This window comes from Streptomyces sp. NPDC031670, assembly GCF_055580545.1.
In genome coordinates this window covers 245,635-300,825 of sequence record NZ_JBVILC010000001.1, presented here as the reverse complement: position 1 = coordinate 300,825, position 55,191 = coordinate 245,635, and the positions used below count along the sequence as shown (strand labels likewise).

The window sequence follows — 55,191 nt, the reverse complement described above, 5'->3', positions numbered from 1 at the left end:
GCGATGTGCCGGGCGAAGTTCTTCAGGTCGAGCCGGGCCCGGCGGCCCTGGGCGCGCCAGATGTTGCCGGTCTTCTCGAACAGGCCCTTCGGGTAGTACTCGATCACCAGCAGCACCCGGGTGAGCGAGGCGCCCAGCGCGTGGAAGGTGACCACACCCTTGGTGGTGCCCTTGGCGCCCTCCGAGGTCCAGGCGATCCGCGAGTCCGGGATCTGCTCGGTGGTGTGCGCCTTCCAGCTGCGGGTCGACCAGAAGACCTTCAGCTTCCAGTCGGACGTGGTGTCGTCCGCGCTCTCCGCGCTGCGCACACCCTTGGCGAAGTGGGAGAACTCCTGGTACTGCGTCCACTGGTCGTAGGCGTCGCGGACCGGCACACCCACGTCCACCGACTCCATGATGACCGTCGGCTTACGGCCGCCGCCGCCCTTGCCGCGCTTGCCGCCCAGGTTCTTGAACGCGTCCGTGACATTCTCCTTGAGATGGTCGGCGCCCAGCTCCAGGGCGGCGCGCATCGGCCCCTTGCCCTCGGTGAGCTTGCGCCCGCCCTTCAGGGCGAGATCGGCGAACCCGGGGCTGCGCCCCTCGGCGATGTCGTTCAGCTTCACCGTGGACTCGCCGAGCTTGCGCCCGATGCCTATCAGTGCCCGCTCCAGCTGGGCGAGCGCGAGGGACTGGAGTTCGGATTTGAGGCGGTCGGTGACCGCGCTGTCGACCAGGCCCGTCCCCTGCTTCCTGTCGTTCTCACTCACGGTCGCGACCCTCCTTCGCCTCGGCGCGCTCCGAGGAGCGGGACTTGGAGCCGGTGGTCCGGCGTGCCGCGGTCTTCTTCGCGCCGACGGCGCGGCGGGCCGGCTCGGACTTCTTCGCCGCCGACTGCGCCTTCTTCGCCGGTGCGGACCGCTTCGCCCGGTCGGCGGTCTTCCTGGCGGGGGCGGAGGCCTTCTCGGCCTTCTCGCCCCCGTCCTCCGCCACCCCGGACACCCGGTCCTGGACATCGAGGGTGCGGTCGTGCAGCCGGTCCGCGAGACCCTCAAGGCGCCGGTTCACCAGGGCGCCGGTCGCCGCCTTGCCCACCCCGCGCAGGTCCTGGCGGAGTTGGTCGCCGATCTCCTTGAACTGGGGGTTGTTCTCCAGTTGCCCGGCCGCGAACTGTGCGAGCGCCCCGGGGCTGAGCTTGAGGCGCTTGCCGAGCACCATGGTGCCGATGCCGAAAGCGAGCTTGGCCTTCTTGGTGCGACCGAGCACATAGCCCGCGCCTACCGCGAGCCCTACTGCCAGCCGGTTGTTCATCGTGAGGGATTCCTGTTCTCCAGCCGGTCGAGGAGCTCGTCCTCGCGGCGGTCGAACTCGGCCTCGTCGATCTCACCCGCCATCAACTTCTCTTCCAGCGCGGCGAGTTCGTTACGTATGGCCGAGGGGTCGTAGTACTGCTGCTCCGCCTGCGACACCACCTGCTCCAGCACCCAGAAGGTGCCGCGCACGGGTGCTGCGGGGAGCAGCAGCAGCTCTTTGATCAGGCCCACGCGGGCCTCCCGTCGGTCGGGCCCGTCACTCCGTGAAGCTGTACGGAGGCAGCGGGCCGTGTACCTGGACGACGAGGTGCGGCGCCTCCTTGCGGAGCGTCTCCACCGCCGCGACGAACTCGTCGGCGCGATCCCGGGCGACCAGGAAGGAGAGGTTGGCCAGCCAGCCGGTGGACTGGGGGCCGGGCCGCTGCTCCTCGGCGGCGCCCTCCAGGGCCTGCTGGAGCAGCGTGGCGTCACGGGACTCGCGCTGCTGGACGGCCGAGGCGATCCGCTCGCCCAGTTGCAGCTTCTGCTCGTAGGTCCCGCCGCCCGCCTTGCGGTTGGCCTCGCTCATGGCACGCAGCTCGGCGCTCTCCGAGAGCACCTGGTGCAGCACGGCCTCTTCGTCGTGAGCGGCCTTGATGTTGTACTCGACCCTGCCCTCCAGGGCCTTCAGGCGCTCCAGATACCGCTCGCCGTGCTCGGCGAGCGCCGCCCGTACCGCCTCGTCGTCGGGGGAGACGCCGCCGAAGCGCATCGGCAGGACCGCGCCGCCCGCGCCCGCCTCGGCGAGCACGCTCTGATGGGCCATCAGGTCACGTCGCTTGGGCCGCAGATCCTCGGGCGCGTCGCTGACCAGGGCGATCAGCTCGCCCTCCGCGACCGTGCGCACCGGGCGCGGGGGATCCCCGACGCCGCCCATCTCCTCGGGCAGCCGCGTGTGCGTGCGGTGGGCGATCCCGTAGACGTACGTGGTCATTCCTGCTCCTCCTTACGGCGCGCGGCGGTCCGCCGGCTACGGGGTCGCTGCTCCGGCTCGGATTCCTCCCGTGCCTGCTGGAAGGCGTCGGAGATGGTCTGAGCGGCGCCCGAGAGCGCGCCCTTGGACTTGCCGCGTGCGCCGGATTCGGTGATCTCGCCGACCAGGTCGGGCAGCCCCGGGCTCTTGCGCGGGCCGGCCTCCAGGTCGAGGCGGTTGCACGCCTCGGCGAAGCGCAGATAGGTGTCGACGCTCGCGACGACCACGCGTACGTCGATCTTGAGTATCTCGATGCCGACCAGGGAGACGCGTACGAACGCGTCGATCACGAGCCCTCGGTCAAGTACCAGTTCAAGGACGTCGTAGAGACCACTGGTCCCGCCGCTGCCGCCCTGTTGTGCCGGGACAACCGTCATGGTGTCCGGTCCTCCTTCGCTGTCAGTGGTATGCGGTCGGATGAAGCCGTGTGGTTCCGGGGGAGGGTGTTCCGCCCGGGATCACGTGTTGCGGTCGGCCCGTCCCCGCTCGTACCGGCGCAGTCGCCGGTAGCCGGTCAACTCGCCGTGCGGGTCCAGCTCCACCTCGTACGAGGCGAGCAGGCTCATGGTGTCCGGGACCCGGGCGAGTTCCAGGACCTCGACGCGCAGCAGCCAGCCGTCCTCGGAGCGTTCGAAGGAGGAGACCGACTCCGCCTCCATGCCGGTGAGTTCGGCGAGCTGGGCCCGCGCGCCGCGCAGCACGTCCATCGCGCCGGGCAGGTCCTCCTGGGCCTTGCGCTTGTTTTCGGACTGGTTCTCTGATGTGTTCGCCATGGCTCCTCGCGTGTGATGCTTTCCGGGTTGCCCCGCAGCGGCGGAGCAAACCCGCCGATCAGCTCGTGACGACGCGCTCGTACAGCACGCGGACCGTCGCGGTGACGGACGCCGCGTCGATGCCGGCCTCGGCCAACTGCTCCTCGGGGGTGGCGGAACCCGGCATGTTCTCGACGGCGAGCCGGACGAGCCGGGGCATGGGGCGGCCGTCGGCGAAGCACTCCGCGACCGCGTCGCCGATGCCGCCCTGGGAACGGTGGTCCTCGACGGTGACCAGACACCCCGTCAGGGCGGCGGCCTCCTGGAGCACCTGCTCGTCGACCGGCTTGACCGAGTACAGGTCGATCACCCGGACCGGGATGCCGCCCGCCTCCAGCGCGTCCGCCGCCTCCAGCGCCTCATGGACGGTGGCGCCCGCCGCGACCAGGGTCACCTTGTCGTGCGGGGAGGCCCGCAGCACCTTGGCGCCGCCGATGGGGAACTCCTCGTCGGGCCCGTAGATGACCGGGCTTTCGCCCCGGGTGGTGCGCAGATAGCGGATGCCCTCGCCGTCCGCGGTCGCCGCGACGAGCTTCGCCGTCTGGTTGGCGTCGCACGGGTAGAGCACCGTACTGCCGTGCAGCGAGCGGAACATCGCCAGGTCCTCCAGGCCCATCTGCGAGGGCCCGTCCTGTCCGATGGCGACTCCGGCGTGCGAGCCCGCCACGGTCAGCGAGGCCCGGCTGATCGCGGCCATCCGCAGGAAGTCGTGGCCGCGGGTCAGGAACGCGGCGAAGGTGCAGGCGTAGGGGCGCCAGCCCCGCCTCGCCATGCCCACGGCCGCCGCCAGCATCTGCTGCTCAGCGATGTAGCACTCGAAGTACCGCTCGGGGTGCTCCTTGGCGAAGAGCTCGGCCTTCGTCGAGTCGCCCACCTCGCCGTCGAGCACCACCACGTCGCCACGGGCCGTGCCGAGCGCGGTGAGCGCCTGTCCGTACGCCGTGCGGGTGGCGACCTTGTCGCCCACCTCGTAGCGGGGCAGCTCCGGACTCCCGGACGACGGCCGGGGCGCCCGGGCGGAGGGCGGGGCCTGGACGTCCACGTGGACGAAGCGGGGGCCGCCGAGCTCCTCGACGGCCGCCACGGCGTCCGGCAGCGGCTTGCCGTGCAGACCCTCGCGGTCCTCGACGGAGGCGACGCCCTTGCCCTTCACGGTGCCCGCGAGGATCACGGTGGGCTTGCGCGGTGTCCCGGCGGCCTCCCGGTACGCCGCGTCGACCGCCCCCACGTCATGGCCGTCCACCTCGATGGTGTGCCAGTCGAAGGCGCGGAACCTGCGCGCGTAGGCGGCCAGGTCGCGCTGATGACGGGTCGGGCCGCGCTGGCCGAGCCGGTTGACGTCGACGACCAGCGTCAGATTGTCCAGGTGCTGGTCCCCGGCGTGCTCGGCCGCCTCCCACACCGAGCCCTCCGCCAGCTCGCTGTCGCCGCACAGCACCCAGACGCGGTACGGGAGACGGTCCAGGTGCTTGCCCGCCAGCGCCATCCCGACGCCGACCGGCAGGCCCTGGCCGAGCGAGCCGGTGGCCACGTCCACCCACGGCAGCCGGGGCGTGGGGTGTCCTTCCAGCCGGCTGCCGAGCTTGCGGAAGGTGAGCAGCTCCTCGTCGTCCACGACCCCGGCCGCGCGGTACATCGCGTACAGCAGCGGCGAGGCGTGCCCCTTGGAGAGGATCAGCCGGTCGTTGGCGGGGTGTTCGGGCTTGTCGAAGTCGTAGCGCAGATGCCCGGCCAGCAGTACGGCGGCCAGATCGGCGGCGGACATCGACGAGGTGGGGTGGCCGGAGCCGGCGGCGTCGGCGGCGCGGACCGCGTCGACCCGCAACTGCTGTCCGAGCTCGGCGAGTCGGGCGAGGTCGGCCGCAGGGGTGCCCTTCATGGTCAGTCCTTTCGGGTCGTGGGTGCGGGGCCGCCCGGGACGCGGGCCAGCTCGGGCGTCTCCGTGTCCAGCGGGACCGACCAGGACCGCACCAGGCCCAGCTGGACGCCCTGGCGGGGGAGTACGGCGTCCAGCAGCCAGTCGGCCGCCACGCGCACCCGGTTGCCGGGCATGGCGGCGAGGTGGTAGCCGCGGGTGACGGCCCCGGCGAGCGGTCCCGAGAGCGGCAGGCCGAGCGGGTTGGCCGCGGCCTGCACCCCGCCGAGGTCCACGACGAACCCCAAGTCGTTGTGCTTGTACGGCTGTTGCTCGCCGTGGCCGAGTGAGGCGGCGACGTTGAGCGCGGCCCTCTTGCCCTGCCGGGCGGCGTGCTGCGCGGTCATCGGGGTGAACTCGCCCGGCTTGGTCAGGTCCGGCACGGCCGCCGCGTCGCCGCAGGCGAACACCTCGGGCCTGCCCGGCACGCTCAACTGCGGTTCCACGAGCAGCCGTCCGCGCTCCACGGACAGACCGAGCTCGGAGACCAGCGGATCGGGGCGCACCCCGACGCACCAGATCAGGGTGCGGGTCGGGATGAACTCCCCGTCGTCCAGCAGCACCCCGTCCTCGGTCGCCTCCTTCACGGAGGTTCCGGTGCGGACGTCGACGCCCCGGCGGCGCAGCACCCGCCCGGCCGTGGTGGACATCCTGCGGTCGAGTTCGGGCAGCAGCCGGTCGGCGATGTCGAGCAGCACCCAGCGCGCCGGCCGGCGCCGGTCGAGGGCGTCGGTGAACAGCTTCCCCTGCGCGGCCACTTCGGTGCCGGTGTAGCCGCCGCCGACCACCACGAAGGTGCGCCGCGCGCCCTGCTCCTGAAGGGTGTCGGTGCCCTGCGCGGCCAGCTCCATCTGCCGGGTGATGTGGTCGCGCAGATACAGCGCCTCGGGCATCCCGCGGAAGCCGTGCGCGTGCTCGCTGACCCCGGGCACCGGGAGCAGCTTGTTGACGCTGCCGACGGCGAGCACCAGCCGGTCGTACTCCAGCTCGCCCGGGTTCCCCTCCGGCCCGGTGTAGTGGACCTTCGAGGCGTCCAGATCGACGCGTTCGGCCTCCCCGAGGACGAGCCGCACGCCGGGCAGCGTCCCGCTGAGCGAGACGGTGATACGGCGCGGCTCCAGGATTCCGGCGGAGACCTGGGGGAGCAGGGGGAGGTAGAGGAAGTAGTCCGTGGGGTTGAGCAGGGTGATGCGGGCACGGCCGCGCATGCGGCGGGAGAGGGTGCGAGCGGCCTGGTACCCGGCGAACCCGGCTCCGACGATGAGGATGTGGGGACGGTCCGGAGTAGGGGTGGTCACGTTCGGCTCCCGTGGGCTGGGTGCGGGCGGACAGGGTTCCCGCGTGCCCTGGGTCGGCGAGGGCAAACACCGGGCGGTGGGCGCCACATCACCCCTGCGCCACTCCGCCCGGAGTTTTTCGCCGCCCCGGCCCACTCCTTCTCCGGCCGCGGTCCCCGGCGCCCGCACCCACGGTCATGACCCGCCCCGCCCGGCCCGCGCCGCCGCTGGTGGACGGCGGCGCCCGACGCGTTGCGGAACGCCGGGCGGTGGCGCGACGTCAGAAGGCCGAGTTGGTGAACCAGCGCTGGAGCAGTTCCTCGTCCCCGCCGGTCCGTACCTCTCCCGCCGAGCGGTCGACGCGGCCGTAGACGAGCAGCAGCAGGTCGGCCGCGCGGGCCCGGACCGTGGCGTCGGCGGGCGTACCGTCCGGCCCCCGACCGTCCTGGCTCTGCACGACGCCGAAGCCGTCGGGGCGCAACCGGACCAGCCAGTCGTCGTCCGTGTCCGTACTGGTGAACCGGATGTGCTGGACGGCCCCCGCGGAGCGCAGCTCGGCGACCCGGGGCGCGAAGAACGTGGCGAAGGGAAGGTTGACCAGGAACTCGTCGACGCCGTCCCGCGCGAGCGCCGGGTCGATCTCGGAGGCCAGCCCCAGCGCCCGTTCCGCGTCGACGCGGTGCACCAGCGTCTCGAACAGCATCCGGCGCGCCCAGAACCGGACATGGCCGTCGGCGCCCCACACCCACATCGGCGCGTCCGGGTCGGTGCTCGCGAACGCCTGGTCCGCCTCCGCCGCGCCCGCCGCCAGCCAGTCGGCGTAGCCGTCCTCCCGCTCCGGCAGCCGCAGGTCCACGTCGCGGCTCGTGGGCCGCTCCTGGACACGGGCGCGTACCAGCGCGGTGAACATGCGATGCACGCCACCGGTGTGCCGGACGAGGTCGGCCAGGGTCCAGCCGGGGCAGGCGGGCACGGCGAGCGTCAGGTCGGCGCCCTTGACCAGGCCCGCGAACCGGGCGCTCTCCGCGGCGACGGCCGCGCGGTGGTCGAGCGGTTCGGCAGTGTTCATGGTGTCGCGCCTCCTGGCAGACCGGTTCTCTTCCCGGGCAGCCTGTCACAGCGGCCCCGGCCGGCCGAGGGCGGGCGTACGGGGCTACCGGACGGCGGCGTCGGCCAGCACCGCGTCCACCTCACGGCTCTCGGCGGACTCGGACGCCTCGGTGACCCCGAGGAGGAAGGCCGACCGGTCGTCGCCGCGCGCGACGATCGTCAGCCGCAGCCGTCCCGCCCTACCGCTCTCGTCCCTGGTGCGCAGCACCACCGTGTAGGCGGGACGGCCGCTCACCTTCGTGGCCCGGGACTCCTCCATGCTGGAGGTGCCGTCCGGGTAGAAGAACTCCGCGTTGGAGCGGGCCGCGGTCTCCGTGCGCGCCCGGAGAGCGGACTCGTCGAGGGGGGCGCCCCGCCCGGCGAGCACGGCGCCTCCCGCGTGGCCCTCCCCGTCCTTGGTGGTGATCGAGGAGGTGAAGGCCTGGATCAGGTCCTTGCCGTCGTTGCTCTTCCAGCCTTCGGGTACGGCGTACGACAGTCCGGCCGCGCTGTCCGTGACGCGCGGGCGTCCCGCCAGCGGCGAGTCGTTCCCGTCCCGGGTCAGCCACCACGCCGCCCCGGCGACCGTCGCCAGGACCAGCGTGGACGCGGCGCCGATGATCCCGGCACGCCGGGCGCGGGACGGCCCGGGGCGGGCCGGGGGCGTCGGGGGGAGGGGCGGCGGGCTGACGAAGGACGGTGTGCTCATGGCCCCACCCTCCCTCCCCGGGCGGGGCGCGGACCTGAGCGGTCGTACTCAGTTCCGTACTCAGATACGGCCGACCCGCGCGGCCGGCCACCCCGTCGAGGAGATCGCACCCGCGCAGCCGTGCGGCCGGGGGACCATGGGAACGTGCCGATACGCAGACGAACTCCACCGCAGCCCGCCCCCGTCGACGACCCCCTCCTGGAGCAGGCCCTCGCCGATCTCGACTGGTACGCCCGCACACGCGACCGGGCCCGCCGCTGGCACTGGCTGACCGAGCTGAGCGCGCTCCTCACCGGCGCCGCCACGGTCGTCGCGGCGGGCATCCAGGCACCCGCCGCGACCACCGCCACCCTGGCCGGACTCACCGTCTTCATCGGCGGGTTCCGCCAGGTGTTCAACCACACCGAGCGCCATGTGCTGGCCGCCGAGGCCTGGTCCAGGCTGCGGCTGGCGGTCCGGCGCTACCGGCTGGTCCCCGAGGCCGAGCGGGACGAGGAGTGCCGCCGAAGACTCCAGGAGGAGATCGAGGACGTGGCGACCACCGAGCTGCGGAACTGGGCGGCGGCCCGCCGCGGGCTCCAGCCGGGGCCGCTGCCGGGTGGCGGGCTGACGCCGTGACGGCGCCGCGTCTGTTTCCATAGAGGCCGGTCACCGGAGTTGTCTGCGAGGAGTTGGCCCTGAACACCTGGGGTGCGGAGGTTGTGTCGGCGGGACTGCTGGTAGCGGTCCTGGTGTGTGCGGTGGTACGCCCGTGGGGCTGGCCCGAAGCGGTGGTGGCGGTCCCGGCCGCGGGAGTGGTCATCGCCTGCGGGGCGATCTCGTGGGGGCACGCGCAGGACGAGGCCGCCCGGCTCGGCCCCGTCGTCGGCTTCCTGGCGGCGGTGCTGGTCCTCGCCCAGCTCTGCGACGACGAGGGCCTGTTCCAGGCCTGCGGAGCCTGGATGGCCCGCACAGCCGCCGGGAAACCACGCCGCCTCCTCGCGCAGGTGTTCGTCGTCGCCTCGCTCATCACGGCGGTGCTCAGCCTCGACGCCACCGTGGTGCTGCTCACCCCGGTGGTCTTCGCCACCGCGGCGCGGCTCGGGGTGCGGCCCAAGCCGCATGTCTACGCCTGCACCCATCTGTCGAACACGGCGTCGCTGCTGCTGCCCGTCTCCAACCTCACCAACCTGCTCGCGTTCACCGCCAGCGGGCTGAGCTTCACCCGGTTCGCCGCGCTGATGACCCTGCCGTGGCTGGCGGCCATCGGGGTCGAGTACGTGGTGCTGCGGCGGTTCTTCGCCACCGACCTGGACGCCGGGGCGCCGGTCAGCTCCGAGGGCGAGCCGCCCGCACCGCCCCTGTTCGCGCTGCTGACCGTGGTCGGCACACTGGCCGGTTTCGTCCTCACCTCGGCGGTCGGGATCGACCCGGCCTGGGCGGCGGCGGCCGGCGCGCTCGTCCTGGCGATCCGTGCACTGGTGCGCCGCCGCACCACGCCCGCCGCGCTCGCCCGAGCCGCGGCGCTGCCGTTCCTCGCCTTCGTCCTCGCCCTGGGCGTCGTGGTCCGCGCCGTCGTCGACAACGGCCTCGCCTCGGGCCTCGCCCATCTGGTCCCGGGCGGCACCGGGCTGCTCGCGCTGCTGGGCGTCGCCGCGCTGGCCGCCGTCCTGGCCAACGTCATCAACAACCTGCCCGCCGTCCTGGTCCTGCTGCCGCTGACCGCGCCGACCGGCCCCGGCGCGGTGCTCGCCGTGCTCCTCGGGGTGAACATCGGGCCCAACCTGACCTACGCCGGTTCGCTGGCGACCCTGCTGTGGCGGCGCATCGTGCGGGAGCACGACAGCGACGTCGACCTGCGGGAGTTCACCGTTCTCGGCCTTCTCGTCGTGCCCCTCGCCCTGGCGCTCGCCGTACTGGCACTGTGGGGATCGCTGCACGCGTTCGGAGGCTGATGCATCATGACCGTCGTCGTCTGGATCACCGAGGGCTCCTGGCCCGCGTGCGTCGACGCCGCCCGCGCCCACACGGGCGACGACGCAGACATCGTGCTGCTCCACGTCACCGGCCACGACGTCCCCGGCGTGGCCCACGGCGCCTTCGCCGGGCTCCTCGGCCGCGGCCACCGCGAGCGCGACCCCGGCACCCGTCTGGAGCACCTCGCGGACGTCTCCGCCCACGACCTCCTGGACGCCGCCGCCCACCGGCTCGGCCTCCCGTGCCGGCGCGAGGAGCGCACGGGACGCGTGGAACGGGAGGTCGTCGCCGCCGCCGAGGGCGCCGACTTGCTCGTCTTCGCCCGTGACGGCGACCGCTCCCGTCTGGGGCCGAGGAGCCTGGGCCCCGCCTCCCGCTTCGTCCTCGACCACGCGCCCTGTCCCGTCCTGTTGGTCTGGCCCGAACCGGCTCCGGGGGTCACGACGCTCCCCCCGGAGCCGCCGGTGTGACGGGCCGGGCGGCACGGCTCAGCCGACCTGCCACTGCTGGTACGCCGAGCCGTCGGCCGCCCGCTGGGTGACCGGGGCGCCGTCGGCCGAGGACGCGGTGGTCAGCAGGAGCGCGCTGTTCTCGTTGGCCACCGCGTAGCGGCCCGAGCCGAGTGCGGTGAACCGCCAGCGCTGGCTGCCGCGGCCGGCACAGGCGGTCTGGACGACGGCCGCGCCCGCCGTGGTGGCGCCCCCGGCCACGTCCGCGCAGAGCCCGGAGGCCCCGTTCACCATCGTGTAACCGCCGCCCCCGTCGGGGGTCAGCCGCCACTGCTGGTTGGCGCCGCCGTGCGGGGCCCAGGTGATCAGCTGGATGCCGGACGTGGTGGAGCTCGCCGGGTCGTCGAGCGCCTGGCCGGCCGCGGTGAGGGTGTGCGTGCCGCTCAGCTGCCCGCCGTAGACCTCGAACTCGTACAGCGAGTACCCGTACGAGGTGCCCCGCTGGGTTGCGTACAGGCGGATGTACCGCCCGGCGCCGGAGAGGCCGGTGAGGTCCTGGACGCCGCCGCTGCCGCCGGTCGTGGAGTACAGCGTGCGCCAGGCCGCGGCGTCGTCGGAGACCTGGATCCGGAAAGCCCTGCCGTACGCGGCCTCCCAGCGCAGCACCACCCGGCTGACGCTCTGGGTGGAGCCCAGGTCCACCTGGAGCCACTGCGGGTCGCTGTAGGCGCTGGACCAGCGGGTGGCGGGATCGCCGTCGGTGGCCGAGGCGGGCGGGAAGTTCGCCGTCTCGGTGCTGGAGGCGGTGGTGGGGCGGTTGCGGGCGAGGTTGCCGGGCTGGGAGAGGCCCGGCCAGGCGGGGTTGTGGCCGACGGCGGCGACGATCGGGGTGAACGCGGCGTAGGAGGCCACCGGTTCGGGAGAGCCCCAGGTCTGCTGGGCGAGCGCGCGCAGCGGATACATGATGCCGCCCGCGATCTGGTCCTCCGTCTCGGCGCCGGGGTTGTCGCACCACACATGGATCAGCGAGCCGGGGTTGCGGGCCGGATCACTCAGGGTGGCGCCGCCCTGGAAGAGATCCGGGGTCCACGTCTCGTACATCCACCTGGTGTCGGGCTTGGCGCCGCCGAGGACGTAGTAGGTGGGTGTCCAGGACTCGTTGGCCACGGTGTGCCCGGCCGCCGCCAACTGCTGGGGGGTGAGGCCGTAGTTGTACCAGTACTCGACGACGATCTCCGCGTTCGGGGTGACGGTGCCGTCGCCGGACTTGATGCCGTCGTTCCACATCCGGGTGGTCTTCCCGCCCGCGCGGACCAGCGCGTCGGCCCAGTTGACGTATCCGTAGTAGGTGTCCTTGGCGGTGGCGCCCGCCCCGTAGTGGGCGCGGGCGTAGCTGAGCAGCTGGGGGTAGTTGCTGTAGTCGGTGACGTACTCGTCCGCGCCGATGTGCCAGTAGCGGCCGGGGAAGAGCGGCAGGTACTCGTTCACCAGGTCCTTGATCAGGGTGTACGAGCCGGGCAGCGAGAGGTCGATGAACTCGGCGCTGGCCGTGCCGGAGCTGTTCTTGAGCCTGAGCTCGGGATGGGCGGCCAGGATCGCGTTCATGTGCCCGGGGGTGTCGATCTCCGGGACGATGGTGACGTGGTACCTCTGCGCCAGCGCCACCAGGTCCGCGATGTCCTGCTTGGTGTAGTGGTCGGCGGAGACGATCTCCGGATGGGTGGAGCTCTCCAGCCGGAAGCCGAAGGTGTCCGAGAGGTGGAAGTGGAAGTAGTTGAGCTTGAGGTAGGCCAGCTCTTTGATGTGCTGCCCGACCCAGGCGACGGTGAAGAACTTCCGGCCCTGGTCGATCATGAGCCCGCGCTCGGGCTTGGTGGGCCAGTCCACCGCCGTTCCGGCGGGCACCGAGGGGGACTGGTGCAGCAGTTGGAGGAGCGTGCGGGTGCCGTAGAAGGCGCCGGTGTCGGTCCCGGCCCGGATGGTCACGGTCTCGCCGACGGTCATGCGGTAACCCTCGGCGGGCAGTGTGGTGTCGCCGAGCGTGAGGGCGATGTCGCCGGTGGCGGGGGCGCCGGTGAAGACGGCGACCGACCGCCCGGACTGGGCGGCCAGGTCGTCCGCCAACGTGGCCGCCTCATCGCCGAGTTGGGCGGTGTGGGCGGGGTCGACCGCGATCCGGCTGGAGGCGGTGAAGGTGTACGAGCCGGAGCCGGCCGTCCACTGCCGCAGCGCCGGAACGGTCTGCGGGGGAGCGGCGGCGGCCCGTGCCGGAGCGGCGGTGACACCCGGCAGGGTGAGTGCGGCCAGCGCGCAGACCGCGGCGATCAGGAATCTGAGCAGTCGCATGGCGTATCCCCGGTCGGGTGAGGGGCAGGGAGCGGTGCGAGGCAGGTGGCGCGGCGCACAGTGCAGCGCAGCGACGCGCACATGTCAATAGATGCTCGAAACCCCGCCGTAGTGAGCGCGATCGCGCAGGCGGGGTTTGTGGGGGAGTGGCCGGGACCGTGCTCAGACGGCGTACTCCGGGATGTTCACCCGCGCCCAGGCGGCGAGAACGACAGCGCACTCGGCCACCGACTCGCGCCACGTCCTGGCCGCGCCCTCGCCGGCCTCGTCGCTGACGTGCTTGACCATCTGCAGGGGCAGCCCGGCGTGCTGGGCGACCGAGGCCAGGGCGTACCCCTCCATGTCGACGAGGTGGGCGCGCAGCGCCAGCCGGGCGCGCGTCTCCTCGTCCGCGATGAAGGTGTCACCGGTCGCCAGCGTCGGACCGCCCTCGTCGGACACCTCCAGCGGCGGGCCGTAGATCTCACCCGTCAGCGCCGCCAGTACGTCACTGTCCAGGTCGTGCTGGAGCACTGAGCCTATGACGTGCGTGCCCGTCCACGCCGGGCGCAGCGCCCCCGCGGTGCCCAGATTGACGATGCGCGAGGGGTGCGGGCCGCGGGCCAGGACGGTCGCCAGCGCGCTCGCCGCGTTGACCTTGCCGATACCGGTGAGGAGGACGGGCAGATCCGTGTCGAGGAACTGCGCCTCTTCCTTGACGGCCAGCACGAGCAGCGGGCGGTCGGTGGCGATGTGTCCTGAGAGCTCCATGGGGACCAGGGTATTTCCGTACGCTCCGTGCCCCGGCGCCGGGGGCGGGTGTGCGCGGGTGGGTGTGCGCGGACGGGCCGGGACGTGTGCCGCCCGGAGTGTGCCGACGGCCCGTGCCCGGTTTGATCCTCGCGTTTCAAGGAAGGCGCAGCGATGGGACGGCACAACAGGCCTCCCGCACGCCTCCCGCACACCGGGACAGTATTCGAGGAATGGAGAACGCCATGGCTGCCGTGAAGAGCACGCTGCCGGATGCCGACCTGAAGGTCGTCGGGAACGCACTGCAGGGCGCCCTGGTGGATCTGGTGGATCTGTCGCTGGCGGCCAAGCAGGTGCACTGGAACGTGGTGGGCCCGCGCTTCCGCTCGGTCCACCTCCAGCTCGACGAGGTCGTCACCACGGCGCGCACGCACTCCGACATCGTGGCCGAGCGCGCCTCCGCACTCGGCATCGCCCCAGACGGGCGGGTCGCCACCGTCTCGGAGACCTCCGCGATCGGCACCGTCCCGGAGGGCTGGATCAAGGACAACGAGGCCGTGCAGGTGCTGGTGGAGGCCCTCGGCCGGGTGGTCGAGCGCATGCGCGAGCGGATCGCCGCGACCGAGAAGCCGGACCCGGTCACCCAGGACCTGCTCATCTCGCTGACCGGCGAGCTGGAGAAGCACGCCTGGATGTTCCAGGCGGAGAACGCCTGACATCCGGCGCCCCCACCGGGCCGCTAGATGTGGTGGTCGTGCTCCGGGGCGTCCGGTCCCTGCGGATGCCCCGGGGGCGCCTCGGCGTCCGGCGTCTGCCAGGAGTCCGCGCGCGGCTGGGGCTCCTGCGAAGGCGCCGGACGTCGCGCCGCCCGGCGGCTGCCGTACCAGAACGCCGCGATCAGAACGGCCACGACGAGGACACCCACGATCACGAACAGCCAGGACGACGAGGTGTCGGCGGCGAGGGTCTGGGCGAGCGTGACGGTGTTCATGAGTGGCTCCTCAACGTGCTGGGCGGTCCCGGGCGGGCGGCGTTTCAGGCCAGCTGCGGCAGGACCTTGGTGCGGTAGAAGTCGAAGAAGCCGCGCTGCTCCTTGCCGATCTGGTTGACGTACACGGTGTCGAACCCGGCGTCGGCGTACTCGCGCAGCGCGGCGATGTGCTGATCCACGTCGTTTCCGCAGGTCACATTGGCGGCGACCCGCTCGGGCGTCACCAGTTCGGACGCCTGCTCGAAATGGCGCGGCGTCGGCAGCACCTGGGGCAGCTCGCCCGGCAGCTGCTCGTTGGCCCACAGCCGGTGGGCCTCGCGGACCGCGTCCTCGCGGTCGGGTCCCCAGCACACCTTCAGTCCGGCGGCCACGGGCTTGCCGCCGCCTCCGCTGCGCCGGAAGCGTCCGATCAGCGCCGCGTCCGGGGCCATCGCGACCAGACCGTCCCCGGCGCGGCCCGCCAGCTCCCCGGCCCGTGGGCCGAAGGCGGACACGTCGATGGGTACGGGCTCGTCCGGGACGGTGTACAGCCGGGCGTTCTCCACGGTGTAGTGCCTGCCCCGATGGCTGACCTGGTCACCCGTGAACAGCAGACGCATCACCTGGATGGCCTCCTCCAGCATCTCCAGGCGCACCGGGGCCTCGGGCCAGGCGTCACCGAGGATGTGCTCGTTGAGGGCCTCGCCCGTGCCCACCCCGAGGCGGAAGCGGCCACCGAGCTGTACGGCGCTGGTGGCGGCGGCCTGCGCCACGACGGCCGGGTGCATACGCACGGTCGGGCACGTCACCGCGGTCCCGACCGGCAGGGACACGGCCTGCGACAGCGCCCCCACCACCGACCAGACGAACGGCGACTGGCCCTGGCTGTCGTTCCAGGGGTGGTAGTGGTCCGATATCCACAGTGAGGTGAATCCCGCCTGCTCGGCCATCCGGGCCTGCTCGACCAGCTCGGCGGGCGTGTGCTCCTCGCTCGACAGGAAGTAGCCGTACTCGGTCATCGCCGCTCCTTCGGACGGGCTCGTGCACGCCGGGTGACCGGTGGGCGCGAAAGAAAACCTGGCCCGGGCGCCCGTGTGAGGTGTTCTCGCGGGGGTACCGGGCCAACGCGCCCGGTCGGGCCACGGTGACCGGGCCGGTACCGAAGAGGTGTCGATCGGAGAGGGTGTGCCATGGGCGCGACCGGCGGGAAGGCTCCGCACGACAGTGAGCTGCGGGAGCGCCCCTCGCTGGAGCAGGCGCTGCGCGACCGGGTGGACGGGGAGGTGCGCTTCGACGCGGGCAGCCGCGCGGCCTACGCCACCGACGGCTCGAACTACCGCCAGGTCCCGATCGGCGTCGTGGTGCCCCGCACCGTCGATGCCGGCGTCGAGGCGATCGCGGTGTGCCGGGAGTACGACGCCCCGGTGCTCTCGCGCGGCGCCGGCACCAGTCTGGGCGGCCAGTGCACCAACACCGCCGTCGTCCTCGACTGGACCAAGTACTGCCACCGGCTCATCTCCGTGGACCCCCAGCGGCGTACCTGCGTGGTCGAACCCGGGATCGTCCTGGACGAACTCAACCGCCAACTGGCGCCCCACAAGCTGAAGTTCGGCCCCAAGCCCTCCACGCACAACCACTGCTCGCTCGGCGGCATGATCGGCAACAACTCGTGCGGCGCGTCGGCCCAGGCGTACGGGAAGACCGTCGACAACGTACGGCGCCTGGAGGTCGTCACCTACGACGGCACCCGGATGTGGGTGGGACCCACCAAGGACGCCGAGTTCGAGGAGATCGTGGCCGCGGGCGGACGCCGGGCCGAGCTGTACACGGGTCTGCGCGAGATCATCGGGCGGTACCTCGGCGACGTGCGGCGCGGCTATCCGCGCATCCCGCGCCGGGTGTCCGGCTACAACCTGGACTCGCTGCTCCCGGAGAACGGCTTCGATGTCGCCCGCGCCCTGGTCGGCAGTGAGAACACGCTGGTCACCGTGGTGCGGGCGGAGCTGGAGCTGGTGCCGGTGCCGGCCCGCGAGTCGATGCTGGTGCTCGGCTACGAGGACATCTGCGCGGCGGCGGACGACGTCCCCCGGCTGCTGGCCCACAGCGAGCCCACCCAGCTGGAGGCGATGGACGACCGCATGGCGCAGCTCATGCGCGAGGAGCACGCCCACGTCGAATCGCTCGAAAGCTTCCCGGCGGGCCGCAGCTGGCTGCTCGTACAGTTCGCCGGAGACACCCAGGACGAGGTGGACACCAAGGCGTACGACCTGCTGCGGGCGCTGGGGCGGGACGCCGGGGACGAGTCGGTCACCTTCTCCGACGACCCGGCACGGGAACAGGAGATGCTCAAGGCGCGCGAAGCAGGGCTGGGGGTCACCGCCCGCCCGCCGGACGAGCGCGAGACGTGGGAGGGCTGGGAGGACTCGGCCGTGCCGCCGGACCGGCTCGGCGACTATCTGCGCGACCTGAAGGAGCTGTTCCAGAAGTTCGACTACGACCATCCGTCGGTGTACGGGCACTTCGGCCAGGGCTGCGTCCACACCCGTATCCCCTTCGGCCTCAAGACCGCCGAGGGGGTCGCGCGGTTCCGCGCGTTCCTCTTCGAGGCCGCCGAGCTGGTGAGCTCCTACGGCGGGTCGCTCTCGGGGGAACACGGCGACGGCCAGGCCCGCGCCGAACTCCTCCCCGTGATGTTCGGGGACGCCCTGGTCACCGCGATGTCCGAGGTCAAGGCGCTCTTCGACCCCGGCAACCGGATGAACCCCGGCAAGGTCGTCTCACCCGGGTCCGCGAAGCCCCACCGCGTCGACGAGAACCTGCGGCTCGGCCCGCGCTGGCGCCCCGCCGCCACCCGCGCCCGCTTCGGCTACCGGGAGGACGGCGGCTCCTTCACCCGGGCCGTGCTGCGCTGCGTCGGCATCGGCAACTGCCGCACCCACTCCGGCGGCGTGATGTGCCCCTCCTACCGGGCGACCGGCGAGGAGGAGCACTCCACGCGCGGCCGGTCCCGGCTGCTCTTCGAGATGCTCGGCGGACACACCGACTCCCCGGTGACCGACGGCTGGCGCTCCACCGCCGTACGCGACGCCCTCGACCTCTGTCTGGCCTGCAAGGGCTGCAAGTCCGACTGCCCCACCGGCGTCGACATGGCCACCTACAAGGCCGAGTTCCTCTCCCATCACTACACCGGCCGGCTGCGCCCCGCCGCGCACTACGCGCTGGGCTGGCTGCCGCTGTGGGCCCGGCTCTCCCGGGTCGGCCCCCGCGCGGTCAACGCGGCGCTCCGGGCGCCCGTGCTCGCCCGGGCCGGCAAACGGCTGGCCGGGGTGGCGCCCGAGCGCGAGGCACCAGTCTTCGCGGAGCAGTCGTTCCTCCAGTGGTGGCAGGCCCGCTCCACCGCCGAGCCCGTTCCGGGCGACCCCACGGCGGTGGTGCTGTGGCCGGACACCTTCAGTACGTACTTCCACCCGGCCGTCGCCCGGTCGGCGGTGAAGGTCCTGGAGGACGCCGGCTTCCGTGTCGCCGTGCCGAGCCGCCCGGTGTGCTGCGGTCTCACCTGGATCTCCACCGGCCAGCTCGGCGTGGCCAAGAAGGTGCTGCGCCGCAGCGTCCGCGTCCTGCGGCCCTGGATCGAGGCGGGCACCCCGGTCATCGGCCTGGAGCCCTCGTGCACCGCGGTGTTCCGCGCCGACGCCCCCGACCTGCTCCCGGACGACGAGGACGTACGACGGCTCGCGGGCCGGTTCCGTACCTTCTCCGAGCAGTTGGTCAACCACGCGCCCGACGAGTGGCGCCCGCCCACCGTGAGCCGGGCCGCCACCGTGCAGACCCACTGCCACCAGCACGCGGTGCTCAAGGACGACGCGGACCGCGAGCTGATGCGCCGGGCCGGCCTCGACGCCGATGTGCTGGACGCCGGCTGCTGCGGGCTGGCCGGGAACTTCGGCTTCGAGCGCGGCCACTACGACCTGTCCATGAAGATCGGCGAGCAGGGCGTACTGCCCGCCGTGCGCGACACCGCGCCCGGCGCGCTGGTGCTCGCCGACGGCTTCAGCTGCCGCACCCAGATCGAGCAGGGCCGCACCGACCGCCGCGCGCTTCACCTCGCCGAGGCGCTCGCCCTCGGCCTGGACGGCCCGCTCCCCGCCGACCACCCCGAACGGGCCGCCGACCGCCCGTCGGCCTGAGCTCCCGCCTCTCCCTCCCGAAAGGTCACCCCATGTCGATGAAAGTCTCCGACTACGTGCTGGAACGGCTGCGGCAGTGGGAGGTCGAGCACGTCTTCGCCTACGCGGGCGACGGCATCAACGGCCTGCTCGCCGCATGGGGCCGGGCCGACGACAGGCCCCGGTTCATCCAGGCGCGGCACGAGGAGATGGCCGCCTTCGAGGCGGTGGGCTATGCCAAGTTCTCCGGGAAGGTGGGGGTGTGCGCGGCCACCTCCGGCCCCGGCGCGATCCACCTGCTCAACGGGCTCTACGACGCCAAGCTCGACCATGTGCCGATCGTGGCGATCGTCGGGCAGACCAACCGCAGCGCCATGGGCGGCTCCTACCAGCAGGAGGTCGACCTGCTGAGCCTGTACAAGGACGTGGCGTCCGAGTACTGCGAGATGGTCACCGTCCCCGAGCAGCTGCCCAACGTCATCGACCGGGCGATGCGCACCGCCGCGGCCCGGCGGACCGTGACCGCCGTGATCATCCCGGCGGATGTGCAGGAGCTGGACTACGAACCGCCCGGCCACGCCTTCAAGATGGTGCCCTCCAGCCTCGGCGCGGCCCACTACGCCCCGGTACCCGTGGACGACGAGATCGCCAGGGCCGCCGAGGTGCTGAACGCGGGGGAGAAGGTGGCGGTACTGATCGGGCAGGGCGCGCGGGGCGCCCGCGCCGAGATCGAGCAGCTCGCGGACCTGCTGGGCGCGGGCGTCGCCAAGGCGCTCCTGGGCAAGGACGCGCTCCCGGACGACCTGCCGTATGTCACGGGCGCCATCGGACTGCTGGGCACCCGGCCCTCGTACGAGCTCATGCAGGACTGCGACACCCTGCTCGTGGTGGGCTCCAGCTTCCCGTACACCCAGTTCCTGCCGGAGTTCGGCCAGGCGCGGGCGGTGCAGATCGACATCGACCCGTTCATGGTCGGACTGCGCTATCCGTTCGAGGTCAACCTCGTCGGTGACGCCCGCGAGACGCTGACCCGGCTGCTGCCCCGGCTCAAGCGCAAGAAGCACGACAAGTGGCGCAAGAAGATCGAGAAGGACACCGCCCGCTGGTGGGAGGTGATGGAGCGGCGCGCGGCGGTCGACGCCGACCCGATCAACCCCGAGTACGTGGTGCACGCCCTCGACGCACTGCTGCCCGACGACGTCATCCTCGCCGCCGACTCCGGCTCCGCCGCCAACTGGTACGCCCGGCACCTGCGGATGCGCGGCACCATGCGCGGTTCGCTCTCCGGCACGCTGGCCACGATGGGGCCCGGTGTCCCGTATGTGATCGGCGCCAAGTTCGCCCACCCGGGCCGTCCGGCCCTCGCGATCGTCGGCGACGGGGCCATGCAGATGAACGGCCTCGCGGAGCTGATCACCGTGTCGAAGTACTGGCAGGAGTGGGAGGATCCGCGCCTGGTCGTCGCCGTGCTCAACAACCAGGACCTCAACCAGGTCACCTGGGAGATGCGGGCCATGTCGGGCGCCCCGCAGTTCCTGCCGTCGCAGCAGCTGCCCGATGTGCCGTACGCGGACTTCGCGCGCTCGATCGGGCTCGACGGCGTACGGGTGGAGAAGCCCGAGGAGGTCGAGGGCGCCTGGCGGCGGGCGCTGACGGCGGACCGGCCGTGCGTCGTGGAGTTCCGTACCGACCCGGCCGTGCCGCCGATCCCGCCGCACGCCTCGCTGGACCAGATCGAGGCCGCCGCGGCGTCGATCGTCAAGGGTGACAGCGACCGGGTCGGCATGATCCGGCAGGGGCTGAAGGCGAAGGTGCAGGAGATGCTGCCGGGCGGCAAGCACCGGGAGGACCGGCCGGGTGCGGGCCAGGGCTCCTGACCCGTCCTGCCGGCCGCCATGGGAACGGCCGCCATGGGAACGGCCGCCGTTGAACAGGCGGCGGCCGGGGAAGGCGGGCAGAGTGGCAGCGGCGGGTTCCGGCGCCCGGGCGCGGGCAACCTGCCGGGTGACGGACACCGTGATCGACACATGAGCGGCCCGCGGTGACCGGAAAGCGCCCACGCCGACCGACACGGTCCGTCCGTGACCGAAGCAGACCCGACGTGAACCAAGCAGACCCGAAGTGAACGAAGCAGGAGGAGTTCTCCCATGAAGCCCACCGCCGCATCCCAGGCGCCGCCGGAACAGCGCGTAGAGGTGGTGCTCAGCGCATGTTCGGCCGCCGACGCCGAGACGGTGCTGGGCGCGCTGCGCCGGCACTTCTCGACCGACACCGCCGGCGGCACGATCCACGGCCCCACGTCCCCCGATCCGGCGCGGCCCACCGTGTGGACCGCCACCTTCGACACCTCCCAGGTGGCGGAGGACGTCAGCCCGGCCGAACTGGGCGACGCGGTGACCGTCGACGTCCAGGGCGGCCCCGTCGCGGTCGCCCGCCTCCGCGATGTCCTGCACCGGACCTTCGAGGTGGAGGACGCCGGAGCGGCCTCGGGCGACCAGGAAGTGGATCTCCAGCTGACGCTCCGGGGGCGGTAGGCCCTCCAAGACCGAACGGCGGAAGCGGCGAAGCCCCGGGCTTCGCCGCTTCCGCCGTTCGGTGACACGCTTCAGCCGCGTCGTTCCAGCTCCGCCACCGGGCTGTCGTCGAGCGAGGCCAGCAGCTCCGCCGGGTCGCCGTAGACGGCCTGCGCGCCCGCCTCCTCCAGATCGCCGCGCGGGATGCCGCCCGCCAGCACCGCCACGGGGCGCACCCCGGCCTTGACCGCCGCCTTCATGTCCCAGACCGTGTCGCCGACGAACACGGAGGAGGCGGCGTCCGCGCCGACCAGCTCCAGCGCATGGTGGACCGGGTCGGGGGCCGGCTTCCCCGATTCGACGTCGTCCGCGCTGGCCACTCCGGCGATCACGTCGTCCGCGTCGATGGCCCTGCGCAGCGCGCCGAGTTCGGCGCCGCCCGCCGAGGTGGCGAGGACCACCCGCCAGCCCCTCCGGTCCAGGTTCCGCAGGAGGTCGGCGGCGCCCGCGATGGGGGCCAGCCGCTCGAAGTAGGTGGCGTACAGGGCGGTGTGCGCGGAACTGAGCTCGGAGTCCTGGTCCTTGTCGCGGTCCTCGCCCAGCAGATGGGCGATCAGGTCCTCCGAGGGCAGTCCGATCGCCCGGTGCACGGCATGGGTCGCCACCTGGTGCCCCGCCTGGCGGAACGCCTCCCACCAGCACACCACATGCAGGTGATTGGTGTCGACGAGCGTCCCGTCCACATCGAAGATCGCCGCGCGTGTCATTCCGGCTGCCTTTCGCCTCGCTCTGCCTTGATAACGACCGTACGGGGTGGGGGCGTCAGCCGCCCCCGCGGCGCGCCCCCGCCCACCACCGCACCACGGCCGCCCCCGCCAGCGCGCCCGCCCCGGCCGCGAGCGCGGGGTGACGGGCCAGGGCCGCCTGGGGCGAACGGGAGGTCGCCCTCTCGTCGAAGGCGCCGTGGGCGCCGTGGTCGTCGCCGGGGCGGTCGTCGAGGGGCTGCCACAGATTGCCCGGCCCGGTCAGGGGCGGGAGCGAGTCGGTCTGCTGCGAGGAGTAGCCCGTACGGGCCAGATAGCGGTCGAGCACCGCGGGGGCGAACCGGTTGGCCCAGAGCGTGGCGACCGTGGAGGCGCCGACGTAGTACTGCTTGCGGCCGGGGTGGTCCGCCGCGTACGCGATGGTCTCGGCGATCACCTCGGGCTGGTAGATCGGCGGCACCGGCTGGGGGTGCTTCGGCAGCCGGGAGCGCACCCAGGAGAACTGCGGGGTGTTGACCGCGGGCAGCTGCACCACGGTGACGCGCACCTGGCTGCCCCGGTGCAGGAGCTCGGTGCGCACCGACGAGGTGAAGCCGTTGACGGCGTGTTTCGCGCCGCAGTAGGCCGACTGGAGCGGGATGGAGCGCTCGCCGAGCGCTGAGCCGACCTGGACGACGGCACCCCGGTCGCGCGGGACCATCCGGGCCAGAGCGGCACGTGTGCCGTTGACGAACCCCAGGTACGACACGTCCGTCACGCGCTGGAACTCCTCCGGCGCGATCTCGGTGAAGGGCGCGAAGACGGAGGTGAAGGCGACGTTGACCCACACGTCGATCGGGCCGAACTCGGCCTCTGCCAGCTCGGCCGCCTTCTCCACCTCCTCGTGGTGGGCGACATCGGTGGGCAGCACCAGCGCGCGGCCCCCGGCCTCCTCGACCTCGGCGGCGGCGGCTTCGAGCCCCGCCCGGCCGCGTGCGAGGAGTACGACGTCGGCGCCGCGCCGCGCGAACCGGCGGGCGGTCGCACGGCCGACTCCGGCGCTGGCACCGGTGATCACAACGGTCTGCGGCATGATCTCGTCCTGTCCTGTTCCCTTGTGCTCGCCGGGGCTCGCCCTGTCCGGGGCTTTCCCCATCGGCTCCGGTACGCCCGGTTCCGCCGGGCGGGCGCGGCCGATGAGGCCCCGCGGAGGGGTACCCCGCACAGGCTTTCTCATTCTCTTCGACAAGGACCGTTTGAACCGTCGAAAAGCGGCCACCGATAAATCGTCTCCCTGAATGTGTGTGCCCCGCCAATGAGGGCACACGAAGAGCTGGAGGTTGATTTCCATGGTCCCGTTGCTTCTCGTTCTCCTGCTGGCGCTGATCCTTTTCGGTGCCGGCTTCGCAATCAAGATCCTGTGGTGGGTCGCGATCGCCGTACTGGTGCTGTGGCTCATCGGCTTCGTCGCCCGGCCCAAGGGCGGATCCGGCCGCTGGTATCGCTGGTAGCCGCGCCTTCCTGGCGGAAGGTTCCGGCAGGCCGAAACGCCATGTGTCGGCCGGCGGAACTCGGGCACCCGGCCCGTCGGAAGAGGGCGTCACCGAACGGAGTACGCGGTGACATGACGTACCCGCCGACGCTCTTCCCACGTACGAACGACTTCCGGCGCACGAACGAAAGGAATCACGTTTCATGACGGAGAACATCTGGGGCTACCCGGACACCAGCGGCCACCTCGCGGGCGCGGACCTGCGGGGATGGAGCGTCGAGGCGACCGACGGCAGCATCGGCAAGGTCGACAAGCACTCCGACGAGGTCGGCTCCGCGTACATCGTGGTCGACACCGGCGTGTGGATCTTCGGCAAGCACGTGCTCCTGCCCGCCGGTACCGTGACGCAGCTGGACGCGGAGGAGAAGAAGGTCTACGTGAACCGCACGAAGGCCGAGATCAAGGACGCCCCCGAGTTCGACAGGGAGAAGCACCTCGGCGACGCCGGCTATCACGACCAGGTCGGCGGCTACTACAGCGGTCGTCCGCCGGTGGTCTGACACCGGCGCCAGGACCGTCGAGCAACAGCCGAGTCCTGCCTCAGCGGGGGGGGGGGGGGGGGGGGGGGGGGGGGGGGGGGGGGGGGGGGGGGGGGGGGGGGGTACGTCCTAGCCGGCCGTCCGCGCAAAACCACAACCGCCCCCTACCCCCCCCCCCTCTCTCCCCCCCCCCCCCCCCCCCCCCCCCCCCCCCCCCGCTGCGTGTGCCGCAATTCCCAACTCCCCGTGGGGCGGGCGGATATGACGCATGCTCCTGCCGGGGCAAAGGATTCCCCGTCGAAAGGAATGACGCGGATTTTCCCCTGAAACGAGCCCTATGCGTGCGGCGGAGACGAATTCGCCAGAGCACGGTGATGTGCGCGGGGGAGGGCGTGGGGCGCGAAACCGGCGAATACCCGGGCGCCCTGTCCGCGCCCGCCGCCGTCCTGGAGGGCGACGCTGTCGGTGGAAGCTGGTTAGATCGGTCCCGGCGCGATCCCGGCACAGATCGCGAAAGGCGCTCCGGACGGCAGAGGGAGACACGATGGGCACGGCCAGGAGAACGGACGCGGGCCCGCCCGCGCAGCCGGGCGGCGAGAGCCACGACCTGCTCCGCGTGCACGGCGCGCGCGTGAACAATCTCAAGGACGTCAGCGTCGAGATCCCCAAACGCCGGCTGACGGTGTTCACCGGAGTATCCGGCTCCGGCAAGAGCTCGCTCGTCTTCGACACGATCGCCGCCGAGTCGCAGCGGCTGATCAACGAGACGTACAGCGCCTTCGTCCAGGGCTTCATGCCCACGCTCGCCCGCCCCGAGGTCGACGTACTCGAAGGGCTGACGACCGCGATCGTCGTCGACCAGCAGCGCATCGGCGCCGACCCGCGCTCCACCGTCGGCACCGCCACCGACGCCAACGCGATGCTGCGCATCCTCTTCAGCAGGCTCGGCAGCCCCCACATCGGCCCGCCCAACGCGTACTCCTTCAACGTCCCCTCGGTCCGGGCCAGCGGCTCGATCACGGTCGAACGCGGCGCCGGCAGGACCCAGGCCGTCAAGGCGACCTACAACCGCGCCGGCGGCATGTGCACCCGCTGCGAGGGCCGGGGGTCGGTCTCCGACATCGACCTCACCCAGCTCTACGACGCCTCCAAGTCGATCGCCGAGGGCGCGTTCACCATCCCCGGCTGGAAGTCGGACAGCTTCTGGACCGTACGGGTCTACGCCGAGTCGGGCATCCTCGACCCGAACAAGCCGATCGCCCGGTTCACCAAGAAGGAGATGCACGACTTCCTCTACGGAGAGCCGACCAAGGTCAAGGTGGAGGGCGTCAACCTCACCTACGAGGGGCTGATCCCGAAGATCCAGAAGTCGATGCTCTCCAAGGACCGGGAGGCGCTGCAGCCGCACATCCGGGAGTTCGTGGACCGGGCCGTCACCTTCACCACGTGTCCCGAGTGCGACGGCACCCGGCTTAGCGAGGCGGCCCGCTCGTCGAAGATCGCGGGCATCAGCATCGCCGACGCCTGCGCGATGCAGATCAGCGACCTGGCCGCCTGGGTGCGGGACCTGGACGAGCCCACCGTGGCGCCGCTGCTCACCGGTCTGCGGCGCAGCCTCGACTCGTTCGTGGAGATCGGCCTCGGCTACCTCGCGCTGGACCGGCCCTCGGGCACGCTCTCCGGCGGCGAGGCGCAGCGTGTCAAGATGATCCGCCACCTCGGCTCCTCGCTCACCGACGTCACCTACGTCTTCGACGAGCCCACCACCGGCCTGCACCCCCATGACATCGCCCGGATGAACGACCTGCTGCTGCGGCTGCGCGACAAGGGCAACACGGTGCTGGTGGTGGAGCACAAGCCGCAGACGATCGCAATCGCCGACCACGTAGTCGACCTCGGACCCGGCGCGGGGACGGACGGCGGCACCGTCTGCTTCGAGGGCACCGTCGAGGGGCTGCGGGCGGGCGACACCGTCACCGGCCGCCACCTCGACGACCGCGCCCTGCTCAAGGAGAAGCCGCGTACGCCCAGCGGCACGCTGGAGATCCGCGGCGCGAAGGCGCACAACCTCCGCGATGTCGACGTCGACCTGCCGCTGGGCGTGCTCTGTGTGGTCACCGGGGTGGCGGGTTCCGGCAAGAGCTCCCTGGTGCACGGCTCGATCCCGCCCGGCGCGGGTGTGGTCTCGGTCGACCAGGGGTCCATCAAGGGCTCCCGGCGCAGCAACCCGGCCACGTACACCGGGCTGCTGGACCCGATCCGCAAGGCGTTCGCGAAGGCCAACGGAGTGAAGCCGGCGCTGTTCAGCGCCAACTCCGAGGGCGCCTGCCCGGGCTGCAACGGCGCCGGCGTCGTCTACACCGACCTGGCCATGATGGCCGGAGTCGCCACCACCTGCGAGGAGTGCGACGGCAAGCGGTTCGACGCCTCCGTCCTCGCCTACCGTCTGGGCGGGCGCGACATCAGCGAGGTGCTGGCGATGTCGGTGAACGAGGCCGAGGAGTTCTTCGCCGACGGCGAGGCGCGCACCCCGGCCGCGCACAAGGTCCTCACCCGGCTCTCGGACGTCGGGCTCGGCTATCTCACCCTCGGCCAGCCGCTCACCACCCTGTCCGGCGGCGAGCGCCAGCGGCTCAAGCTGGCCACCCATATGGCCGAGAAGGGCGGCGTGTACGTCCTGGACGAGCCGACCACAGGGCTCCACCTCGCCGATGTCGAGCAGTTGCTCGGCCTGCTCGACCGGCTCGTCGACGCGGGGAAGTCGGTCATCGTCGTCGAACACCATCCGGCGGTCATGGCGCACGCAGACTGGATCATCGACCTGGGGCCGGGCGCCGGCCACGACGGCGGCCGGATCGTCTTCGAGGGCAGCCCGGCCGACCTGGTGGCCGCCCGCGCCACCCTGACGGGCGAGTACCTCGCGGACTACGTGGGCGCCTGAGCCGCACGGGCCGCGCAGGCGCACGGCCCCGGCGCCCCGACCCGGATGCCCGGACGTCCGGGCATCCGGACGACTGCGCCCCGGCGCCCGGACCCGGACCCGGACGCTCAGACCGTGAGGCTCTGGCTCGTGACGAGGTCCATCACTGCCGGAATGCCGCCTTCCGTGAAGGCCCGGTGCTGCCGGTCGGCGCCGGTGCCGCGCCGCAGCAGACGCTGCATCAGCGAGTTCACCTCCAGCCCGTCACCGGCCGCCTCCAGAGCGGGGCCGATGTGGCGGGCCAGCCGGCACAGCACCTCGCCGCAGCTGCGCCGCTGCCCGTCGGGGTCGAGGAGGACGCCGCCCAGCCCCTCCCGGGCCGCGTGCCAGGTCGCGGCCTGGAGCAGTTCGAGCCGGCACTCCGGAACGGGGTCGCCGTCCTTGTGCTCGCGGATGGCGGTGGCGACCAGGGCGCGGATGATCCCGGCGAGCATCACCGCCTCGTCGACCCGCACCTGCACGTCCAGGCAGCGCACCTCGATCGTGGGGTAGCGCTCCGAAAGCCGCGCGTGCCAGTAGAGCTGCCCGCTGTCGCAGGCGGCCCCGGACGCGATCAGCGCCTCCGCCCGGCTCTCGTAGTCGTCGAGGTCGGCGAAGCGCGGCGGGGGACCACTGACCGGCCAGCGGCCGAAGACCAGGGTGCGCCAGCTCGCGAACCCGGTGTCGCCGCCGTGCCACAGCGGTGAGTTGGCCGACATGGCCAGCAGTGTGGGCAGCCAGACCCGGATCCGGTTGAGCACGGCGACACCGACCTCGCGGTCGGGCACGCCGACATGTACGTGCATGCCGTTGATGAGCTGCTCGTCGACCAGCTGCTTCGCGTTCGTACGCATCGCCAGATAGCGGGGCCGCGGAGTGACGGGGACGGGCCCCGCGCCGTTGACGGGGGCGGCTCCCACGGCGGCGACCCGGCAGCCCAGCCGCTCGGCCGCGGCCCCCACCGTGCGTCGCAGCCGCGCCAGATGGCCGCCCAGCTCCGCCAGGGTCAGGCAGACCGGGGTCGCGACCTCCACCTGAGCCTGGAGCAGCTCCAGCTGCACCTCCGGCTCCCCGACCGCATCCGGCCCGGTCAGCGCCCGTACCTCTTGCGAACGGGGCAGGGGCCGGCCGGTCACGGGGTCCACCAGCAAATACTCTTCTTCGACCCCAAAGGTGAGCATGACAGGTGGTTACCCGTCCGTGGACCGCGCGAACCGGCATGGGTTTGCGCCACTCGGCCGGTACGGGCCCGGTGTACCGCCGCGCGGGCGGCGTCCGGATCAGCCGGACGCGCCCGAGATGCCGGAGCGCGCCGGCTGTACCAGGGTGGAGAATCCGCCGACCCGTCGGACCGAGGAGCCGTGAGGATGGAAGCAAGCGATGGCCCGCGTGACCCCAGCCCCCGACCCGGCTCCGGTGCGGCCGAGCACGGAGCCCTGCTCCCGCCGACGCACTCGCGCGTGACCCTGCGCGTCAACGACACCGTCCACGTCCTCGAACTCGACCACCGCACCACCCTCCTCGACCTGCTGCGCGAACACCTCGCCCTGACCGGCTCCAAGAAGGGCTGCGACCAGGGGCAGTGCGGCGCGTGCACGGTGCTCCTCGACGGCCGGCGGGTCAACAGCTGTCTGCTGCTGGCCGTCGCCCAGGAGGGATGCGACGTGGTCACCGTGGAGGGACTGGCCGACACGGCGGGCTCCGACGGGGAGCTGCACCCCCTGCAACAGGCGTTCCTCGACCGGGACGCGCTCCAGTGCGGCTACTGCACTCCGGGCCAGCTCTGCTCGGCCGTGGGCATGCTGGACGAGGCCCGGTCCGGCCAGCCCTCGGTGGTCACCGACACCGAACGGCCGCCCGGCGACGGACCGGTGCGGCTGACCGCGGACGAGATCCGGGAGCGCCTGAGCGGCAACCTGTGCCGGTGCGGGGCGTATCCGCACATCGTGGAGGCCGTCCAGGAAGTCGTCCTGCGGGACCTGGCCGCCCGGGAGGTGACGGCGTGAAACCGTTGAACTATGTGCGTGCCCGGAGCGTCGAGGAGGCCGCCGCCGCCCACGCGGGCCGCCCCGACGCCAAGTACCTGGGCGGCGGCACCAACCTCGTCGACCTGATGAAGCTCGGCGTGGAACGGCCCGAGGTGCTCATCGACATCACCCGGCTCCCCCTCGCCCAGGTGGAGGAGCTGCCCGACGGCGCCCTGCGGATCGGGGCGACCGTGCGCAACACCGACCTCGCCGTGCACCCGCTGGTCCGCGAGCGCTATCCGGTGCTCTCGCAGGCGGTGCTCAGCGGCGCCTCGGGGCAGTTGCGCAATGTGGCCACCACGGCGGGAAACCTCCTCCAGCGCACCCGCTGCGCCTACTTCCAGGACCTGGGCAAGCCGTGCAACAAGCGGGTCCCGGGCAGCGGCTGCGGCGCCCTGGACGGCGTCAACCGCGACCACGCGGTGCTCGGCCACTCCCCGCACTGCGTCGCCACCCACCCCTCCGACCTCGCCGTCGCGCTGGCGGCCCTGGACGCGGTGGTGGAGATGGCCGGGCCCGGCGGCGGCCGGACGGTCGAGCTGACCGAATTCCACCGGCTGCCGGAGGACACCCCCGACCAGGAGACCGTGCTGCGCCCCGGCGAGCTCATCACGAGCGTGCTGCTGCCGGCCCTGCCCGGCGGCACCGTCTCGCGCTACCGCAAGGCCCGCGACCGCGCGTCGTTCGCCTTCGCGCTCGCCTCCGTCGCCGCCGCCGTCAAGGTGGAGCGCGGAGTGGTGCGGCACATCGGCGTCGCCTTCGGGGGAGTGGCCCACCGCCCCTGGCGCGCCCGGCGGACCGAGGCCGCGCTGCTGGGCGGTCCGGCCACCGACGAGGCGGTCGCCCGGGCCGTGGACGACGAGCTCGCCGCCGCCGTGCCGCTGCGGGACAACGCGTACAAGGTGACGCTCGCCCGCGACCTCGCCCGTGAGGTGCTCGGTTCGCTGATCGCCCGGTCCTGAACACCCCGAGAGGAGAGCCGCCGTGGGATCGAGCCCGAGCCCCCTGGGCGCGCCGGTCGAACGCCGCGAAGGCCGCGCGAAGGTGACCGGCGCCGCCAAGTACGCGACGGAGTACGCGCCGCCCGGTCGGGTCCACGCCTGGCCGGTGCCCGCCACCGTCGCGCGCGGCAAGGTCACCTCCCTCGACACCTCGGCCGCCCTCGCGCTGCCCGGCGTACTGGCCGTGCTCACCCACGACACCGCGCCCCGCCTCGCCGGAGGGGACGACCCCACGCTCGCCGTGCTCCAGGACGCCCGGGTGCCGCATCACGGCTGGCCGGTGGCGCTGGCCGTCGCCGAGACCCTGGAGGCGGCCCGCGAGGCCGCCCGGGCGGTACGGGTCGGCTACGCGAGCGAGCCGCACGACACCACCCTGACCTGGGACCACCCGGACGCCTATGAGCCCGACAAGGTCAACGGGGGATACCCCGGGGAGCGCCGGCAGGGTGATCCCGAGGGCGCGTTCGCCGAGGCGGCGGTGCGGGTGGACGTGTCGTACACGGTGCCACCGCTGCACAACCACCCCATGGAGCCGCACGGGGCCACCGCGATGTGGCAGGGCGACTCACTCACCGTGTTCGACTCCAGCCAGGGCGCCGACACCGTACGTGAGGTGCTGGCGCAGCTCTTCTCACTGCCCGAGGAACGGGTCAGCGTCGTCTGCGAGCACGTCGGCGGCGGTTTCGGCTCCAAGGGCACGCCCCGCCCGCATGTCGTCCTGGCCGCGCTGGCCGCCCGGCACACCGGCCGCCCCGTACAACTCGCCCTGCCCCGGCGGGAGTTGACCGAACTCGTCGGGCACCGGGCCCCGACCCTGCACCGCCTTCGGCTCGGCGCCCGGCCCGACGGCACCCTCACCTCGCTGATCCACGAGGTGACCACCCACACCTCACGGGTGAAGGAGTTCGTCGAGCAGGCGGCGGTGCCGGCCCGGGTGATGTACGCCAGCGGGAGCAGCCGCACCAGCCACCGGGCGGTGGCCCTGGACGTACCCACCCCGTCCTGGATGCGCGCACCGGGCGAGACCCCCGGTATGTACGCCCTGGAGTCGGCCGTCGACGAGCTGGCGAGCGCGCTGGGGATGGACCCCGTGGAGTTGCGGGTGTGCAACGAGCCCCCGGCCGAGCCGGACAGCGGGCACCCCTTCAGCAGCCGGCACCTGGTCGAGTGCCTGCGCGAGGGCGCGGCGCGCTTCGGCTGGGCCGGGCGCGACCCGCGGCCGGGTGTGCGCCGTTCGGGGCCGTGGCTGACCGGTACCGGGGTCGCCGCCGCCACCTATCCGGTCCTGATCTCACCGAGCCGGGCGATGGTGACCGCCCACTCGGACGGGCTGTACGTGGTACGGATCAACGCCACCGACATCGGCACCGGCGCCCGTACCGTGCTCGCCCAGGTCGCCGCCGAGGCGCTGGGCGTCGGCGTGGAGTCGGTCCGTACCGAGATCGGTCTCACCGGGCTCCCCAGGGCCCCGCTCGCGGGCGGGTCCTCCGGCACCTCGTCCTGGGGCTGGGCGGTGCACGAGGCGTGCCGGAACCTGACCCGGCAGCTCGCGGCCCGGCCCGGCCCGCTGCCGCCCGGGGGACTGACGGCCTCCGCCGACACCGAGGGCACCGCGGACGCGGAGACCCCGTACGCGCGGCACGCGTTCGGCGCTCACTTCGCCGAGACCGCCGTCGACACCGGCACCGGCGAGGTACGGGTGCGGCGGCTGCTCGGGGTCTACGCGGCCGGGCGCATCCTCAACGCACGCACCGCCCGCTCCCAGTTCATCGGCGGCATGGTCATGGGCCTGGGGATGGCGCTCACCGAGAGCGGCAGCCTCGACCCGGCCTCCGGCGCCTTCATCGGCAGCGATCTGGCCGGTTACCACGTGCCCGCCCACGCCGACGTGCCCGCGATCGAGGCGCACTGGATCGACGAGGAGGACCCCCACCTCAACCCGATGGGAAGCAAGGGCATCGGGGAGATCGGGATCGTGGGGACGGCCGCCGCGATCGGCAACGCCGTCCACCACGCCACCGGCGTCCGCTTCCGCGAGCTGCCGCTCACCCCGGACCGGGTCCACGCCGCACTCGGCTGACGCTCAGACGCGGCGGCGGTGGCTGGTGTCGCACCACGGATAGGTCCGGCTGCGCCGGCAGGTGCACAGCGCTACCACGCAGCGGTCGGAGAAAGCGCTGCTGCCGTCCTCCAGGACGACCTCCACGGGCCCCTCCACCAGGACGGGCCCCTCGCGCCGCACGCGGATGCGGCGCGGCTCGTCATTCGGGTCGTTCGGCACGGATGACCACCAGCTCTTCCGTCGTCTCGTCGTCCTCGATCAGGCCCTGCGCGTCCAGCCAGGTCCGGCGCTCGCGGAGCACCGGCCCGAAGGGGATGAAGCGGCGCGCGACGACGGCCGCCTTCAGGCCCTCGGCGCGCAGCTCCCGCAGGCTCGTGTCCGGGTCGCTCAGCGCGGAGTGGACCATCAGCAGCGCGCCGCCGGGGCGCAGCAGGGGCGGTGCCTCGCCGCAGATGCGGCGCACCAGCAGCCGTCCGTCGTACCCGGCGTCCCACGCCCGCGCGGCGCCGCGCCGGGGTGCGGTGGCGGTGCGGGCGGGGACGTAGGGCGGGTTGCTCAGGATGAGGTCGTAGGCGCCGCCCACGACCGGGGTCAGCAGGTCTCCGCGCAGCACGCGGACCGGCAGCCGGGCCAGCCGGGCGTTGAGGCGCGCGGTCAGGACGGCGCGCCGGGAGATGTCGATCGCGGTCACGTCGGCCCCGCGCCGGGCGGCGACGAGGGCCAGCGCGCCGGTGCCGGTGCCCACGTCGAGGACCCGGGCGCCCGGGAACAGCGGCTCCTCGTACAGAGCCTCGGCCAGCAGAGCGGTGTCGGCCTGCGGGGCGTAGACGCCGGGTAGGGCGAGAAGGGTCATGTGCGCCGAGTGCCCGGGAATCAAGAAAGGATCCCACTAAATCATGGTTTATCGGATCGGAACCTGGTCCAGCACGTGCTCCAGCGGCCTGCGCAGCGAGGAACGGCCCGCCCGCCAGTGCCCGAGCAGCTCCTCCCCGAAGCGGTCCTCCAGGAACACCGTGGCGTCGATACCGAACACGACATCGTCCGTGAGCCCCGGTTCCTCCTCCAGAAGGCCGCCGATCACCTCGTGCCGCACCACCTGCTCGTGCACCGCGTCGGCCTCCACGTGCTCGGTGTAGAACAGCTCGGCGGCGGCTCCCGCGCCCGTGCGCTTCATCGCCAGCGCCATCCGCCGGGAACTTGGCGACGAGGTGATCTCCAGCGTGGCGAAGTGGCCGACGAGGGCACCCCGCAGGCTCCGGTGCAGTCCCAGCAGCGACATCAGGTTGACGGTGGCCAGCATCCCGGCGGAGGCGGCGTCCAGATAGCGGCCGTAGGCCGTGTCGAGGCCGAGGTCGGTCATCAGGTCGGCGAAGAGCCTGGCGTGCACCCGCTCGGCCCGCCCGCCGCCGAACTCGTCGAACTCCACCGCCGCCATCCCCGCCTTCGCCCGGCCCCACAGCCGGGGCAGCACCCAGGCGTGCGGATCGGCCTCCTTCAGGTGGTACAGCGAGCGCTGGGCGGCGTACTCCCGCAGCTGCCACAGCTCCCCCTCCTCCTGGAGGTGGTGCGAGACACCGCTGCCGTGGACCGGCTCCACCAGCAGCTCGCCCAGGGCGTCGTCCAGGTCGTGCCCGCGGACCGCGTCCCTGCGCAGGGCGGCCAGGAAACGCCCCTCCAGCAGGGCGCGCGCGGTGAGCAGCGCGGGATCCCACTCGCAGCCGTCGTCCACCCCGGCGAAGCCGCGGTAGTGCGGCTCGTAGCAGACGTACAGCGCGAGCTGGAGGTCGTCGCCGTAGGGCTCGGCGCGGTCGACGGCCCGCGCGTCCGGGAGGGGGGTGCCCTCGCCGCGCAGGTGGCCGATCACCGCCGCGGAGAGCTCGCCGCGGGCGTCCGGAAGGGCGGGGCCCCGTTGATCGATGGTCATGATCTGTGGGTACCCGTTCCACGCCGTCCGCAACGGTGGCCTCAGCGGTCCCTCCGGACCGTAGGGCTCCGATTGCGATCCGGGGGACCGGGTACCGATGCGTGACCACGACCGGTGGACGGTCGTTCGGGGAAGGCAACAGCGGCAGGAGGATGTCATGGGCAGCGGCGACAGCGGACGGCGCGTGGACGACGGGCGCGACGAGAGCGCGGCGGACCGCGCGGACCGCAAATGGGGCGACCTCCTCCAGGAGATCCGGGTGGCCCAGACCGGAGTGCAGATCCTCTTCGGCTTCCTCCTCACGGTCGCCTTCACCCCGCTCTTCCACCAGCTCGGAGACGGCGAGAAGGGGATCTACATCTGCACGGTCGTCCTGGGCTCGCTGACCACGGGCGCCCTGGTGGCCCCGGTCTCCTTCCACCGGATCCTCTCCGGGCGCCACATCAAACCGACCGCCGTCGTCTGGGCCTCCCGGCTCACCTTCACCGGCCTGGTGCTGCTGTTCGCCACGATGACCTCCTCGCTCGTCCTGGTCCTGCGGGTGGCCTCGCACGGCGGGTACTGGCCGTGGCTGGTGGGCGGCGTGGTGATCTGGTACCTGGTGTGCTGGTTCGTGCTGCCCCTGTGGGTGCGGCACCGGCACACCACGGACGGCTGAGGCGGGCCCCTGCCGGGCCCGGGCGGCTGCCCGAGAACCGGGGGCGCCGCACGCGTAAAATCCCCAGAGGACACTTCGGGCCGCTCTCCGAACCGCTCGGGACGGGGGATGCCGTGATCAAGCCGGTGCCGGAAAACACGGGGAGTACGGGCGCGCAGACCGCCGCCACCATCGCCGCGCTCTGGGCCGAGGCCGAGCGGCTCCGCGCGGACCGTGCCCGGCTGCACCTGCTGGACCTGGCGACCGGCGTTCTCGCGGCGCAGCTCCGGCTCGCCCCCGCCCAGGCGCGAGAACACCTGGAGAAGCTCTCCGCGGACACCGGCGTCAGCCCCGAGGACCTGGCGGCGGACGTGGTGAACGGCGTCGCGGGCGGCGAAGGCGCCGCCCCGGCCGCCGAAGGCGCGCCGCCGCCGGACGAGGCCCGCAGGAACCGCCGGGCGCTGGCGGCGGCCGAAACCCACGACAGCGTCGACGAAGCCGCCCGAGCCCTGCTGGAGGGCGGTCTCGCACCCCTGGGCGCGCAGAGCCTGTGGCTGTGGCGGCGTACGGAGACGGGCTGTCTGCGGCTCGCCGGGCACGCCGGGGTCGGCGCCGCCGAAGCGGTGGTGTGGCAGTGGATCCCGCCGGGGGCCCCGGCGGCGTTCCACGCCGCGATGGCCGACGGCGCCCCCTGCTGGCTCGGTTCCGGCCCGCTGCCGGGCGAGCCGCTGCCGGGCCCCGGCCGGGGGGCGGGCCGGGCCCTGCTGCCGCTGAGCAGCCAGGGAACGGTCGTGGGCCTGGCCCTCGTCGTCTGGCCCGACGAGGTGGACTTCGACCCGCGGCTGCGCCGCGCCCTCACCGGGCTGACCGAGGTCGCCGGAACGGTACTCGCCGGTATCGAGGGCGAGCCGTCCGAGGTGCCGGTGCTGATGGACGTCCTGGACGCGCTCGGCCACCCCGCGATGATGCTGCGCGGCGCCCCCGACTCCCTGACGCTGTCGGTCGAGTACACCAACGGCCCCGCGATCCGCAGTCTGGGCGGCTCCGCACCACCCGTCGGACAGCCGCTCGCCCTCGCCTTCCCGTACGTCCACACCGAACTGGCCCGCCTGGCCCGCGGCGCGCACGGTTCGGCCCGGCGGCAGAGCGTGGCCCGGCTGCCCCGGATCGCGGGCGAGGCGGCGACGGCCCCGCTCCTGGACGTACGTGTGCTGCCCGCCGGCACCGACCGGACCGTGGTCCTCTGGCACGCCAGCAGCGACCCGGAGATGTCCGCGGCCCGGGCCGTCGGCCACCTCGAAGGCGTGGCGCTGTTCCGCGACAGCGTGGTGGGGGGCGACTCGGTGTGGTCCGCGCCCGCCTACCGCATCTTCGGCATCGACCGGGGCGCCGCCCCCGTACCGCTGCTCGCCATGCGCTCGTGGCTGCACCCCGACGACGGCGACGCCCTCACCCACCTGCTCACCACCCTCACCGAGCACCAGCGGGGCGCGCTCGCGGTGCTGCGGATCATCCGCGCCGACGGCACCATGCGCCATGTCCGCGTCGCGGCGGAGCCGCTCGTCGACGACGGTGTGGTGACCGGTATCAGCGGCGTCTACCAGGACGTCTCCGCGAGCCGGCGCACCGAGGCCGCGCTGACCGCGACCTTCGACCAGCTCACGGCCGTCCAGAAGCAGGCGGCCATCCGCGACGAGATGGCCCTGCGGCTCCAGCAGGCCATCGTGCCCGAGACACCGGGCATACAGGAGCTGCCCGGGCTCTCGGTCGCGGCCCGCTACCGGCCGGCCGCGCAGGAGTACCGCGTCGGCGGCGACTGGTACGACGCGCTGCCGCTGCCCAGCGGTCAGGTGCTGCTGGCGGTGGGTGACATCGCCGGACACGGCATCGACTCCGCGACGGGCATGGTGGCGCTGCGCAACGCGCTGCGGGGACTGGCCTTCAGCGGCCAGACGGCGGGGCGGCTGATGGAGTGGCTCAACGAGGTCACGCTCCGCACCAGCGGCGGCCCGACCGCCACCGCCCTGTGCGCCCTGTACGATCCGCGCGACCGGTCCCTGCGGTGGTCCAGCGCGGGGCACCTGCCGCTGCTGTTGCTGCGCGAGGGCCGCGCCCGGCTGCTCGACGGGCCGCACGACCTGCTGCTCGGCGCGGTCCCGTCCGTGACGTACCGGGAGATCCACACACCGCTGCGCCCCGGCGACACCCTGCTGCTCTACACGGACGGTCTCATCGAGCGCCGCCACGACGCCCTCGACCAGGGGCTGGAGACACTGGTCGGTCTCGCCGAGCGGTGGAGCGGCTGCGAGGTCGACGAACAGGTGGAGCGGCTCCTCGCGGCGGCGACCGGTGACACCGACGACGACACCAGCGTCGTCGCGATACGCGTACGGTGCTGAACGACTGCCGCACGCACGGCAGTCGGTGTGCCGGGCGGAGTCACTCCTTGCTGAGGTGGTCGCGGATGACGGCCAGCAGCCGGTCCGCGTCCACCGGTTTGGCGACGTACTCGTCCACCCCCGCCGCGAGCGCCTTGGCGCGCTCCCCGGGCATCGCCTTCGCGGTCACCGCGATGATGGGGAGGTGGGCGGAGCGGGGCCGGCGCCGGATCTCCGCGGTGGCCGCGTAACCGTCCATCCCGGCCATCATCACGTCCATCACCACCAGGTCCACGTCGTCGCGCGAGGCCAGCAGATCGATCCCGGCCTGGCCCCCGGCGGCCGTCAGCACCACCATCCCGGCACGTTCGAGGATCTGGGTGAGCGCGAAGACGTTGCGGGCGTCGTCGTCGATGACCAGGACGGTGTGCCCGGACGGCTGGGCGGTACCGCCCGTCGCGGCCACCGGTACGGGCCGCTCCGCGGCGAGACCGTCCACCCGGTGGCCGGTCTCGCCACGGAGCGGCATGTAGAGCGTGAAGGTGCTGCCCCGGCCCACCGCGCTCTCCGCCACGATCACCCCTCCGAGCAGCCGGGCCACCTCCCGGCTGATGGACAGTCCCAGGCCCGTGCCCCCGTAGCGCCGGGCGGCGGTGCCGTCGCCCTGGTGGAAGGCGCCGAAGACGCTCTCCAGACGGTCCTCGGGGATGCCCACCCCGGTGTCGGTGACCCGGAAGGCGAGCGCGGGACCCGAGGAGCGCAGGGCCTGCGGGAGTTCGTCGGCGCCGGCGTTGTGGATGTCGAGCTGGACATGGCCGCTCTCGGTGAACTTCAGGGCGTTGGAGAGCAGGTTGCGCAGGATCTGGCGCAGCCGGGCCTCGTCGGTGGTGAGCTCGTCGGGGATGCCGGGGGCGGCCACGATACGGAAGTCCAGGGAGCGTTCGGCGGCCACCGGACGGAACGTGGCACCCAGGTAGTCGAGCAACTGCCGCAGCGCGAACCGCTCGGGGCGGATGTCCATCTTCCCGGCCTCGACCTTGGACAGATCCAGGATGTCGTTGATGAGCTGGAGCAGGTCGGAGCCGGCGGAGTGGATGACCTCGGCGTAGTCGACCTGCTTCTCCGTCAGGTTCCCCTCCGGGTTCTGGGCCAGCAGCCGGGCCAGGATGAGCAGGCTGTTGAGCGGAGTGCGCAGCTCATGGCTCATGTTCGCGAGGAACTGCGACTTGTACATCGAGGTGCGCGACAGCTGCTGGGCCCGGACCTCCAGCTCCTGGCGGGCCTGCTCGATCTCCAGGTTCTTCCCCTCGATGTCCCGGTTGCGGTCGGCCAGCAGTGCGGCCTTCTCCTTCAGCTCGGCGTTGGAGCGCTGGAGCTCCTGCTGCTGTTCCTGCAACTCCTGGGAGCGGGCGCGCAGTTCGGCGGTGAGCCGCTGCGACTTCCCGAGCAGTTGGTCGGTGCGGACAGTGGCGATGAGCGAACCGACGTTGACGCCCACCGTCTCGATGAACCGGTCCAGGAAGTCCCGGTGCAGCTCGCTGAAGGGGCGCAGCGCGGCCAGTTCCACCACGCCGAGCACCTGCTCCTCGACGACCACCGGCAGGATGATCAGCTGGCCGGGGTCGGCCCGGCCGGTGCCGGAGGCGATCGTGGCGTAACCGGGCGGTACCTGATCGACGACGACCGTACGCCGTCTGCGGGCCGCCTCGCCCACCAGCGACTGGCCCAGGAGGAAGCGGCGGGGGCCCGCCGCGGGATCGTCGGGGGAGCCGTAGGAGGCGGTCATGACCAGCTCGGTGCCGTGCGGGCTGTCATGGGTCAGGAAGAAGGCGCCGTACTGCGCGCCCACCAGCGGCGGCACCTCGCTCATGATCAGCTCGGCGAGTTCCGGCAGACCGGACGTGCCCTGCGCCAGCCCGGACACCCGGGCGAGGTTGGTCTTCAGCCAGTCCTGCGCCTCGTTGGCCCGGGTGGTGGCCCGCAGCGACTCGACCATCGCGTTGATGTTGTCCTTCAGTTCGCCCACCTCGCCGGGGGCGTCGACCGTGATCGAGCGGGTGAGGTCCCCCTCGGCGACGGCGCTGGTCACCTCGGCGATCGCGCGGACCTGCCGGGTGAGGTTCCCGGCCAGCTCGTTGACGTTCTCGGTGAGCCGCTTCCAGGTGCCGGAGACACCCTCCACCTCCGCCTGCCCGCCGAGCCGGCCCTCACTGCCCACCTCCCGGGCGACCCGGGTCACCTCGGCGGCGAACGAAGACAGCTGGTCGACCATCGTGTTGATGGTGGTCTTGAGTGCCAGGATCTCCCCGCGCGCGTCCACGTCGATCCTGCGCGTCAGGTCGCCGCCCGCCACGGCCGTGGTGACCTGCGCGATGTTGCGCACCTGACTGGTCAGGTTGCCCGCCATGGAGTTGACGTTGTCCGTCAGGTCCTTCCAGGTGCCCGACACACCGCGTACGGTCGCCTGACCGCCGAGCTTGCCGTCGGTGCCCACCTCCCGGGCCACCCGGCTGACCTCCTCCGCGAAGGAGGAGAGGCGGTCGACCATGGTGTTGATGGTCTCCTTCAGCTCCAGGATCTCGCCGCGCGCGTCCACCCGGATCTTCTGGGTGAGGTCGCCGCGCGCCACCGCCGTGGCGACCTGCGCGATGGAGCGCACCTGGGAGGTGAGGTTGTCGGCCATGGTGTTCACACCGGAGGTCAGCTCCAGCCACACACCCCGCACCCGGGGCTCCCTGGCGTGGCCGCCGAGCAGCCCCTGTCCGCCGACCTCGCGGGCCACCCGGGTGACCTCGGAGGTGACCAGGGAGAGCTGTTCCACCATCCCGTTGTAGATGGTCGCGATCTCCCCGAGGAGACCGCCCTCCTCGGCGGGCAGACGCGCGGACAGATCCCCGTCCCGTACGGCGGTGAGTCCCGCGAGGAGTCTGCGCAGCGCGTCCTCCGCCGGGCCCGCCGGGGTGTCCGGGGAGCGGTCGCCGGGGGCGGGGACGTCCATCGCAACCTCGCATCGAGCCGTCGGCACGCACGGCCCGTGAGCGGCGCGCGCGTGCGGGGGTTCGCGCGTGCGGCGAACTCGACGGGCGCCTCCACTCTGGCACGATCGGCCCGCGCCGACATCCCGGGGCGCGGCCCGCGTGCCCCCGTGACGGACGGCCTCGAAGGACCGTCGCGAGGGCGGCTCAGAGGGCCATACCGTGCGACCGGGACACCGGTACCTCGAACCACACCGTCTTCCCGCGCCCGCGAGGCACCCAGCCCCAGGCCGAGGAGAGCCTCTTCAGCAGATAGAGGCCGTGTCCCGAGGACCGGGCGGGGCGGTGTGCGGCCTGGGGCCGCGGTCGCTCGGGGCTGTTGTCGCTGACCCGCACCCGCACCTTGTCGTCCGAGTGGTCGATCCGGAGCTCATAGGGTCCGTCACCGTGCGTACACGCGTTGGTGACCACCTCGGAGACCAGCAGCAGTACGTCGTCCACGGCGGCCCCCTCCCGCGCGCCACGGGGACCGAGCCACTGCTCCAGGACCTGGCGGGTGAGGTCGCGGCACTGGCCCACTACGCCGGGTCCCTTCTCCAGGCTGAACCGGCGGCTTTCCGTCATGCGTTCCTTGGCTTGGCCACGATGCATACCGGCCGGGTGCCCCGGTCTGGGGCGAATCAATCGCCATCGGCATCAAAGTGCAGCAAAACGGGCATCATCCGGTCAGGACGCTCGGCCGACGGACCTCCGCCGCCCGGCGGCGCGGGCCCCGCCCCGTCGAAGGAGCACCATGCGCACCGCCCGTGAACCCACCCTCCGCACGCAGCCGCCGGCGGCGGCACCCGCGTCGGCGGTACGGCGACGTGCGCTGGACGGCATACCCGAGACCGTCCGGCCGCAGGAGCTGAGCACCGACGCCGCGCAGTCCCTCTCCGAGACCCTGTTCCGCCGCCTCGCCGAGCTCGACGAGGGCACACCGGAGCACGCGTACGTACGGAACACCCTGGTCGAACTCAACCTCAGCCTGGTCAGGTTCGCGGCGCGGCGGTTCCGCAACCGGGCCGAGCCGATGGAGGACATCGTCCAGGTCGGCACCGTCGGCCTGATCAAGGCGATCAACCGCTTCGACGTGGAGCGGGGGGTCGAGTTCTCCTCGTTCGCGCTGCCCACCATCACCGGCGAGATGAAGAGGTTCTTCCGGGACACCACCTGGGCCGTCCAGGTGCCCCGCCGCCTCCAGGAGCTGCGTCTGCGGCGGGCCGGGGCGGTGGAGTCGCTCGGCCAGGAGCTGGGGCGGCCACCGACGACGGCGGAGCTCGCGGCGCGTCTCGGGGTGCCGGAAGCCGAGGTCGTCGAGGGCGAGCGGGCGGCCAACGGCTATATGACGCGGTCGCTGGACTTCCCCGACGACGACAGCGCCGGCACCGGTCCGCTGTGCAGGCTGGGCGAGGAGGAGGGCGCCTTCGAGGTCATCGACGCGCTGGAGTCCCTCAAGCCGCTCATCGCGGGCCTCACGGACCGCGAGCGCACCCTGCTGTCCCTCCGGTTCGGCGAAGAGCTGACGCAGGCGGAGATAGGCGCCAGGGTGGGACTCTCCCAGATGCATGTCTCGCGGCTGCTGGCCCAGATCCTGGACCGGCTGCGGACGGGCCTGCTGGAGGACGCGCCCGACGCGGACGCCCCCGGGCAGCCCGGCGAAAGCGTGGCCCTGAGGGCTGCCCTCGCCGACCGTCCGGCCTGCTCACGCCCCGGTGGCACCCGGAAGCCCGGCAACCCCTGAAGAGCCCGGCACCGGCGGAAGTCCGGCCACCCCTCAGTCCCCTCAGTCGCTCTCCGGCGAGCAGCGGGCCCTCGGCGGGTGCCCGCGCTCAGCCCACGACGGCAGCGCGACCTCCAGCCAGACCACCTTCCCCGCCCCCAGCGGTGTCGAGCCCCACTCCTCGGCCAGCCGGTCCAGCACCATCAGACCGTGGCCGCCGGGCAGCGAGGGCGCCCGGGGGCGGCGTGCGGGGGCGTGCGGGCTGCCGTCGGCGACCTCGACCCGCAGCCGGCCCTCCTCATGGCGCAGTACCAGCTCCCGGGGGCCGCCCGCATGCAGGCAGGCGTTGGTGACCACCTCGGAGACCAGGAGGAGCACGTCGTCCGCGCGCTCACGGTCCACGTCGGGCTCCGCCGTGGTCCACCCCCAGTCGGCCAGGGCCCGCGCGGTGAAGTCGCGGCAGCGCGTCACCACGCCCTTCGTCCCGAAGAGCTCAAGGCGGCGGATCTGACTCCGTCCGGTCCGGCTCGTGTCTCCCATCAACTCCTCCGCTACCCGGGCGGCCGGCCCGCGAGCGCCTCGTCAAGATCGGTGTGGACACGGAACACCGCGTCCGCACCGGTGATTTCGAACATCCGGGCCACCGGCGGCTGCAGCGCCGCCAGCTCGATGACGGGGCCGTCCGTCTGGGTGGCCGAGGCCCGCGCCCGCAGCAGCACATTGAGCCCGGTCGAGTCGCAGAACCGCAGCCCGGCGCAGTCGACCACGATCCGGGCCGGAGCCGCCGCGATCTGCTCGGCGAGCGCGGTACGCAGCGGCTCCACCGTGTCGTGGTCCAGCTCGCCGGTGAGCGAGAGCACCGCCGCCCCGGCGGTCCGCCTCGCCGCGACGGCGAACCGTCTGCCCCCGGCGGCGGACCCGTCGTACGCGTCGGTCGTGTCCGGTCTCATGGGTTCACCCGTCCTTCGCCACTGCTGGTGCTCCGGGCGCCCGTGGGGGCGCCCCGCAGGAAGAGTGCCCAATGATCGGCGCTCTAGTGCCCCGTCGGGGCTCGGACCCGGGGCGCCCGTCGCCCCCGGACCGTTCCGCTTCCGCGATCCGTACGGCAACCCGGGTGAGCACCGGCCCGCGCCCGGTTTGAGCCGCTCTCCCAGGGTGACCCGGAACGCAGCGGGAGAAACCCGTGGATCGAGAGAGAGGCACCGATGGGCATCAGCGACAGTGCGGCCAGGCTCGCGGCCGAGGCGGACATGAAGCAACGCGCCGAGGGCGTGACGAACCGTACGAGCACGGCGGCGTCCGGGGCGCAGCGGGCGGTCGGCCAGGCGGGCCGCACGGTCCGGGACCTCACCCCCGCGCCCGTACGCCGGGCGGCGGCGCTGGCCGCGCTGGCCGTGCGCGTACGGCCCCGGCAGCTCGTCCCGGCCGCGGTGGCCGTGACGGCCGTGATCTTCGTGCTGCGGCGCCGGAGCGACCGGGGGAAGTGACCGCGAGCGGCCCGGGACGCGCCCGGCACCGCTCCTCGCCCCGTTCGGCGTATCCGGCCCGTGGCCGCTTCCGGCCGCCCCGCGCCGGGCGCCCCGGCCGCATCCGGTCCGCCGGACCGCCCCGCACGGCCCCCGCCCGGTCGCACGCCCGGGCGTCGGGGCGCAGCATGGAAGGCGGAAAGTCGTGCCGATCGGCCCGGGCCCGGTCAGCGGGCGTGTCCCGCGCAGGGGCGGACGGGTGAGGAGGCCGGTGATGGCTGATGCGCAGTCCTTCCCGGCCCGTTCGGGGGCGGGCGACCCGTCGCTGGTGGCGGGCGGCCTGCTGGACGTGCTGGGGGTGGCCGCGGTCGTCCTGGACGACGAGGGGCGTATCCGGCTGTGGAGCCCGCAGGCCAAGCGGGTGTACGGGTACACCGCCGAGGAGGCACTCGGGCAGTTCGCCGCGAAACTGCTGGTCTCCGAGGAACACCGCCATGTGGTGCTGGAGCTGTTCACCCAGGTGATGTCCGGCGAGGGCACCTGGGCGGGTGTGTTCCCCATACGGCACAAGGACGGCAGTACGCAGCTCGTGGAGTTCCGCAACGTACGCCTGGAAGCCGACAACGGCCGGATGTTCGCGCTGGGCCTCGCCTCCGAGCAGGCGACCCTGCGGCGGGTGGAACGCGATCTGGCGCTCTCCCTGCGCCTGGTGGACCAGTCGCCCATCGGCCTCGCGGTCCTCAACACCGAGCTGCGGTACGTCCTGGTGAACCCCGCCCTCGAACGCATCAACGGTGTCTCCGCCGAGGAGCACCTGGGGCGCCGGATCGTCGACGTCCTGCCGTTCCTGGACGGGGCCGCCGTCGAGGAGCGGATGCGGGAGGTGATGGCGTCGGGGCGGCCGGTACTGGACGAGTTCACCACCGGGCGCACCGCCGCCGACCCCGAGCGCGACCACGCCTGGCTGGTGTCGGTGTACCGGCTCGACGACCAGGCCGGGCATGTGCTGGGGGCCGCGGTGTCCGTGGTCGACGTGACCGAGCAGCACGAGACCGCCGTCTCCGCCGCCCAGGCCCGGCGCCGCCTCTCGCTGATCGCGGACGCCTCGGTACGGATCGGCACCACCCTCGACCTGGAGGTGACGGCCCGCGAGCTGGCCGACGTCGCCGTCCCGGAGGTCGCCGACATCGCGGCCGTGGACGTGCTCGACACCGTCCTGGCCGGCCCCCGGCCGGGGGAGGCGGACAACGGGGCCGTGCGGTTCCGCGCGCTGGCGCTCAACGCCGCCTACCCGACCGAGGCCACCGCCGCCGCCGACCCGGTCGGTGACGTCGCCCTGTACGGCCCCACCCGGCTGGTCACGCAGTGCGCCCGCACCGGCCGCCCCGTCCTCGTCCCGAAGGTGCGCCCCCAGGACCTGCCCCGCATCGCGCGCGACGCGGACGCCGTGCACCTGCTCGCCGCCGCCGGAGTCCACTCCTACCTGGCCGTGCCCCTCATCGCCCGCGGCCAGGTCCTGGGCGCCCTCGACCTCAAGCGGGCCCGCAACCCCGCCCCCTTCAGCAAGGACGACGTCCTGCTCGCCACCGAACTCGCCGCCCGCGCGGCCGTGTCCATCGACAACGCCCGCTGGTACCAGCGCCAGCGCGAGACGGCGCTCATGCTCCAACGCCATCTGCTGCCCCAGCGCCCCGCCGCCCCCAGTGGACTGGACATCGCCTACCGCTACCAGCCGGCCGCCGCCGACGACGAGACCGGTGGCGACTGGTTCGACGTCATCGCCCTCAGCGGCGACCGTACGGCGCTCGTCGTCGGCGATGTGATGGGAAGCGGCATCAACGCCGCCGCCACCATGGGCCAACTGCGCGCCACCGCCCGCGCCCTGGCCCGGCTCGACCTGGACCCGGCCACCGTACTGACCCATCTGGACGCCGCCACCGCCGATCTGGGGGACGCCACGGCGACCTGTGTGTACGCCCTCTACGACCCGCACACCCATCTGTGCCACATCGCCGTCGCCGGGCACCCGCCACCGGTGCACCTGCGGCCCGGCCGCCCGCCCCGGCTCCTCGACCTGCCCACCGGAGCACCGCTGGGTGTGGGCGGCGTCCCGTTCTCGACCACCGCCGTCAGCCTCGACCCGGGGGACGATCTCGTCCTGTACACCGACGGCCTGATCGAGACCCGCGACCAGGACATCGACACCCGGCTGGCCACCCTCACCGACCTGCTGACCGGCCCCAGCCGCCCGCTGGAGGACACCTGCGACTTCCTGCTCGCCGCCCTGCGCCGCCCGGACACCCACGACGACGTGGCCCTGCTCATCGCCCGGGCCCGCGCGCTCGGGGCCACCTGAGCGCGCGGGCGGCGGCGCCTCACATGCGCGTGCCGAAGTCCTGGGTCCACCACGGGCCCCCGGGGCCGCTGTGGATGCCCACGCCCAGCTCCTTGAAGGCGCAGTTGAGGATGTTCGCGCGGTGTCCTGGGCTGTTCATCCAGGAGTTCATGACGTCGGCCGGGGTCTGCTGCCCCCGGGCGATGTTCTCGCCGTAGGTGGACCACTGGTAGCCGGCGGCGTGGATACGTTCGCCCGGGCCCGCCCCGCTCGGGTCGGTGTGGTCGAAGAAGCTTTGGGCGGCCATGTTGTCGGAGTGGCGCTGTGCGGCCGTGGCGAGCTGGGAGTTCCCGGTCACGGGACCGCAGCCGTTCTTGGCGCGCTCGCCGTTGACCAGGGCGATCACCTGCTGGGCGTCCGAGCCCTGCCGGGCGAGGCCGTTGGGTACGGCGGGGGTGTGCGAGGCGGGGGGCCGTGCGGCGGCGGTGTGCGGTGCGGGGCTGTGCGCCGTCGGCTTCGGTGAGGTGGCCGAGCGGCTCGGCGAAGGTGACGAACTCGCCTTCGGGGAGGGGGAGTTGGCCGGTCGGGTGGGCGAGGGAGCGGTGGCGGTGGCTCCGTCGGGGGCCGCCGCCGTGACCGTGCTGTCGGCCGGGGCGTCCGCGACGGTGTGGCCGGGCGTCGACGGTTCGGTCGAGAGGTGGATGGCCACGGTCAGGCCGCCTATCGCGGTGGCGCCCGCGAGCACCGCGGCGGCACGGCGGCGCCGCCGTGCGCGGTCCCGGTCGCGGCGCAGCTCGCCGCGGGTGGCCGGTTCGGCCTGGGCGTCATGGCCGCGGGGTGCCTGGCGATGGCGGCCGGGCGTCCGCGGTCGCGGTGCCGTACCGGGGTCCGTGGAGGCCGCTCCGGTGCAGGCCATGGGTGCGGTTCCCGAAGCCCGGTGTGCGGCCAGGGCGGCGAACAGACCGGCCGCCGATGCCACCGGCACCAGGGCGAGCCCCGCGAGCAGCCCCTCCGGCGGTACGAGTCCGCTGCCGTAACCCGAGCACACCGGGCACGCACGCGTGTGCCGGGTGACGCGCTTGCGCCACAGGGCGGAGGGCACACCGTCCCACAGCGACAGGAGCCCGGTCAGCTCATGGCAGTGCGAGACATGTGCCAACGTCCGCACCACCTGGCGCGACGCGTCGAGCCGCTCCTTCATGCGCTGTACGCGTACGGCGGTGTGCTGGGGGGACAGTTCCAGGGACGCGGCCACCTCGGCGCGGGTCAGATACCCGGCCGTCTCCAGCCACCACAGCGAGAGCAGTCCCCGGTCCTCGGGCTCCAGCCAGCGGGTGGCCTCGGCGGCCTCCCTGCGCTGTCCGGAGAGCCCGAGCCGCAGGATCGTGAGATCGACGAAGTCGGCGCCCGGGTCGGGCAGGTCGCTCGTCTCCTGGATGTTGGTGCCGTCCGGCCGGGTGCGGGCACGCTGCCAGTACGCGCGCAGCTGGTTCATGGTGATGGCCACCACCCACGACCGGAAGCTGGCCGGGTCCCGCAGCCCCGTCAGGCCGTCGAGCATCCGCAGGACGCTCTCCTGGACCACGTCGTCGACATCGGCGTGGCCGTTCAGCGCTCGCCCGACGATGTTGTAGACCAGCGGCAGACAGGCCGCGACGAGCTCGTCCTGGGCCTGCTGGTCACCGGCTCGCGCGGCCGTGACCGTCGCCGTCCCGTACTCCATGTTCACGCCTCGTCCACTCTCCCCGGGCCCCTGCGGTCCGGGGGCTGCCGACTGCTTCTCCACGGTGGGAGACCGGCGGGGGAGTGGCGGATAACGAAAAACGTGAAGGTTTTTTCCGGATGCGGCCCGACGCGGCCACCGGGGTCAGCGAAAGGGTGTCATCGACCCGATCCAACCCCGGCGGACGAGCGGGGTCAGACCTGCACGGGGACGGCGTCGGCGGCGGGTGCCCCGGCCGCGCCCTTGTCGGGAGCGGTGTAGAAGACGGAGCCCTGCTTGCGCTCGCGCTCCAACTCACCCTTGGCGACGAGCGCTTCGAGGGTGTTGCGGACCACCTGGGGGCTGGTGCTGCGGTCCGGGTGGGCGGTGGTCAGCTCGGTGAGGATGTCGGCGACGGTACGCGGCTCCTGGTGACCGGCGAAGAGGCCGAGGACGACCTCGCGCAGGGTGGGGCCGGAGGTCTCCGCCTTGCCCCGGGAAGCGGTCTTCGCCGGAGCGGTGTTACCGCGCGGGGTGCGCGCGGGCTTGGCCGGGGACTTGACCTCGGACTTGACGGCGGCCCTGGCCTCGGTCTTGACCTCGCTCTTCTTCTTCGAGCGGGGCGTGGGCACCTTGACCTGTGCGGCGGACTTGGCCGACGTGCCGGAAGCGGTCTTCCCGGCGGCGGTCTTCCTGGCGGCCGTCTTCGCCGTGCCGGTCTTCGCGGTGTCGGGCTTCGGGTCGGCGGTCTTCGCGGGGGTGCGCTTGCCCGCGGCGGTCGCCCTGGCGGCCGTGGCGGAGCCACCGCTGAGGGTGTGGTGCATGGTCTGGAGCAGGCCGTGGTCGCGCTCCAGGGCTTCGAGCCGGCCCTTGAGGGCGTCGAGTTCGGCGCGGATGCGTGCCTGGTCCTGCTGGTTGGCCTCCAGGTCGGCGGTGACGCGCGCCGCGTACTGGTCCTTGAGAGTGGTGGTGTCCGGCTCGTCCGCCATGGGAGTTCGCTTTCCTCGTGCTGAATGATGCCGCCGGATGCCGGCCCTTTGCTGCGGGGCACAGCACAGGCGAGTACGCAAAAGATACACACCTCACCCAAACAACCGCAGCCCGTCCGAATCCCCTGCACACTAAAGAGTTGATGAGAGAAACCCCGTATCCCCTCCGCACGCCGTCTCGGTGGCCGCACATGACGGCCGCGGACATGGGTGAGTGGGATCACAGGGTGTCGCGGTGAACGTCGTGCGCTCTGCGTGCGTCTGTTCGCCCGGAGCGGGGATTCCGATCGGCGTGTGTGCGTTGGGTACGGCGCGGGTGACCCTTCCCCGCCCGGTGCCGTCCTGTGCGGCGCATCGCCCATCGATTCGGAGTTGGTGTATGAAGCGCCCGTCCGCGGCACCGGTTGCGGTGCTCGCCCTCTGCTCTGCCCTGCTGGTCGCCGGTTGTTCCGACGACAGTGAGCCGGTGAGCTTCGGAGGCCAGGCCGCGAGGCCGACGAGCCCCAGCCGGACGCCGGTGAACAGCAAGGTGCAGTTGCCGACCAACCCTCGTGAGTGGACGGTGCAGCGGGAACTCGCCGACGGCACCAAGGTGGTCCGTACGACACTGAAGGGCCGCAAGTCGGGTTTCGAGGGGAAGGTCTGGGCCTGGGCGCCGAAGCAGTACTTCGAGGAGAAGTACAGGAACAGCGCCTTTCCGGTGCTGATCGCGCTCCCCGGCAGCAACGGATATCCCAGCAACTACTGGTACGGGGCCGACCTCAAGCTCCAGGAAACCATCGCCGAGCAGGCGCGGCAGGGCCGCAGCCTGCCCTTCGTGGTGGTCATGCCGGTGCTGAACGCGGACAAGAAGAACTACTACGACGGCAGTGACATCCCGGGCCAGCCGAAGATGGGTACCTGGATGTCGGACGACGTGCCGGATCTGGTCCGGGAGAACTTCCGTACGTTCAAGGACCCCAGGGGCTGGGGTTTCTTCGGCTCCTCCTCCGGCGGCTACGTCGGTATGAAGATGATGCTGCAATACCCCCGCCGGTTCGGCGCGGCCATCGCCGGCGGTCCCGACACCCGCCCGGACTCCCCGCTGTGGAAGGGATACGAGAAGGAGGAGCAGGCCAACAATCCGGAGAAGCTCGCCCAGGATCTGATCGACAAGGGCGGCCCCACGGTGAACCTCTCGATCATGCTGGGGACCAAGGAGTCGGGCCAGCGCAAGGTGAAGGACTTTCTCGCCAAGTACGGCAAGGGGCCGGTCAAGACGAATCTGTATATGATCCCGAACGGTCACCACAGCGGACGGCAGTATGCGAAGTCCCTCGGCGACGGTCCTCTGGAGTGGATCAGCAAGCGGATGCTCGCACCGTCTTCGTAACGACCGCCGCGCGCCGCGCGGGTGTGACGGGCGTCACGAGCATGATCCTCGCCCTTCGGGGCACGCGGAACCCCAGGCCCCGTCGCGTCCCCCGTCGCGACGGGGCCGCCCCTGGCGCAAGCGAGGGGGGATTGACTTCTGGGAACCCTGGGCAGGTGCGCAGGGTGCGAGTGCGGGCGGTTGCGCATGCAGGACGGGGGCAGCGACGTGAATGAGGAAACGGCTCCGATGTGGAAGACCGGTCTGGTACCGGTCGACGCCGCGGAGGCGCGCAGGCGTGTGACGGATCTCCTGGGCGCCGCCATGGAGCGGATGTCGACGCGGGACACGGTGGTCGCGGACGCGCTGCTGGTGACCTCGGAGCTGGTGACCAACGCGCTGCGGCACGCCGGCGGCGTCACCGCCTTCGAGGCGATGGCGGACCGGGTGGGGCTGCGGCTGGTGGTCGAGGACGCGAGCGACGCGCTTCCCACCGCCAAGGAGCCCGGCGAGGACTTCACCCCCGGCGGTTACGGATGGCCGATGATCTGCCGCCTGGCGACCAGCGTCACCGTCAGCCTGCTGCCTTCCGGAGGCAAGCGGATCCAGGTCTTCCTTCCGCTGTGAGCGGCACTGTGCGCGTCTCCCGGCTGCCGCGCCGTCTGTTCCCCCGCTCCTGAGACGTCCTGCGTCTCCGCGTCCCACGTCCTGGGTCGGTGTTCCGCATGAGCCCACACCACTGCGAGCGAGCCGGCGCCAGGACGCTCGGATGCGTCTCGACGCCGGTTCGCTCGCAGCGTTGGGAAGGCGGTGGATCAGTCCTTCGTGACGACGCCCATGCCGGTGCGCAGCTTGGTGAGGATCCGGCGCAGGATGCGGGACACCTGCATCTGCGAGACGCCGAGCGTCTCACCGATCTCCGCCTGGGTGCGCTCCTCGACGAACCGAAGATGCACGACGAAGCGCTCGCGCTCGGTCAGGGTGTCCATCGCGGGGGCGAGGGCCTGGAAGTCCTCGACCAGTTCCATGGCCGGGTCCTCCCAGCCGATGATGTCGGCGAGGGCCGCCTCACCCTCCTCCTCGTTGCCGGACAGCGCGGCGTCGAGGGACGAGGAGTGGTAGCCGTTGGCAGCCAGCTGGGCTTCCAGGACCTCCTCCTCCGTGATGTCCATCAGGGCGGCGAGCTCCTTGACGGTGGGAGAGCGGTCGAGGCGGCTCTCCAGCTCGGCCCGCGCCTTGCCCAGCTCCGTCCGGCGCTCCTGAAGGCGGCGCGGGACGTGCACGGCCCAGGTCGTGTCGCGGAAGAAGCGCTTCATCTCCCCGACGACATAGGGCACGGCGAACGTGGCGAACTGCGTCTCGCGCGACAGCTCGAACCGGTCGATGGCCTTGATCAGTCCGATCATGCCCACCTGGACGACGTCCTCGATCTCGTCCGCGTACTGACGAAAGCGCCGGGCGGCGAAGCGCACGAGCGACATGTTCATCTCGATGAGCGTGTTGCGGGCGTACTGGTAGGCGGGCGTGCCCTCCTCCAGGACCGCGAGCTGCTCGAAGAAGAGGCGCGACAGTTCCCGTGCGTCCCGCGGCGCGAGCTTGTCGGGGCACTCCACCAGGGGCAGCTCGGGCGCCACCTGGCTCCGCGGACCCGCCATGGTGCTGACCTCGACCGTCGTCATGATCTCTCCCTCGATCGACCTGTACAAGCTTCCAACGCGTACCAACGCGAGGAGCGTGTACCCGCGAAGTCACATCCCACACGGGTCTGTTTCGATCCGGTGGAAATACCGTTGAGAACGGTGCCCCCCGCGTAGAGGATCATGGCCATGTTCTCACGCAAGCACCGCCGTCCGAAGTCCGCCGAACTCCGCGCGGCCTGGGAGCGCCTCGACGCGGAAGACCTGCCCGGTGCCGTACGGCTGCTGCGGAGCGCCGGGGAGGACATGCCCTCGGACGAGGTGGCGCTCGTGGTCCGGCGTGCCGCACGGGCGGCCGGCTTCGACGACCTCGACCGGGCCGCCGCGGCGGTGACGGCCCGCCCCGACGACGACCGCGCCCTGTACGACTTCGGCTACGCCTGCATCGAGCGCGGCCTGCCCTTCCTCGCCGTACCCGCGCTGCGCGCGGTGCTGGCCCGCCATCCCGGCGCGTCGCACGTGATGCGCGAGCTGGTGGCGGCGTACGAGCGCGAGAACCGGCACGCCGAGGCGGTCGAGCTGCTGGTGCGGCACGAGAGCGGCTTCGAGGAGTGGCCCGACCGCTATCTGCTGGTGTTCAACGCCCTGATGGCGGGCGACCTGGACCTGGCGAACCGGCAGCACGCCCTGCTGCCCGAGCCGCAGGACCCGGTCTGGCTGCCGGCTCGGGAGCGCCAGCGGCACATGCTGGAGCGCGCCGCGAGCGCCGGAGCCGTCGGCGCCCTCGACCGCGTCGACCTCCGGGGATGGCAGTACGTCCTCGGCGGTACGGTGCTGGGCACGCTCTCCCCGTACGGCTTCGGCGCCGGGATGAACGGCCGGTACGCCTGGGTGCAGGACTCCTACGACCAGTGCCTGCGGGGACTGCTGCGGCTGAAGGTGCTGCTCGACGCCGCCGGCCAGGGGCCGCGCTCGGTGTCGCTGCTGCCCGACCGCGGCAGCCGGGTCCTCGGCCTGGCCGCCGCCGATGTCCTCGGGCTGCCCGCCGAGCCGTTCGCGCCGAGCCGCGAGGACACCGTGGTCGTCGCGTACGACCTGAACGAGCTGGCGGCCGTGGAGGACGGCCCCGAGATCCTCGTGCAGCTCCATGAGCGGGTGCCCGGGCAGGTGCTCCACGAGCACGCGAGCAACTGGACCGACGCGCCGGCCGTCACCGCCGACAGCGTCGCCCTGCTGCACCAGTCCGTGGTCGCGCCCTGGGACGGTCGGCTCAGCGCGGGCGAGGACGGCGAGGCCGAGCGGACCGAGCCCGACACCCGCCCGGACGCGCTGCTCGCCGCCGAGATCGTGGGCGCCGACCCGGCCCCGGACGAGGGCGACGGACAGACGCCCGCGGACCCGGACGAGCGTTTCGCCGAGTTCGCCGCGGCCGTACGGGGTTCATGGCTCCGGGGCGAGCGCGCCCGGCTGCTGTCGACGGGGCCGGTGCCCAGCAACAAGTTCGCCTGAGCCGCCCCGGCGGCCCCTCGGCTCGCAACCCACGGGCTCAGGAACCCGCGGCCTCGGAAACTCGCGGTCTTCGGACCCCCGGGCTCAGAACTTGCGCCAGCGGGCCATCGCGAAGGAGAACAGCCCGAAGAGGGCGAGGCCCGCGGCCACCACCATCAGGAGCCAGGGGCCGACCGGGGTGTGGGCGAAGGAGCGCAGGGTGTCGTCCATGCCCTTGGCCCGGCCGGGGTCGAAGCCGACCGCGGCCCACAGGGCGAAGCCGCCGGCGGTGGTGAAGACGGCGCCCCGCGCGACCCCGCCGGCCACCCCCGTGCAGTCCACCATCCGGCGGGTGCGCGCCGACATCTCGTCGAGCCGCATCCGGTCGTGGTACTTGCGCAGTGCCGCGCGGGCGGCGATCCACCCCCCGACCACGATCGCGACGACCCCGGCCGCGCCCACCATCCACCGGCCGCCCGGCAGGTCGAGCAGCCGGGCCGTGACGTCCTGGGACGCCCGGTCGCTGGAGCCGCCCTCGCTCCGGCGGTCGCCGAGCGCGTACGTGGAGACGGTGTACGCGACGAAGCCGTAGAAGACGCAGCGCCCGGCGGAGAGCAGACGCTTGCGCGCCTTGCGCCCGTCGGCCCCGGCGGCGCCGAAGACCGCTTCGGACAGCCGCCACAGCGCCATACCGGCGAGCGCCACCGCCAGCGCCCACAGGACGAACGTGCCCATCGGCCGGTGGCCTATCTCCGCGAGCGCTCCCTCCCGGTCGGCCTGCCGACCGCGGTCACTGCCCGTGGCCACCCGGGCGGCCAGCAGCCCCACCAGCAGATAAATGACCCCGCGCGCCACGAACCCGGCTCGCGCGGCCCCCTCGACCACCGGGCCCCGAGCCGCCTGTCGCGCCCGCATCCGTCCGGACACCGTCACCGTTCCCACCTCCACGGCGCACCTCCCGGTCTGCGGTTGCCCCGGGCCGCCCCGGGCAACCCCGGCGGGGCCCGGGGCGGGCCGGAAGAGGCGGGCTCACCGGGCCGGACGGTCGTGAACGGTCATAAAATGCAGATACCGACCAGTCCGCTTCCGAGGGAGGCCTCGATGCGAGCGATCGAGGGTGACCAGCTGGTGCAGCACGGCAGGGTCGTGGGCCAGCACGACAGGACGGGCGAGATCGTCCAGGTCCTCGGTGAGGACGGCACGCCGCCCTACCGGGTCCGCTTCCCCGACGGCCATGAGTCGATCATGTCGCCGGGCCCCGACTGCGCGGTGCAGTCGGCGGACGAGTGGAGGGAGGGACACCGGTAGAAGGAGTTCCGGCAGCGGGTCTGCTCATACGCCGGGCCCCGCGCACGGGAACCCGACGGCAGCCGGCGATCGGCCCGGAGGGCCCGGACAACGTGGCCGTGGCCGCCGAGCGGCTCCGGCTGTCGACTCGCCCTCCGCACCCCGGTGCACGACCTGTGAGGTGACGCGCGGGGCACGGCGTGGGCACCGGTGCGCGCCCGACGACGGGAGCCCGCGCGAGGCCGAAGTCCTGAGGGGCCCACGGAAATTGAGGGGACTCGGTGCGGGCGCCCGTATTACCCTCCCCGGATGCCTGAACTCCCCGGTGACGAGTCCGTGTCGGCCCGTTCGCGTTCGCTGTGGCGCGAGCGGGACTTCGGTGTCTTCTGGGCCGCGCAGACCCTCTCCGTCGTCGGGGACTCCTTCGCCCTGGTCGCGCTCCCGCTGCTGGTGCTGCACGCGACGGGCTCGGTCGCGCAGATGGGTCTGCTGACAGGTGCGGCGGGTGTGGCCGCGGTCGGCACGGGCGTGTTCGCCGGGATCGTGGTCGACCGGCTGGACCGCAGGAAACTGCTCATCGCGTGCGACCTGGTGCGGCTGGTGCTGTACGCGCTGATCCCGCTGGCGTGGGCCTTCGGCCCGCAGATCTGGCTGCTGTACGTCGTCCTGCCGCTGGCCGAGGCCGTCGGAATGTTCTTCTCCGTCACCTACGTCACCGTCGTCCGGGCCCTCGTACCGGGCGACCGCATCACCGAGGCCAACGGGCGGCTGAACGCCACGGCCGCGGCGGCCGGGGTCGTCGGCCCGCTGCTCGCGGGGGTGGTGGCGGCCTGGCTGGGTCCGGCGGCGGCCGTCGCCGTGGACGCGGCGAGCTTCGGGGTGTCGGCCGCCTGCCTCGGCTTCGTACGGTTCACCGGGCGTCCCGGCTCCGAGGACGCGCGATCACAGGGGCAGCCGCGCGAGTCGTTGGGCAAGGAGTTGGCCGCCGGGGTGTCGTTCCTGCGGAGCCATCCGGTGCTGCGCAGCCTGACGATTCTGCTGTCGGTGTTCAGCTTCCTGACGCTCGGCCTCAACGACCTGATCATCTACCACCTCAAGCACGACCTCGGACAGGGCGACGGCGCCGTCGGCACCGTCTTCGCGGTCGGCGCGCTGGGCACGGTCCTGGGTGCGCTCTTCGTCGCCCCGATCCGCCACCGGCT

General features: G+C 72.7%; 51 protein-coding genes (2 of these 51 cut by a window edge). 23 read left to right on the top strand and 28 right to left on the bottom strand.

Features of this window, described 5'->3' with window-relative positions:
* The 10 genes from ACZ5ID_RS01330 to ACZ5ID_RS01285 form a co-directional block, all read right to left on the bottom strand.
* A protein-coding gene (locus ACZ5ID_RS01330; protein WP_468892322.1) for an SRPBCC family protein crosses the window boundary here: on the bottom strand, positions 1 to 749 show its 5' portion. It extends 421 nt beyond the left edge of the window; only the first 749 of its 1,170 coding nucleotides appear in the window; the start codon lies at positions 747 to 749; the stop codon falls past the left edge of the window.
* Entirely contained in the window at positions 742 to 1,290 is a 549-nt protein-coding gene (locus tag ACZ5ID_RS01325) for a DNA primase (RefSeq protein WP_468892320.1), read from the bottom strand. Before ACZ5ID_RS01325 ends, ACZ5ID_RS01330 begins: the two co-directional genes overlap by 8 nt.
* Positions 1,287 to 1,523 (bottom strand): gas vesicle protein GvpG, encoded by a 237-nt coding sequence (locus tag ACZ5ID_RS01320; protein ID WP_358834759.1) that lies wholly within the window; start codon positions 1,521 to 1,523, stop codon positions 1,287 to 1,289. The genes ACZ5ID_RS01325 and ACZ5ID_RS01320 overlap by 4 nt, the downstream gene beginning before the upstream one ends.
* Positions 1,524 to 1,548: 25 nt before the next feature.
* On the bottom strand, positions 1,549 to 2,265 hold the full coding sequence (locus ACZ5ID_RS01315; protein WP_468892318.1) for a GvpL/GvpF family gas vesicle protein: 717 nt from the start codon (positions 2,263 to 2,265) through the stop codon (positions 1,549 to 1,551).
* Positions 2,262 to 2,681, bottom strand: a complete 420-nt coding sequence (locus ACZ5ID_RS01310) for a gas vesicle structural protein GvpA (protein WP_358834757.1) — start codon at positions 2,679 to 2,681, stop codon at positions 2,262 to 2,264. Before ACZ5ID_RS01310 ends, ACZ5ID_RS01315 begins: the two co-directional genes overlap by 4 nt.
* A gap of 81 nt (positions 2,682 to 2,762) precedes the next feature.
* Positions 2,763 to 3,077, bottom strand: a complete 315-nt coding sequence (locus ACZ5ID_RS01305) for a gas vesicle protein GvpO (RefSeq protein ID WP_468892316.1) — start codon at positions 3,075 to 3,077, stop codon at positions 2,763 to 2,765.
* A gap of 58 nt (positions 3,078 to 3,135) precedes the next feature.
* Complete coding sequence (locus tag ACZ5ID_RS01300) at positions 3,136 to 4,995, bottom strand: transketolase (protein WP_468892314.1); 1,860 nt, start codon at positions 4,993 to 4,995, stop codon at positions 3,136 to 3,138.
* A 2-nt stretch (positions 4,996 to 4,997) separates the two neighbouring features.
* A complete protein-coding gene (locus tag ACZ5ID_RS01295; RefSeq protein WP_468892312.1) occupies positions 4,998 to 6,329 on the bottom strand; it encodes an NAD(P)/FAD-dependent oxidoreductase in 1,332 nt (443 codons plus the stop codon).
* 259 nt (positions 6,330 to 6,588) lie between these two features.
* On the bottom strand, positions 6,589 to 7,377 hold the full coding sequence (locus ACZ5ID_RS01290) for a maleylpyruvate isomerase family mycothiol-dependent enzyme (protein ID WP_468892310.1): 789 nt from the start codon (positions 7,375 to 7,377) through the stop codon (positions 6,589 to 6,591).
* An 84-nt stretch (positions 7,378 to 7,461) separates the two neighbouring features.
* Complete coding sequence (locus ACZ5ID_RS01285) at positions 7,462 to 8,106, bottom strand: hypothetical protein (protein ID WP_468892308.1); 645 nt, start codon at positions 8,104 to 8,106, stop codon at positions 7,462 to 7,464.
* Between the two features lie 144 nt (positions 8,107 to 8,250).
* On the opposite strand from ACZ5ID_RS01285, the gene ACZ5ID_RS01280 reads away from it, so the two are divergent.
* The 3 genes from ACZ5ID_RS01280 to ACZ5ID_RS01270 are packed head-to-tail and all read left to right on the top strand — an operon-like array spanning position 8,251 to position 10,532.
* A complete protein-coding gene (locus ACZ5ID_RS01280) occupies positions 8,251 to 8,724 on the top strand; it encodes an SLATT domain-containing protein (protein WP_468892306.1) in 474 nt (157 codons plus the stop codon).
* A gap of 59 nt (positions 8,725 to 8,783) precedes the next feature.
* A complete protein-coding gene (locus tag ACZ5ID_RS01275; RefSeq protein WP_468893133.1) occupies positions 8,784 to 10,040 on the top strand; it encodes an SLC13 family permease in 1,257 nt (418 codons plus the stop codon).
* A 6-nt stretch (positions 10,041 to 10,046) separates the two neighbouring features.
* Positions 10,047 to 10,532 (top strand): universal stress protein, encoded by a 486-nt coding sequence (locus ACZ5ID_RS01270; protein ID WP_468892304.1) that lies wholly within the window; start codon positions 10,047 to 10,049, stop codon positions 10,530 to 10,532.
* 18 nt (positions 10,533 to 10,550) lie between these two features.
* Here ACZ5ID_RS01270 and ACZ5ID_RS01265 read toward each other — a convergent pair whose 3' ends face one another.
* Positions 10,551 to 12,857, bottom strand: coding sequence for a family 20 glycosylhydrolase (locus ACZ5ID_RS01265; protein WP_468892302.1), 2,307 nt, complete (start codon positions 12,855 to 12,857; stop codon positions 10,551 to 10,553).
* Positions 12,858 to 13,019: 162 nt separating this feature from the next.
* Positions 13,020 to 13,607 carry a nucleosidase gene (locus tag ACZ5ID_RS01260; RefSeq protein WP_468892301.1) on the bottom strand — a complete coding sequence of 196 codons (588 nt, stop codon included), beginning with the start codon at positions 13,605 to 13,607 and terminating at the stop codon, positions 13,020 to 13,022.
* 224 nt (positions 13,608 to 13,831) lie between these two features.
* Here ACZ5ID_RS01260 and ACZ5ID_RS01255 point away from each other — a divergent pair, with 224 nt between their 5' ends.
* Positions 13,832 to 14,302, top strand: a complete 471-nt coding sequence (locus ACZ5ID_RS01255; protein WP_468892300.1) for a Dps family protein — start codon at positions 13,832 to 13,834, stop codon at positions 14,300 to 14,302.
* Positions 14,303 to 14,325: 23 nt separating this feature from the next.
* Here ACZ5ID_RS01255 and ACZ5ID_RS01250 read toward each other — a convergent pair whose 3' ends face one another.
* A complete protein-coding gene (locus ACZ5ID_RS01250) occupies positions 14,326 to 14,577 on the bottom strand; it encodes a DUF6479 family protein (protein ID WP_406553297.1) in 252 nt (83 codons plus the stop codon).
* A 44-nt stretch (positions 14,578 to 14,621) separates the two neighbouring features.
* Positions 14,622 to 15,575, bottom strand: a complete 954-nt coding sequence (locus ACZ5ID_RS01245) for a TIGR03557 family F420-dependent LLM class oxidoreductase (RefSeq protein ID WP_468892299.1) — start codon at positions 15,573 to 15,575, stop codon at positions 14,622 to 14,624.
* A gap of 171 nt (positions 15,576 to 15,746) precedes the next feature.
* Here ACZ5ID_RS01245 and ACZ5ID_RS01240 point away from each other — a divergent pair, with 171 nt between their 5' ends.
* The 3 genes from ACZ5ID_RS01240 to ACZ5ID_RS01230 all read left to right on the top strand — a co-directional run bounded on the left by ACZ5ID_RS01240 (position 15,747) and on the right by ACZ5ID_RS01230 (position 21,256).
* Positions 15,747 to 18,743 (top strand): FAD-binding and (Fe-S)-binding domain-containing protein, encoded by a 2,997-nt coding sequence (locus tag ACZ5ID_RS01240; protein WP_468892298.1) that lies wholly within the window; start codon positions 15,747 to 15,749, stop codon positions 18,741 to 18,743.
* A gap of 32 nt (positions 18,744 to 18,775) precedes the next feature.
* The gene (locus tag ACZ5ID_RS01235; protein ID WP_468892297.1) at positions 18,776 to 20,599 is read left to right on the top strand and encodes a thiamine pyrophosphate-requiring protein; all 1,824 of its coding nucleotides are present in this window, start codon (positions 18,776 to 18,778) and stop codon (positions 20,597 to 20,599) included.
* A 270-nt stretch (positions 20,600 to 20,869) separates the two neighbouring features.
* Positions 20,870 to 21,256 carry a hypothetical protein gene (locus tag ACZ5ID_RS01230; protein WP_468892296.1) on the top strand — a complete coding sequence of 129 codons (387 nt, stop codon included), beginning with the start codon at positions 20,870 to 20,872 and terminating at the stop codon, positions 21,254 to 21,256.
* Between the two features lie 71 nt (positions 21,257 to 21,327).
* On the opposite strand, the gene ACZ5ID_RS01225 is transcribed toward ACZ5ID_RS01230, so the two are convergent.
* Both ACZ5ID_RS01225 and ACZ5ID_RS01220 read right to left on the bottom strand, forming a co-directional pair.
* Positions 21,328 to 22,002, bottom strand: a complete 675-nt coding sequence (locus ACZ5ID_RS01225) for an HAD family hydrolase (RefSeq protein WP_468892294.1) — start codon at positions 22,000 to 22,002, stop codon at positions 21,328 to 21,330.
* Between the two features lie 55 nt (positions 22,003 to 22,057).
* Positions 22,058 to 23,071 carry an SDR family oxidoreductase gene (locus ACZ5ID_RS01220; protein WP_468892292.1) on the bottom strand — a complete coding sequence of 338 codons (1,014 nt, stop codon included), beginning with the start codon at positions 23,069 to 23,071 and terminating at the stop codon, positions 22,058 to 22,060.
* 256 nt (positions 23,072 to 23,327) lie between these two features.
* Between ACZ5ID_RS01220 and ACZ5ID_RS01215 the strand changes: the two genes are divergently transcribed.
* From ACZ5ID_RS01215 to ACZ5ID_RS01205, 3 genes are all read left to right on the top strand, one after another.
* Positions 23,328 to 23,489: a hydrophobic protein gene (locus ACZ5ID_RS01215; RefSeq protein ID WP_406552196.1), complete on the top strand. Its 162-nt coding sequence runs from the start codon at positions 23,328 to 23,330 to the stop codon at positions 23,487 to 23,489.
* A 184-nt stretch (positions 23,490 to 23,673) separates the two neighbouring features.
* Positions 23,674 to 24,030 (top strand): PRC-barrel domain-containing protein, encoded by a 357-nt coding sequence (locus ACZ5ID_RS01210; RefSeq protein WP_406552197.1) that lies wholly within the window; start codon positions 23,674 to 23,676, stop codon positions 24,028 to 24,030.
* Between the two features lie 523 nt (positions 24,031 to 24,553).
* The gene (locus tag ACZ5ID_RS01205) at positions 24,554 to 26,950 is read left to right on the top strand and encodes an ATP-binding cassette domain-containing protein (RefSeq protein ID WP_468892289.1); all 2,397 of its coding nucleotides are present in this window, start codon (positions 24,554 to 24,556) and stop codon (positions 26,948 to 26,950) included.
* A 107-nt stretch (positions 26,951 to 27,057) separates the two neighbouring features.
* Here the strand turns inward: ACZ5ID_RS01205 and ACZ5ID_RS01200 are convergent, their stop codons facing one another.
* A complete protein-coding gene (locus ACZ5ID_RS01200; RefSeq protein WP_468892287.1) occupies positions 27,058 to 28,149 on the bottom strand; it encodes a carboxylate-amine ligase in 1,092 nt (363 codons plus the stop codon).
* A 186-nt stretch (positions 28,150 to 28,335) separates the two neighbouring features.
* Between ACZ5ID_RS01200 and ACZ5ID_RS01195 the strand changes: the two genes are divergently transcribed.
* From ACZ5ID_RS01195 to ACZ5ID_RS01185, 3 genes are read left to right on the top strand one after another with little or no spacing between them, the layout of a single operon-like run.
* Positions 28,336 to 28,974 carry a 2Fe-2S iron-sulfur cluster-binding protein gene (locus ACZ5ID_RS01195; RefSeq protein ID WP_468892285.1) on the top strand — a complete coding sequence of 213 codons (639 nt, stop codon included), beginning with the start codon at positions 28,336 to 28,338 and terminating at the stop codon, positions 28,972 to 28,974.
* Positions 28,971 to 29,957, top strand: a complete 987-nt coding sequence (locus ACZ5ID_RS01190) for an FAD binding domain-containing protein (protein WP_468892283.1) — start codon at positions 28,971 to 28,973, stop codon at positions 29,955 to 29,957. Before ACZ5ID_RS01195 ends, ACZ5ID_RS01190 begins: the two co-directional genes overlap by 4 nt.
* A 22-nt stretch (positions 29,958 to 29,979) precedes the next feature.
* Positions 29,980 to 32,076, top strand: a complete 2,097-nt coding sequence (locus ACZ5ID_RS01185; RefSeq protein WP_468892281.1) for a xanthine dehydrogenase family protein molybdopterin-binding subunit — start codon at positions 29,980 to 29,982, stop codon at positions 32,074 to 32,076.
* 3 nt (positions 32,077 to 32,079) lie between these two features.
* On the opposite strand, the gene ACZ5ID_RS01180 is transcribed toward ACZ5ID_RS01185, so the two are convergent.
* Genes ACZ5ID_RS01180 through ACZ5ID_RS01170 form a run of 3 tightly spaced genes read right to left on the bottom strand, consistent with a single transcriptional unit; the run spans position 32,080 to position 33,982 of the window.
* Positions 32,080 to 32,277, bottom strand: coding sequence for a CDGSH iron-sulfur domain-containing protein (locus tag ACZ5ID_RS01180; protein ID WP_468892279.1), 198 nt, complete (start codon positions 32,275 to 32,277; stop codon positions 32,080 to 32,082).
* Positions 32,258 to 32,911 carry a HemK2/MTQ2 family protein methyltransferase gene (locus tag ACZ5ID_RS01175; protein WP_468892277.1) on the bottom strand — a complete coding sequence of 218 codons (654 nt, stop codon included), beginning with the start codon at positions 32,909 to 32,911 and terminating at the stop codon, positions 32,258 to 32,260. The genes ACZ5ID_RS01180 and ACZ5ID_RS01175 overlap by 20 nt, the downstream gene beginning before the upstream one ends.
* A 48-nt stretch (positions 32,912 to 32,959) precedes the next feature.
* Entirely contained in the window at positions 32,960 to 33,982 is a 1,023-nt protein-coding gene (locus tag ACZ5ID_RS01170; RefSeq protein ID WP_468892275.1) for an iron-containing redox enzyme family protein, read from the bottom strand.
* Between the two features lie 157 nt (positions 33,983 to 34,139).
* On the opposite strand from ACZ5ID_RS01170, the gene ACZ5ID_RS01165 reads away from it, so the two are divergent.
* Entirely contained in the window at positions 34,140 to 34,640 is a 501-nt protein-coding gene (locus tag ACZ5ID_RS01165) for a DUF6328 family protein (protein ID WP_468892273.1), read from the top strand.
* 113 nt (positions 34,641 to 34,753) lie between these two features.
* Entirely contained in the window at positions 34,754 to 37,018 is a 2,265-nt protein-coding gene (locus tag ACZ5ID_RS01160; RefSeq protein ID WP_468892271.1) for a SpoIIE family protein phosphatase, read from the top strand.
* Between the two features lie 40 nt (positions 37,019 to 37,058).
* Here ACZ5ID_RS01160 and ACZ5ID_RS01155 read toward each other — a convergent pair whose 3' ends face one another.
* A complete protein-coding gene (locus ACZ5ID_RS01155) occupies positions 37,059 to 39,995 on the bottom strand; it encodes a hybrid sensor histidine kinase/response regulator (RefSeq protein ID WP_468892269.1) in 2,937 nt (978 codons plus the stop codon).
* Positions 39,996 to 40,179: 184 nt separating this feature from the next.
* A complete protein-coding gene (locus tag ACZ5ID_RS01150; protein ID WP_468892267.1) occupies positions 40,180 to 40,596 on the bottom strand; it encodes an ATP-binding protein in 417 nt (138 codons plus the stop codon).
* Positions 40,597 to 40,765: 169 nt separating this feature from the next.
* On the opposite strand from ACZ5ID_RS01150, the gene ACZ5ID_RS01145 reads away from it, so the two are divergent.
* On the top strand, positions 40,766 to 41,755 hold the full coding sequence (locus ACZ5ID_RS01145) for a SigB/SigF/SigG family RNA polymerase sigma factor (protein ID WP_468892265.1): 990 nt from the start codon (positions 40,766 to 40,768) through the stop codon (positions 41,753 to 41,755).
* Positions 41,756 to 41,797: 42 nt separating this feature from the next.
* On the opposite strand, the gene ACZ5ID_RS01140 is transcribed toward ACZ5ID_RS01145, so the two are convergent.
* Both ACZ5ID_RS01140 and ACZ5ID_RS01135 read right to left on the bottom strand, forming a co-directional pair.
* Entirely contained in the window at positions 41,798 to 42,274 is a 477-nt protein-coding gene (locus tag ACZ5ID_RS01140; RefSeq protein WP_468892264.1) for an ATP-binding protein, read from the bottom strand.
* An 11-nt stretch (positions 42,275 to 42,285) separates the two neighbouring features.
* Complete coding sequence (locus ACZ5ID_RS01135; protein ID WP_468892262.1) at positions 42,286 to 42,684, bottom strand: STAS domain-containing protein; 399 nt, start codon at positions 42,682 to 42,684, stop codon at positions 42,286 to 42,288.
* A 255-nt stretch (positions 42,685 to 42,939) separates the two neighbouring features.
* On the opposite strand from ACZ5ID_RS01135, the gene ACZ5ID_RS01130 reads away from it, so the two are divergent.
* Positions 42,940 to 43,221 (top strand): hypothetical protein, encoded by a 282-nt coding sequence (locus tag ACZ5ID_RS01130; RefSeq protein WP_468892260.1) that lies wholly within the window; start codon positions 42,940 to 42,942, stop codon positions 43,219 to 43,221.
* Between the two features lie 253 nt (positions 43,222 to 43,474).
* On the top strand, positions 43,475 to 45,556 hold the full coding sequence (locus ACZ5ID_RS01125) for a SpoIIE family protein phosphatase (RefSeq protein WP_468892258.1): 2,082 nt from the start codon (positions 43,475 to 43,477) through the stop codon (positions 45,554 to 45,556).
* 19 nt (positions 45,557 to 45,575) lie between these two features.
* Here the strand turns inward: ACZ5ID_RS01125 and ACZ5ID_RS01120 are convergent, their stop codons facing one another.
* Together ACZ5ID_RS01120 and ACZ5ID_RS01115 are read right to left on the bottom strand one after the other, a co-directional pair.
* Positions 45,576 to 47,264 carry a sigma-70 family RNA polymerase sigma factor gene (locus tag ACZ5ID_RS01120; protein WP_468892256.1) on the bottom strand — a complete coding sequence of 563 codons (1,689 nt, stop codon included), beginning with the start codon at positions 47,262 to 47,264 and terminating at the stop codon, positions 45,576 to 45,578.
* A gap of 188 nt (positions 47,265 to 47,452) precedes the next feature.
* The gene (locus ACZ5ID_RS01115; protein WP_468892254.1) at positions 47,453 to 48,226 is read right to left on the bottom strand and encodes a hypothetical protein; all 774 of its coding nucleotides are present in this window, start codon (positions 48,224 to 48,226) and stop codon (positions 47,453 to 47,455) included.
* Between the two features lie 379 nt (positions 48,227 to 48,605).
* On the opposite strand from ACZ5ID_RS01115, the gene ACZ5ID_RS01110 reads away from it, so the two are divergent.
* Positions 48,606 to 49,598 carry an alpha/beta hydrolase gene (locus ACZ5ID_RS01110; protein ID WP_468892252.1) on the top strand — a complete coding sequence of 331 codons (993 nt, stop codon included), beginning with the start codon at positions 48,606 to 48,608 and terminating at the stop codon, positions 49,596 to 49,598.
* A gap of 228 nt (positions 49,599 to 49,826) precedes the next feature.
* Positions 49,827 to 50,204, top strand: a complete 378-nt coding sequence (locus ACZ5ID_RS01105) for an ATP-binding protein (protein ID WP_468892250.1) — start codon at positions 49,827 to 49,829, stop codon at positions 50,202 to 50,204.
* 188 nt (positions 50,205 to 50,392) lie between these two features.
* On the opposite strand, the gene ACZ5ID_RS01100 is transcribed toward ACZ5ID_RS01105, so the two are convergent.
* On the bottom strand, positions 50,393 to 51,256 hold the full coding sequence (locus ACZ5ID_RS01100; protein WP_468892248.1) for a SigB/SigF/SigG family RNA polymerase sigma factor: 864 nt from the start codon (positions 51,254 to 51,256) through the stop codon (positions 50,393 to 50,395).
* Positions 51,257 to 51,403: 147 nt separating this feature from the next.
* Between ACZ5ID_RS01100 and ACZ5ID_RS01095 the strand changes: the two genes are divergently transcribed.
* The gene (locus ACZ5ID_RS01095; protein ID WP_468892246.1) at positions 51,404 to 52,723 is read left to right on the top strand and encodes a tetratricopeptide repeat protein; all 1,320 of its coding nucleotides are present in this window, start codon (positions 51,404 to 51,406) and stop codon (positions 52,721 to 52,723) included.
* A gap of 84 nt (positions 52,724 to 52,807) precedes the next feature.
* Here the strand turns inward: ACZ5ID_RS01095 and ACZ5ID_RS01090 are convergent, their stop codons facing one another.
* Positions 52,808 to 53,650: a DUF1206 domain-containing protein gene (locus tag ACZ5ID_RS01090; RefSeq protein WP_468892244.1), complete on the bottom strand. Its 843-nt coding sequence runs from the start codon at positions 53,648 to 53,650 to the stop codon at positions 52,808 to 52,810.
* Between the two features lie 153 nt (positions 53,651 to 53,803).
* Between ACZ5ID_RS01090 and ACZ5ID_RS01085 the strand changes: the two genes are divergently transcribed.
* On the top strand, positions 53,804 to 54,010 hold the full coding sequence (locus ACZ5ID_RS01085) for a DUF1918 domain-containing protein (protein WP_468892242.1): 207 nt from the start codon (positions 53,804 to 53,806) through the stop codon (positions 54,008 to 54,010).
* Between the two features lie 288 nt (positions 54,011 to 54,298).
* Positions 54,299 to 55,191: the 5' portion of an MFS transporter gene (locus ACZ5ID_RS01080; protein ID WP_468892240.1), read on the top strand. 445 nt of this gene lie beyond the right edge of the window; 893 of the gene's 1,338 nt are visible here — the first part of the coding sequence; it begins with the start codon at positions 54,299 to 54,301; the stop codon falls past the right edge of the window.

Coding starts and splice junctions, on each gene's coding strand:
- ACZ5ID_RS01225 (WP_468892294.1), bottom strand. CDS start 22,002: ATGACACGCGCGGCGATCTTCGATGTGGACGGGACGCTCGTCGACACC.
- ACZ5ID_RS01155 (WP_468892269.1), bottom strand. CDS start 39,995: ATGGACGTCCCCGCCCCCGGCGACCGCTCCCCGGACACCCCGGCGGGC.
- ACZ5ID_RS01235 (WP_468892297.1), top strand. CDS start 18,776: ATGTCGATGAAAGTCTCCGACTACGTGCTGGAACGGCTGCGGCAGTGG.
- ACZ5ID_RS01325 (WP_468892320.1), bottom strand. CDS start 1,290: ATGAACAACCGGCTGGCAGTAGGGCTCGCGGTAGGCGCGGGCTATGTG.
- ACZ5ID_RS01300 (WP_468892314.1), bottom strand. CDS start 4,995: ATGAAGGGCACCCCTGCGGCCGACCTCGCCCGACTCGCCGAGCTCGGA.
- ACZ5ID_RS01290 (WP_468892310.1), bottom strand. CDS start 7,377: ATGAACACTGCCGAACCGCTCGACCACCGCGCGGCCGTCGCCGCGGAG.
- ACZ5ID_RS01315 (WP_468892318.1), bottom strand. CDS start 2,265: ATGACCACGTACGTCTACGGGATCGCCCACCGCACGCACACGCGGCTG.
- ACZ5ID_RS01265 (WP_468892302.1), bottom strand. CDS start 12,857: ATGCGACTGCTCAGATTCCTGATCGCCGCGGTCTGCGCGCTGGCCGCA.
- ACZ5ID_RS01115 (WP_468892254.1), bottom strand. CDS start 48,226: ATGGCGGACGAGCCGGACACCACCACTCTCAAGGACCAGTACGCGGCG.
- ACZ5ID_RS01305 (WP_468892316.1), bottom strand. CDS start 3,077: ATGGCGAACACATCAGAGAACCAGTCCGAAAACAAGCGCAAGGCCCAG.
- ACZ5ID_RS01165 (WP_468892273.1), top strand. CDS start 34,140: ATGGGCAGCGGCGACAGCGGACGGCGCGTGGACGACGGGCGCGACGAG.
- ACZ5ID_RS01145 (WP_468892265.1), top strand. CDS start 40,766: ATGCGCACCGCCCGTGAACCCACCCTCCGCACGCAGCCGCCGGCGGCG.
- ACZ5ID_RS01125 (WP_468892258.1), top strand. CDS start 43,475: ATGGCTGATGCGCAGTCCTTCCCGGCCCGTTCGGGGGCGGGCGACCCG.
- ACZ5ID_RS01245 (WP_468892299.1), bottom strand. CDS start 15,575: ATGACCGAGTACGGCTACTTCCTGTCGAGCGAGGAGCACACGCCCGCC.
- ACZ5ID_RS01210 (WP_406552197.1), top strand. CDS start 23,674: ATGACGGAGAACATCTGGGGCTACCCGGACACCAGCGGCCACCTCGCG.
- ACZ5ID_RS01105 (WP_468892250.1), top strand. CDS start 49,827: ATGTGGAAGACCGGTCTGGTACCGGTCGACGCCGCGGAGGCGCGCAGG.
- ACZ5ID_RS01200 (WP_468892287.1), bottom strand. CDS start 28,149: ATGCTCACCTTTGGGGTCGAAGAAGAGTATTTGCTGGTGGACCCCGTG.
- ACZ5ID_RS01170 (WP_468892275.1), bottom strand. CDS start 33,982: ATGACCATCGATCAACGGGGCCCCGCCCTTCCGGACGCCCGCGGCGAG.
- ACZ5ID_RS01240 (WP_468892298.1), top strand. CDS start 15,747: ATGGGCGCGACCGGCGGGAAGGCTCCGCACGACAGTGAGCTGCGGGAG.
- ACZ5ID_RS01195 (WP_468892285.1), top strand. CDS start 28,336: ATGGAAGCAAGCGATGGCCCGCGTGACCCCAGCCCCCGACCCGGCTCC.
- ACZ5ID_RS01230 (WP_468892296.1), top strand. CDS start 20,870: ATGAAGCCCACCGCCGCATCCCAGGCGCCGCCGGAACAGCGCGTAGAG.
- ACZ5ID_RS01175 (WP_468892277.1), bottom strand. CDS start 32,911: ATGACCCTTCTCGCCCTACCCGGCGTCTACGCCCCGCAGGCCGACACC.
- ACZ5ID_RS01215 (WP_406552196.1), top strand. CDS start 23,328: ATGGTCCCGTTGCTTCTCGTTCTCCTGCTGGCGCTGATCCTTTTCGGT.
- ACZ5ID_RS01140 (WP_468892264.1), bottom strand. CDS start 42,274: ATGGGAGACACGAGCCGGACCGGACGGAGTCAGATCCGCCGCCTTGAG.
- ACZ5ID_RS01285 (WP_468892308.1), bottom strand. CDS start 8,106: ATGAGCACACCGTCCTTCGTCAGCCCGCCGCCCCTCCCCCCGACGCCC.
- ACZ5ID_RS01260 (WP_468892301.1), bottom strand. CDS start 13,607: ATGGAGCTCTCAGGACACATCGCCACCGACCGCCCGCTGCTCGTGCTG.
- ACZ5ID_RS01250 (WP_406553297.1), bottom strand. CDS start 14,577: ATGAACACCGTCACGCTCGCCCAGACCCTCGCCGCCGACACCTCGTCG.
- ACZ5ID_RS01205 (WP_468892289.1), top strand. CDS start 24,554: ATGGGCACGGCCAGGAGAACGGACGCGGGCCCGCCCGCGCAGCCGGGC.
- ACZ5ID_RS01310 (WP_358834757.1), bottom strand. CDS start 2,681: ATGACGGTTGTCCCGGCACAACAGGGCGGCAGCGGCGGGACCAGTGGT.
- ACZ5ID_RS01110 (WP_468892252.1), top strand. CDS start 48,606: ATGAAGCGCCCGTCCGCGGCACCGGTTGCGGTGCTCGCCCTCTGCTCT.
- ACZ5ID_RS01255 (WP_468892300.1), top strand. CDS start 13,832: ATGGCTGCCGTGAAGAGCACGCTGCCGGATGCCGACCTGAAGGTCGTC.
- ACZ5ID_RS01220 (WP_468892292.1), bottom strand. CDS start 23,071: ATGCCGCAGACCGTTGTGATCACCGGTGCCAGCGCCGGAGTCGGCCGT.
- ACZ5ID_RS01135 (WP_468892262.1), bottom strand. CDS start 42,684: ATGAGACCGGACACGACCGACGCGTACGACGGGTCCGCCGCCGGGGGC.
- ACZ5ID_RS01095 (WP_468892246.1), top strand. CDS start 51,404: ATGTTCTCACGCAAGCACCGCCGTCCGAAGTCCGCCGAACTCCGCGCG.
- ACZ5ID_RS01100 (WP_468892248.1), bottom strand. CDS start 51,256: ATGACGACGGTCGAGGTCAGCACCATGGCGGGTCCGCGGAGCCAGGTG.
- ACZ5ID_RS01085 (WP_468892242.1), top strand. CDS start 53,804: ATGCGAGCGATCGAGGGTGACCAGCTGGTGCAGCACGGCAGGGTCGTG.
- ACZ5ID_RS01150 (WP_468892267.1), bottom strand. CDS start 40,596: ATGACGGAAAGCCGCCGGTTCAGCCTGGAGAAGGGACCCGGCGTAGTG.
- ACZ5ID_RS01270 (WP_468892304.1), top strand. CDS start 10,047: ATGACCGTCGTCGTCTGGATCACCGAGGGCTCCTGGCCCGCGTGCGTC.
- ACZ5ID_RS01130 (WP_468892260.1), top strand. CDS start 42,940: ATGGGCATCAGCGACAGTGCGGCCAGGCTCGCGGCCGAGGCGGACATG.